This is a genomic window from Rhizobium sp. CAU 1783 (assembly GCF_054551725.1).
This window is the reverse complement of sequence record NZ_JBTOLM010000001.1, coordinates 1-57,671: the sequence shown is the minus strand read 5'-3', so window position 1 is coordinate 57,671 and position 57,671 is coordinate 1. Positions and strand designations below refer to the sequence as shown.

Below are 57,671 nucleotides of genomic sequence, written 5' to 3'. Positions count from 1 at the left end.
GTCAAGGAGACCGACGGCGGGGAGAAAACCGCGGACTTCGCCTTTTCCTCGGCGATGGACCTGCAGGTGAAGCTCTCGAACGACGGCTATGCGCAGCGCAGCGACCTGCCGATGAGTGCCCGCTGGCCCGCCTGGGCCAACTGGCGCAACACGGCCTACGCGCTGACTTTCGAGCCGGCCGTCTTCGTCTACCACAAGCCGAGCTTCGCCCACGAGAAGCCGCCGGCGACGCGGGCGGAATTCGTCGACTACCTGAAGCGCAAGGGCAACGAGGTCTATGGCCGCATCGGCACCTATGACATCGAACGCTCCGGCGTCGGCTTCCTCTTCATGGCCCGCGACCAGGAACAGTTCAGCGACATCTGGTCGGTGATCCAGACCATGGGAGCGGCGGGCGTGAAGCTCTATTCCACGAGCTCGGCGATTCTCGAACGCATCGCTGACGGGCGCTTCGTCCTCGGCTACAACATCGTCGGCTCCTATGCCGCCGACTGGGCCTCGCGCAATCCGGATGTCGGCATCCTCTTGCCGAAGGACTACACCGTCGTCATGTCGCGCATCGGCCTTGTGCCGCAGGCCGCCGCCTCGCCGGATCTCGGCCGCGCCTATCTCGAGTTCTTCATGTCGCGCGAGGGACAGACCATCATGGCCAGGCAGCTGCAGATCGCCGCCGTCAGCCCCGACGTCGCCGGCGACAACACGGCGAACACGATGCAGGAACTGCTTGGCAAGCAGCTGCGCCCCGTTCCCGTCAGTCCGGGCCTCATGGTCTATCTCGACCAGGTGAAGCGCGCCCGGCTGATCAGTCGCTGGAACGAAGTGTTGCGGATGCAGTAGTTCGGCGTATGCTTTCCTCCCCCGGCCTCGAGCCCCGGAAACCCGCCGCTCGATGTCAGGCAAATGTCAGCTTGCTATGTTCTTATCGGATTGCGGTCACGCGTGGAGGCGTTTGACCGGCATGGTCGGGAGGAGACCGCCAAGGATCCGGCATCAGTCCGCCAGGACATGACCTGACGTCTGCCGGCATGCTCACTCCCGTCCGCTCAACAAGAAATGCGCTGCCTGAGAGCGGCGCCTGACGGAGGAGTTCATCTTGAAACAGTTCATCCTGGCAACCATCATGGCCGGCGCAATCGCGCTGCCGTCCCTTGCCGCCGACTACACCATCATGGCTCCCGCCAATCCGGGCGGCGGCTGGGACCAGACGGCCCGTTCGATGCAGACCGTCCTGCAGCAGGAAGGCATTTCGCCGGCCGCACAGGTCCAGAACGTTCCCGGCGCCGGCGGCACCATCGGCCTTGCCCAGTTCGCCAACCAGGCCAAGGGCAACCCCAACGCCCTGATCGTCGGCGGCTACGTCATGGTCGGCGCGATCCTCACCAACAAGTCGCCGGTATCGTTGAAGGATGTCACCCCGATCGCCCGGCTCACCGGCGAAAACGAGGCGATCGTCGTTCCGGCCGCTTCGCCGATCCAGTCGATGGCCGACCTCGTCGCCGCGCTCAAGAAGGACCCGGGCTCGGTCTCCTGGGCCGGCGGCTCTGCTGGCGGCACCGACCACATCGCCGTTGGCCTGATCGCCAAGGCCGCCGGTGTCGATCCGACCAAGATCAACTACATCGCGTTCTCCGGCGGCGGTGAAGCGCTTGCAGCCATCCTCGGCAGCCAGGTGACAGCCGGCATCTCCGGCATCGGTGAATTCGAGGCCCAGGTGAAGTCCGGCACGCTGCGCCTGCTCGCCGTCTCGAGCGCCGAGCGCCTGCCGAACATCGATGCACCGACGCTCAAGGAAAGCGGCCTTGACGTGGTCGTCGAGAACTGGCGCATGGTCGCCGCAGCTCCCGGCCTGACCGCCGAACAGACCGCCGCCGTCTCGGCCGACGTCGAAAAGATGGTCAAGTCCGCGGGCTGGCAGGAAGTCCTCAAGACCAAGGGCTGGCAGGACACCTATCTCGCCGGCGACGCCTTCAAGGCCCAGCTCGACAAGGATGTCGCCGCCACCGAAGCCGTCCTCAAGGACATCGGACTGGTGAAATGAGCGAGACAGGACGCTCCTCGACCGAGACACGCCGCCCCGACGGGGCGGCGCTTGTCATCGCCCTGGTCCTTGCCGGATTGGCCGCGCTGATCTTCTGGGACGTCGCCCGCCTCAGCGAGGTCGCCGGCTATTCGCCGGTCGGACCGGCGACCGTTCCGAAGTGGATCGCCTTCGGCCTCATCGGTCTGTCGATCTGGACCGCCGTCGCCGCCTTCCGGCGTGACTTCCCCGAGCGCGAACATCAGGAAGTCGCTCCGGTACTCTGGGTCATCGGCGGCCTTGCCGGTCAGATGCTGTTTCTGAAGACCCTCGGCTTTTCGATCGCGACCGGCGTGCTCTTCGCCGCGACCGCCTATGCCTTCGGCAAGCGCCAGCTGTGGATCACGCTGCCGGTCGGCATCGTGCTCAGCCTGTTCGTCTGGCTGGTCTTTGCGCTCCTGCTGCAGCTGTCGCTTCCGGCCGGCCCGCTCGAGCATCTGTTTCTCTGAGGAGTAGCCTCGCATGGATACCTTTGACTTTCTGCTGCAGGGCCTCCTCGTCGCAGCCCAGCCGGCGAACCTGCTCTACGCCCTGATCGGGGTGACGCTCGGCACCGCCGTCGGCGTATTGCCCGGCATCGGCCCGGCCCTGACGGTGGCGCTGCTCCTGCCGGTCACCTTCAAGCTTGATCCCGCCGGTTCGCTCATCATGTTCGCCGGCATCTACTATGGCGGCATGTATGGCGGCTCGACCACATCGATCCTGCTCAACACGCCGGGCGAAAGCTCGTCGATCGTCACGGCGCTGGAGGGCAACAAGATGGCCCGCGCCGGACGCGGCGGACCCGCCCTTGCCACGGCTGCCATCGGCTCCTTCGTCGCCGGCCTGATCGCCACCATTGCGCTCGCCTTCATCGCGCCGTTCATCGTCAAGCTCGCCCTCGTCTTCGGACCGCGCGAATACTTCGCCCTGATGGTGCTTGCGTTCGTCACCGTGTCCTCGGCCTTCGGTGACAGCACCCTGCGCGGGTTGACCTCTCTTTTCATCGGGCTGACGCTCGCAACCGTCGGCATCGACCAGCTGACCGGCCAGAACCGCATGAGCTTCGGCGTGCCTGATCTCCTGGACGGCATCGAGGTCACGACGCTTGCGGTGGCCATGTTCGCGATCGGCGAAACCCTCTTCCTAGCCGCACAGGGCGATCGCGGTCCGGACAAGGTCGAAGCGGTGCGCGGTTCGATCTGGATGACGGCCGCCGACTGGGCCCGCTCGTGGAAACCCTGGCTGCGCGGCACCGCGATCGGCTTTCCGATCGGCGCCATGCCGGCCGGCGGCGCAGAAATCGGCACCTTCCTGTCCTATGCGACCGAAAAGCGGCTGACCAACCATCCGGAAGAGTTCGGCAACGGCGCCATCGAAGGGGTCGCAGGCCCGGAAGCGGCCAACAACGCATCCGCGGCCGGAACGCTGGTCCCGCTGCTGACGCTCGGCCTGCCGACGACCGCGACCGCGGCCATCATGCTCGCGGGTTTCCAGCAATACGGCCTGCAGCCGGGCCCGCTGCTGTTCGCGACCAATCCCCAGCTCGTCTGGGGCCTGATCGCCAGCCTGCTGATCGCCAATTTCATGCTGCTGGTGCTGAACCTGCCGTTGATCGGCCTTTGGGTCCGCCTGCTGACCATCCCCAAGCCCTGGCTCTATGCGGGCATTCTCCTGTTCGCGACCCTCGGCACCATTGGCGCCAACCCCTCGGTCTACGAACTCGGCATGCTCCTCGCCTTCGGCGTGATGGGCTACATCATGCGCGTCTTCGGCTATCCGATCGCCCCGGTGGTCGTCGGCCTGATCCTCGGGCCCCTCGCAGAACAGCAGCTGCGACGCGCTCTCGCCATCAGCCAGGGCGACGCGACGGTGCTGGTCACATCTCCGATCGCCGCCGGCCTGCTGCTCCTCGCAGCCATCGCGCTGATCCTCCCGCTGGTGCTTCGCGCCCGTGGCAAGGGCGAGATGCTCTCGCATCTGGCAGCCAGCGAGGACTGAAGCAATCAGGACATGACGGAAGTCAAGGGCGGGCCGGATCGACGAGATCCGGCCCGCTTTTCTTGCATGGCTGAGATGAAGGAAACGCCATTGTAGAATTCGTGCCGGAGGACCATCTTTGTTCTGTCAACAAGAGAGAAGAAGGCAAAGAAAATGTCTGTCCTTACAGGTTCCATCAGCAATGGTTTCCTCGGCAGGGCTTTCGCCGTCATCAGCGCGGCAGGGGCCGCTGCTGCCGCAGTCGAAGCACACCGTGCTCCGCGTGATCGTGATCTGCGCACCTTGGGCATTGATCCCCAGGGCTTCCGTCAGGTCCGCCGCTGAACGCAGCCGAACAAGATCCGCATTAAGAAACAAAGGCCGACGTTATCGCCGGCCTTTTGCTTTTCTAGGTCGCAGTTTCCGCCGCATGGCGCCGTCGCGCGGCAACCGGCGTGATGGCGAACTCCTTGCGAAACTTGCGGATGAAATGGGAGACGTTCTCGAAGCCGGTTTCCAGCGCGATGTCGATCAGCGGCTTGTCGGTAAAGACCACCAGCCGACGGGCATGTTCCAGCCGGAGCCGGATATACATGGCGACCGGGGTCGCCCCGAATTCCGTTCGGAACAGCCGTTCGAGCTGGCGGCGCGATAGGCCGACCGCATCGGCAACGTCATCGATGCTGACCACATCCTCGATATGCTGTTCCATCATGATCAACGCCATGTTGGTGCGTTTGTCGCGCACGGGCGTCGAACCGAGCGGATTGCGGGTCTGCATCTCGCTGGCATCGCGCCGGCGGGTGATCTGCATGATCTCCAGCGCATTGCGCTCGGCTGCCTCGCCGACATGGCGGCGGATGAGATAGGTCGCAAGGTCCGCGACGCTTGATCCCCCGGCGCAGGTGATGCGGCCATGATCCTCGACGAAAAGACGCTTCGACGTCGCATCGATCGACGGAAAGCGGGAGCGGAAGTCGACATAGTGCAGCCAGCTCACGCAGGCCGTGCGCCCGTCGAGCAGGCCGGTTTCGGCGAGAATGAAGCTTCCGGTGCAGACCCCGATGATCGGCACGCCGGCGGCAGCCGCCTCGTTCAGGAAGGCGATCGCCTCGCGGTCGATCGGTTCCGCCACGTTGAGGCGTCCGCCGACGACGGCGATATAGCTGAACTGCTTCGGATTTCCGAGCGGCGCCGTCGGCGCCACCTGAATCCCGCAGCTCGAGGTGATGAAATTTCGCGTGCTGCCGAGCACCGCCCAGTCACAATTGACGCGGCCGGAGCGATCTTCCACGTCGCTGCCGAGCCGCAAGGCGTCAGCAAACAGGGAGAAGGCGCTGAGCGTGAAGCTGCGTGCCAGAATGAAGCCGATGCGCAGCACGGGCTGGTTCTTCTGGTCTTTCGCTCTGCTGGCAAGTGCCTGCGTCATGGACTTCTTCGCGACCCGGTTGCTGTCTCAAGCCCCGCCAATAGCAAAGGCGGGCAGGAATATCCACTGCCCGCCTCGAAGCGTCCGGTGAGCAAGCCTTCGGTGAAGACCTCAGCTTGCCCTTGCGACGGGACGGACCCGCTTGGCCATACGCGCGCGGATCGATTCCACGTCTGCCCGGGGCGTCGCGGCAAACAGCGTCTTGGTATAGTCGTGCTGCGGATCCGTGAACACCGCCTCGCGACTGCCGTATTCCACGGCCTCGCCATAATACATCACCATCACCTCGTCGGCGATATAGCGCACCACCGAAAGGTCGTGACTGATGAAGACGTAAGTGAGCCCGAATTCCTCCTGCAGGTCGGCGAGCAGGTTAAGCACCTGGGCCTGGACCGAAAGGTCGAGCGCCGACACCGGCTCGTCGAGGACCAGCAGTTTCGGCTTCAGCATCAGAGCACGGGCAATCGCGATACGCTGGCGCTGGCCGCCCGAGAACATGTGTGGGTAGCGGTTGTAATGCTCCGGCCCGAGGCCGACCTTCACCAGCATCTCGGTGGCAAGTTCACGACGCTCGACTGCCGACAGCGAAGTGTTGATCGCCAGCGGCTCGCCGAGAACGTCGCCGATCTTCTGGCGCGGGTTCAGCGAGCCATACGGGTTCTGGAAGACGATCTGTACCTTCTGGCGCATTGCAGCCGTGAGATGCCCCGGGCGCGTATCGACGGGCTTGTCCTCGATCAGCAACTCGCCGGAGGTCGGCTCGTCGATGAAGGTCAGGATGCGAGCGAGCGTCGACTTGCCGCAGCCGCTTTCGCCGACGATGGCGAGCGTCTTTCCGGCCTCGAGCTTGAAGGAAACGCCCTTCACCGCATGCACGACCTTTTCCGGCTTCAGGAAGCCCGTCGGCACGTGGTAGTCACGCGTGATGTTGCGGATCTCGAGCATCGGCGTGGTGTTCGCAGCACTGGTCTCGGTCATGCGTTTTCTCCTGCGTCCGCGCCCGCCATGAAGTCGGAAACGGTGGTGAGGCGGTCTCCGGTGGCGTTCTCCGGAAGCGCCGACAGCAGCGCGCGGGTATAGGCGCTCTTCGGCGCTTCGAAGAGCGACAGCACGTCGGCCTCTTCCATCTTGCGACCCTTGTACTGGACGACAACGCGATCGGCCGTCTCGGCGACCACGCCCATGTCGTGGGTGATCATGATGAGACCCATGCCGGTATCGGCCTGCAGCTTCATCAGGAGGTCGAGGATCTGTTTCTGGATCGTCACGTCGAGCGCGGTGGTCGGCTCGTCGGCGATCAGGAGCTTCGGATTGCAGGCGATCGCCATGGCGATCATCACGCGCTGGCACTGGCCACCCGACATCTGGTGCGGGAAATGTCCGAGCCGCTCGGCCGGATCGGGAAGACCGACCAGCTTGAACAGCTCGATGGCGCGCGCGCGGCGTGCCGCCTTGCCGAGCCCCATGTGGATGCGCAGCACTTCCTCTATCTGGAAGCCGACGGTAAAGCACGGATTGAGGCTCGCCACCGGCTCCTGGAAGATCATCGCGATGTCCTTGCCGATCAGCTTGCGCCGCTCGGCGGGCGAGATAGCGTGAATGTCGCGGCCCTGGAACAGCATCTTGTCGGCGGTGATCTTCGCCGTCCAGGGCAGAAGCCCCATGACGGCGAGCATGGCGACGGACTTGCCCGAGCCGGATTCGCCGACGATCGCCAGCACTTCGCCGCCCTCGACCGAGAGCGAGACGCCGTCGACGGCCTTGAACCAGCCGGTGGCCGTCTCGAATTCGACGGTCAGGTTTTCGATTTCGAGAAGCGCCATGTCAGGACCTCTTCAGCTTGGGGTCGAGGGCGTCGCGCAGGCCGTCGCCCATCAGGTTGATGGCAAGAACGGTGATAAGGATCGCAAGCCCCGGGAAGGTGACGACCCACCATGCACGCAGGATGAATTCGCGCGCCTCGGCGAGCATCGTGCCCCATTCGGGCGCCGGCGGCTGTGCGCCCATGCCGAGGAAGCCGAGCGCTGCCGCATCGAGGATCGCGTTGGAGAAGGAGAGCGTCGCCTGGACGATCAGCGGCGCCATGCAGTTCGGCAGGATGGTGCGGAACATCAGACGCAGCGGGCCGGCGCCGGCAAGGCGGGCGGCAGTGACGTAGTCCCGGGTCTTCTCCGCCATAACGGCCGCGCGCGTCAGGCGCACGAAATGCGGCTGGAGCGTGAGTGCGATGGCGATCATGCCGTTGGTCAGGCTCGGGCCGAGGATGGCGACCAGGACGAGTGCGAGAAGCAGAGACGGAAACGCCAGGATGATGTCCATCAGGCGCATGATGACGGTATCGATCCAGCCACGGTAGTAGCCGGCGATGAGACCGACCAGGATGCCACCGGTCAGCGACAGCGTCGTCACGAAGACGCCGATGAACAGCGAATACTGCGCACCGTAGATCAGGCGCGAAAGAATGTCGCGTCCGACCGGGTCAGTGCCGAGCGGATAGCTCCAGGTGCCGCCTTCCAGCCAGGCCGGCGGCAGCAGGACGACATCGCGATACTGCTCGAACGGCGAGTGCGGGGCGAAGAACGGGGCGAAGACCGCAACGATGACGAGCGCGATGAAAACGAACAGCCCGATCACCGCACCACGATTTTCGGAGAAGTAGAACCAGAATTCGGCCAGCATCTGGCGGCGCAGCGCCGCGGTGGAAACGGTTTGGTTGGCGGTATCGGCCATGGGATTTGCTCCTTCTAGTGGCGGATGCGCGGGTTGATCAGGCCGTAAAGCAGATCAACGACGAGATTGACGACCATGATGATGCCGGCGATCAGCAGAAGACCGCCCTGGATCACCGGATAGTCGCGCCGGAAGACGGAATCGACCATCCACTTGCCGATGCCCGGCCAGGAGAAGATGGTCTCGGTGAGGATCGCGCCTGCGAGCATGACGCCGATCTGAAGACCGATCGTGGTGATGACCGGGATCAGCGCATTGCGCAGGGCGTGCAGGCCGACGACGCGCAGCGGCGACAGGCCCTTGGCCCGGGCGGTGCGGATATAGTCCTCGGAGAGCACCTCCAGCATGGCCGAGCGGGTCTGGCGCGCGATGACAGCGAGCGGGATCGTGGCGAGCACGATCGACGGCAGGGCCAGATGGCTGAGCGCCGACATGAAGGCACCCTTCTGGCCGGACATGAGCGAGTCGATCAGCATGAAGCCCGTGACCGGCGGGAAGAAGAACATCAGCGAGATGCGCCCCGACACCGGCGTCCATTGCAGGATGCCCGAAAACAGGATGATCAGCAGCAGGCCCCACCAGAAGATCGGCATCGAATAGCCGACCAGCGCGATGCCCATCATCGACTGGTCGAAAACGGAACCACGCTTGATGGCGGCAATCACGCCGGCCGGAATGCCGAGCACGATGGCGATGATGATGGCGCAGAGCGACAGTTCGACCGTCGCCGGGAAAAGCGCCAGGAACTGGTCGAGGATCGGCGACTTGGACACGATCGAGGTTCCGAAATCTCCGGTCAGCACGCCGCCGAGATAGTCGAAATACTGCACGACCAGCGGCCGGTCGAGGCCGAGATGCGCGCTGATTTGGGCGTGACGTTCGGGTGACATGACGCGCTCGCCGGACAGAAGCGCGACCGGATCGCCGGGAAGAAGCCGGATGAAGGCGAAGGCTATGATCGAAACCCCGACAAAGGTCGGGATCAGCACGGCAAGCCGCCGCAAGAGAAAGCCAAACATGATGGACCTGCTGTTGTTCTTCTTGGAGGTCTTGAGTCGCACGCCAGGCGGCGAACTCCTGTTCCCCGGCGGTCATACGTCCATGCCGGGTATGAGCGGACCAGCCGCCATATCGGCCGTTCCTAATGCAATTGCCGCGGGACAGGCAAGCTGTCCCGCGGCAAAATCCTGAACATCGGCCGTTACTCGGCGATATCCACGTTCTCGAAGGTGAAGTCGCCGAGCGGGCTCTGGACGAAGCCGGAGACTTCCTTGCGCATCGGAACGACCGAGAGCGAGTGGTCAAGCGTTGCCCAAGGCGCTTCGCGCTTGAAGACGACCTGTGCTTCTTCATAGAGCTTGGTGCGCTCGGCCTGGTCGGAGGTGACCTTGGCCTTCTTCACCAGCGCGTTGAACTCTTCATTGCACCACTGAGCGCGGTTGTTACCGCCGACGGCTTCGCAGCCGAGCAGGGTGTCGAGGAAGTTGTCCGGGTCGCCGTTGTCGCCGGTCCAGCCGAGCATGACGGCACCGTCACGATCCTTGGCCTTTGAACGGTCGAGGTACTCGGCCCATTCGTAGGAAACGATCTCGACCTTGACGCCGATCTTGGAGAAGTCGTCCTGGATGATTTCGGCAGCGCGACGTGCGTTCAGCATGTACGGACGCGAAACCGGCATCGCCCAGACCTTCATCGACAGATCCTTGACGCCAGCTGCCTCGAGTTCCTTCTTGGCGGCATCGAGATCGTAAGCGTCGTCCTCGACCTTGTCGTTGTAGGACCACATCGTCGGCGGGATCGGGTTCTTGGCAGGCGTTGCCATGCCCTGGAATACGGCGTCGACGATGGCCTTCTTGTTGATGGCCTTGTTGAGTGCCTTGCGGACTTCGACCTTGTCGAACGGAGCCTGGCTCGTGTTGTAGGCGAGGTAGGCGACGTTCAGGCCTTCCTGTTCCATGACGGTGAGCGCCGGGTCGGTCTTCATGGCGGCGACGTCAGCTGCGTTCGGGAACGGCATCAGGTGGCATTCGCCGGCCTTCAGCTTCTGATAGCGAACGGCGGCGTCGGTGGTGATTGCGAAGACGAGGTCATCGATCTTCGGTGCGCCACCCCAGTAGTCGGCGTTCTTCTTGTAACGGATGACGGCGTCCTGCTGGTAGCCGACGAAGATGAACGGACCGGTGCCGACCGGCATCTGGTTCAGCTGTTCCTTCTTGCCTTCGGCTTCGAGCTTGTCGGCATATTCCTTCGAAACGATCGATGCGAAAGGCATCGCGAGGTTCGCGAGGAACGGTGCTTCCGGACGGTTCAGCACGAACTTGACCGTAAGGTCATCGACCTTCTCGATCGACTTGATCAGTTCCGGGAAGCCCATGCCGGCGGCGTATTCCCAGGAGGTGCCAGCCACATACTGGGCCCACGGATGATCGGCCTTGATCTGGCGTTCAATCGAGAAAATCACGTCGTCGGCGTTCAGGTCGCGGCTCGGCGTGAAGAACTCGGTCGTGTGGAACTTGACGCCCGGACGCAGCTTGAACGTGTATTCGGTGCCCTCGGCGTTGACCTGATAGCTTTCTGCGAGACCGGCTTCCGCTTCGGTCGTACCCGGCTTGAACTCCATCAGTCGGCTGTAAACCGGGTGCGCCGACGCGTCGAAAGTCGTGCCTGCGGTATACATGCCCGGGTCGAAACCTTCCGGCGAACCTTCAGAGCAGTAGACGAAGGTCTTGGCGCTTGCGGCGGTGGAAAGGAAAGTGGCTGCCAGCAGTGCTGCGGCAAAACCGAACTTGATCTTCATGACAATCTCCCAATTGCGTGTCACCGGCCTGGCCGGGCACGTTGGTTTATCAGTTGCACGGCGCACCCCATATCGCGCCATGGTTCTACGCTCGTGGATTGGACCCACGAAAAAGGAGCCGTCGGAACGCCGGCCGGAGAGCAGAAAAAAAGCCCGAAAAAGACCCTTGCCTGCTGGCCGTGGCCATCGGCACACTCCTTTCGTCTTATCCGTTGTTACACGCTTGTAAAGAGACATTCTGCCGCAATTTCGCTGCATCTGGGGCAACTTTTTGTTATTTCGCGGTTTCTTTAAACGTTTCGCATCGCCGGAACGGCATGAAGTCGTGCTGGGTAACTAAAAAAATCGCATTTCAGCGATTCTGAATATGTATTCAACCAGCGCCGTTTACGGTCCCATTTGCGAACAGAACGCGTACCGAATGTGGCGAGGTCACCCACGTCAATCTTTGCCTTTGCGCCGGCGGTGGGAAATCGGCCGCCGGGCGGCATGCAAAATGTGGATTATCGACCGGCTGGTGCCTCTTCGCCGGCCGCGTTCTGCTTGGCCCGGATCTCCCGCCACACCGTGAAGACCCCGGCGGCCACCACGACGAGCGACCCGAACCAGATGTTCCAGGGCAGGGTCTCCCCGAACAGCAGCACCCCGATGACACAGGCGAAGACGAGATGCAGGTAGCTGAACGGCTGGACAAGCACTGCGTCCAGATGATCGAGCGCCTTGATCAGGCAGTAGTGGCTGATCATGCCCGTGCAGCAGAGCAAGGCCATCCAGCCCCAGTCCTTCTGCGCCAGCGGCTCCCAGGTGAACGGGCCGACAAAGGTGATCGCGACGGCGCCGACCACACCGATATAGAGGAAACTGGTCATCGGCGGATCGCTGCGCCCCGCGAGCCGTGTCGCAAGCGCATAGGCCGCCAGCATGAAGGCATTGAGCACGGCAATCATGAGGACGGGATCGAAGATGCCGGCATCCGGCTTCAATATGATGAGAACCCCGACAAAGCCCACTGCGATTGCGAGCCAGCGACGCCAGCCGACATGTTCGCCGAGCACGGGCACGGATAGGGCTGCGACCAGCAGCGGGGTCGCGGAAAAGATAGCTTGAGAATGGGCAAGGCCGACCAGCCAGAAACAGAAGATGGCCGTGACGATCTGGGTGGCCAGCAGGATCCCGCGAAAGATCTGCAGGCCGGGCCTGGCGCTCTTCAGGGTCTGCCTGAGGCCGCCGGGTGCGCGCATCGCCAGAACGATGGCAAAGGCACCGAAGGCCCAGTAGCGGATCATGGTGATCATGATCGGCGAATAGATTTCGCCAAGATGCTTCGAAATGGCATCCTGGGTGGCGAAGATCACATAGGTGGCAAGGGCGAAGAGATAGCCGCTTCTGTCCGATTTGATAGGCACGCGCACACGAATCCCGGTTCTCCCTCCCGCCAGATCAGTAGCGGGGGATTGCGCCGAGACGCAATCCCCCAATCAGCGGATGTCGAAAGGCCCGCAGGCCGTCCGGCGGCTGATAGTCAGCCGTGATCCGGATTTTCGATGATCAGCGCGATGCCCTGACCGCCACCGATGCACATCGTGGCAAGGCCATAGCGTCCGCCGATGCGCCGAAGCTCATGGATCACCTTGATGAGGATGATCGTGCCAGAGGCCCCGACAGGGTGGCCGAGCGCGATCGCCCCGCCATTCGGATTGGTTTTTTCGTCCGGGAAGCCGAGATCACGTGCGACCGCGCAGGCCTGGACAGCGAAGGCCTCGTTGGATTCGATCACGTCCAGGTCGGCGACGGCGAGACCGGCACGCGACAGCGCCTGCTTGACGGCCGGCACCGGCCCCAGCCCCATCACCTCGGGTGCGACCCCACCCAGACCATAGGCGACGATGCGGGCGAGAACCTGCGTTCCCTTTTGCGCCGCAACGCCTTCCTCCATCAGGACGACCGCAGCGGCCGCATCGTTGAGGCCGCTGGCATTGCCGGCCGTCACGGTCCCGTCCTTGCGGAAGGCAGCGCGCAGCTTGCCGAGATCCTCGGCGGTGACATCGGCGCGGACATGCTCGTCGGTGTCGAAGACCACCTCCTTGCGCCCCTGCTTGACGGTGAGCGGCAGGATTTGCTCGGCAAACCGACCCTCGGCGATCGCCCGGGCGGCGCGCTTGTGGGATTCGAGCGCGAAGGCATCCTGTGCGGCCCGGTCGATCCCGGCACGCTCGGCGATGTTTTCCGCGGTGATCCCCATATGCCCGTTGCCGAAGGGATCGGTCAGAGCGCCGATCATCATGTCGACGGCCAACGTGTCGCCCATCTTCTGGCCGTGGCGGGCCTGGGTCAGCAGATGACCGGCACGGCTCATGCTTTCGGCGCCGCCTGCAAGGGCGATGTCGGCATTGCCGAGCATGATCTGTTCCGCCGCCGTGACCACCGCCTGGAGGCCGGAACCGCAAAGGCGATTGAGCGTCAGTGCCGGCGAGGTTTCCGGCACACCGGCGCGGATGGCCGCGACACGCGAGATATACATGTCCTCGGGCGCCGTGTGGATGACATTGCCGAACACCGTCTGGCCGATCTCGGCGGCCGAGATCCCGGCCCGCGCGATCGCTTCGCGGGCAACCGTCGCTGCGAGTTCGCAGGGCGCGATCGCCGACAGCGACCCGCCGAAATCCCCGATCGCCGTCCTGACGCCGGACGCGATGACAACTTTTCTGCTCATGGACTGTTCCTCTCCCTTCCCCGCCGGCCGGAGGACACGTTCCCCCTGGCGCCGGACACCTATGCGAAAATCTCGATCTCCGGCCTATCGCGCGGCCGCAGAGCGGGCAAGCCCCGAAAGATGATAGGAGACGCGAAAGGGCGGCCCAAAGGGGATCCGGGGCGCCCCGGGCAAGCCTCCGGTTCTCATGGCGGATTTGACAGTCGTAAGGAAAGTTGGCAGCACTGACAGGAAAGGACGGGTGGAATCTTCATGGCGAAACGAGGCGAAGCACAAACGCGGCTGGACGATGCGGCAAGGGCCGGCTGGCTCTACTACGTCGCCGGCCGGACGCAGGACGAGATTGCCGTCGCCATGGGCATCTCGCGCCAGAGCGCCCAGCGTCTCGTATCGCTGGCGGTTGCCGAAAAGCTCGTCAAGGTGCGGCTCGATCATCCGATCGCCGCCTGCCTCGAGCTTGCCGAGGCGGTTAAGGAGAAGTACGGCCTCAAGCAGGTCGACATCGTTCCGAGCGATCCGGGATCGGATTCCGCGACCGTCGGCGTTGCCGAGGCGGGAGCGGCAGAACTCGAACGCTGGCTCAAGCAGCCGGATCCGCTGGTCATCGCCATGGGCACCGGGCGGACCCTGCGCGCCATGGTCGATCAACTCTCGCCGATGGAATGCCCGCAACACAAGATCGTGTCGCTCACCGGCAATATCAGCCCCGACGGCTCGGCCGCCTACTTCAACGTCATCTTCTCGATGGCCGATGCGGTCAAGGCACCGCATTTCCCGATGCCCCTGCCCGTCATCGTCTCGTCCCGAGACGAGCGCGACCTGCTGCACCGCCAGCCGCTGGTCGCCCCGACAATCGAACTCGGTCGGCGCTCCGACGTCACCTTCGTCGGCATCGGCGAGATGGGAGCGAAGGCACCGCTCCTGCTCGACGGCTTCCTGCGCCAGGAAGAAATGGACAATCTCATGGCCGCGGGCGCGGCCGGCGAGATCTGCGGCTGGGTTTTCGGCGCCGATGGCAAGCTGCTCGACCATCCGGTCAACGAGCGTGTGGCAAGTATCGCCATCCCTTCCCGCGACACCTCCGTGGTCATCGGCCTCGCCCGCGGCCGCCGCAAGCTCGACGCCATCAGGGCCGCCGTCACCGGCGGCTACATCAATGGCCTCATCACCGATGAGGATGCGGCACGGCACCTCCTCAGGCGCTGACACGGCTCCACAGCTTTAAATTTTTCTTCGCTAAAACAAGGAAGTGGTGTCCGCCTTCGGCGGCGCAGCATGGATTCGGCATTGACATTTTTTCGCCTCGAAGTGAGTAATTGCCCATGAGCAAAGCAAATGCTCAATTTTTTCTTCTGGGAGGAAGATATGAACCTCAAGACATTGCTGCTGGGCGCCTGCTCGGCCCTCGCACTCGCCGGCATGGCTTCGGCCGAAACCCTCACGATCGCGACCGTCAACAACGGCGACATGATCCGGATGCAGAAGCTGACGGATGACTTCAAGGCGAAGAATCCCGGCATCGATCTCGAGTGGGTGACGCTCGAAGAGAACGTCCTGCGCCAGAAGGTGACGACCGATATCGCCACCAAGGGCGGCCAGTTCGACATCCTGACCATCGGCACCTATGAAGTTCCGATCTGGGCCAAGCAGGGCTGGCTTCTGCCGCTCGACAACCTCGGCGCCGACTACGACGTCGACGATCTGCTACCCGCCATCCGTTCCGGCCTGACGGCCGACGGCAAGCTCTATGCAGCGCCGTTCTACGGCGAGAGCTCGATGGTCATGTACCGCAAGGACCTGATGGAGAAGGCCGGGCTCACCATGCCCGACGCGCCGACCTGGGACTTCATTGCGGACGCAGCCCGCAAGATGACCGACAAGGCCAATGAAGTGTACGGCATCTGCCTGCGCGGCAAGGCCGGCTGGGGCGAAAACATGGCCTTCCTGACGGCCACCTCGAACTCGTTCGGCGCCCGCTGGTTCGACGAGAACTGGAAGCCGCAGTTCGATCAGCCGGAGTGGAAGAAGACACTCGACTTCTACGTCAGCCTGATGAACGAAGCCGGCCCTCCCGGCGCCTCCTCGAACGGCTTCAACGAAAACCTGGCGCTCTTCCAGACCGGCAAGTGCGGCATGTGGATCGACGCGACCGTCGCGGCTTCCTTCGTCACCAATCCGAAAGAATCCCAGGTCGCCGACAAGGTCGGCTTCGCGCTGGCTCCGGACAACGGCCTCGGCAAGCGCGGCAACTGGCTGTGGGCCTGGAACCTGGCGATCCCCGCCGGCACCCAGAAGGCTGAAGCCGCCGAAAAGTTCGTATCCTGGGCAACCAGCAAGGACTACCTGAAGCTTGTTGCCAAGAAGGAAGGCTGGGCCAACGTTCCTCCGGGCACCCGCACCTCGCTTTATGAAAACCCGGAATACCAGAAGGCAGCCCCCTTCGCGAAGATGACGCTGGACTCGATCAACGCGGCCGATCCGAAGGCTCCGTCCGTCAAGCCCGTGCCTTATGTCGGCGTGCAGTTCGTGGCGATCCCGGAATTCCAGGGTCTCGGCACCGCGGTCGGCCAGCAGTTCTCCGCAGCGCTCGCAGGTCAGGTCACCGTCGACCAGGCACTCACCAGCGCCCAGCAGCTGACCGAGCGCGAAATGACCAAGGCCGGCTACATCAAGTAAGCTCTCCCGAGCCAATGGATGGAGGGGCTCGACCCTCCATCCCCACTGAAGCGGGGGAGGACGACATGGCGACATGTCCTTCGAACCCGCTTCATTCTTTTTCTCACCATGGCGGCTGCCCGAGTGGCACCGCATGGCAAGGGCCGCGCTCCGCCCCCGCGCGATCGCGGCCCACCAATTCTCCAACCTGACACGTTCGAGAGAGGCGCGAAACCATGGCGACCACGCACACCCATTCCTCGGCGCGCCTGATGATGGCGCCCTCCGTTCTGCTCCTGCTGGCATGGATGATCATTCCGCTCTCCATGACCATCTATTTCTCGTTCCTGCGCTACAACCTGCTGATGCCGGGAATGGAAGAATTCGCCGGGGTGATGAACTACACCTTCTTCCTCAGCGACCCCGCCTTCTTCGCAGCCCTCACCAACACCCTGCTGCTCGTCGGCGGCGTGCTACTGATCACGGTGGTCGGCGGCATTGCCTTCGCGCTGCTGCTCGACCAGCCAATGTTCGGCCAGGGGATCGTGCGCATCCTGGTGATCGCCCCCTTCTTCATCATGCCGACGGTTTCGGCGCTGGTGTGGAAGAACATGCTGATGAACCCGGTCAACGGGCTTTTCGCCTGGATCGCCAAGCTGTTCGGCCTGCAGCCGATCGACTGGCTGGCCAACTACCCACTGCTGTCGATCATCCTGATCGTCGCCTGGCAGTGGCTGCCCTTCGCGACACTGATCCTCCTGACCGCGCTGCAGTCGCTCGATGAAGAGCAGAAGGAAGCCGCCGAGATGGACGGCGCCGGCGCGATCTCGAAGCTGCTCTACATCATCCTGCCGCACATGGCCCGCGCCATCACGGTGGTCATCCTGATCGAGACGATCTTCCTCTTGTCGGTCTTCGCCGAGATCCTCGTCACGACCAATGGCGGCCCCGGCTACCAGAGCACCAATATCACCTACCTGGTCTACGCCCAGGCCTTGTTGCAGTTCGACATCGGCGGCGCATCGGCCGGCGGCATCGTCGCCGTCGTGCTCGCCAACATCGTCGCCTTCTTCCTCATCCGCCTGATCGGCAAGAACCTGGAGAGCTGACCATGGCCCGCAGAGTCACAACCCAGCGCAAACTCGTCATGACGGCCGTCGCCTGGACGCTCGGGATCCTGATCTTCTTCCCGATCCTCTGGACGTTCCTCACGAGCTTCAAGACCGAGGCGGAAGCGATCGCCTCACCGCCCTCCTTCCTGTTTTTCGAATGGACGACGGAGAACTATGCGGAAGTTGAAAGCCGTTCTGACTATTTCAGCCACTTCATGAACTCGGTGGTCATCTCGTTCGGATCGACCCTTCTCGGCCTGCTCATCGCGATCCCGGCCGCCTGGGCCATGGCGTTCTCGCCGACCAAGCGCACCAAGGACGTCCTGATGTGGATGCTCTCCACCAAGATGATGCCACCGGTCGGCGCCCTGATCCCGATCTACCTGGTGTTCCGCGATTTCGGGCTGCTGGATACACGATTTGGACTGGTGGTCGTACTCACCCTTATCAACCTGCCGATCATCGTCTGGATGCTCTACACCTACTTCAAGGAGATCCCCGGCGAGATCCTCGAGGCGGCCCGCATGGACGGCGCCTCGCTGATGAAGGAGATCGTCTACGTCCTGACGCCAATGGCCGTTCCCGGCATTGCCTCGACACTTCTCCTCAACGTCATCCTGTCGTGGAACGAAGCCTTCTGGACCCTCAACCTGACGGCCTCCAAGGCGGCGCCGCTGACCGCCTTCATCGCCTCCTACTCCAGTCCGGAAGGGCTCTTTTACGCCAAGCTCTCGGCTGCCTCGACCATGGCGATCGCACCGATCGTGATCCTCGGCTGGTTCAGCCAGAAACAACTCGTCCGCGGCCTGACCTTCGGCGCTGTCAAATAAGGAATAACAAGATGGGTAGCATCACTCTTCAGAATGTATCCAAGTCCTTTGGCGAGGCAGCCGTCATCCCGTCGATCGACCTTCAGATCAACGACGGCGAGTTCGCTGTCTTCGTCGGCCCGTCCGGCTGCGGTAAGTCGACCCTGCTACGCCTGATCGCCGGCCTCGAGGACGTCTCCGGTGGCCGCATCCTGATCGACGGCGTCGACGCAACCGCCAAGCCGCCATCGCAGCGCGGCCTTGCCATGGTCTTCCAGTCCTATGCGCTCTATCCGCATATGAGTGTACGCTCGAACATCGGCTTCCCCCTCAAGATGGCGGGTGTCGACAAGGCCGAGATCGACCGCAAGGTTGGCGATGCCGCACGCATCCTCAACCTCACCGACTATCTCGAACGCAAGCCGCGCCAGCTTTCGGGTGGCCAGCGCCAGCGCGTCGCCATCGGCCGCGCCATCGTGCGCTCGCCGGAATGCTTCCTGTTCGACGAACCGCTGTCGAACCTCGATGCGGCGCTGCGCGTCAACATGCGGCTCGAGATTTCGCAGCTTCACCAGCAACTCGGCGCCACCTCGATCTACGTCACGCACGACCAGGTCGAGGCCATGACCATGGCCGACAAGATCGTCGTGCTGAACAAGGGGCGCATCGAGCAGGTCGGCTCACCGCTCGAACTCTACCACAAGCCCGCCAACATCTTCGTCGCCGGCTTCATCGGTTCGCCGAAGATGAACCTGATCTCCGGCGCGACGGCGGCCCCCCATAACGCCCACACCATCGGCATTCGTCCCGAGCATGTGCGGCTGTCGACCGATGCCGGCACGTGGAAAGGCAGCGTCGCCGTCGCCGAACATCTGGGCTCCGACACCTTCCTCCATGTCGACGTCGAAGGCATCGGCCATGTGACCGCCCGTGCCGGCGGCGAGTTCCCGGTCCGCCACGGCGACACCGTCTTCATCACGCCGGATGCCGATCGCATCCATCGCTTCAACGACAAGGGGCTAGCGATATGAGCGGCAGGCTGGAAGGCAAGTCGGCGCTGATCACCGGTTCGGCCCGCGGCATAGGCCGGGCCTTTGCCGAGGCCTATGCCCGCGAGGGCGCGACGGTGGCTATCGCGGACATCAACTTCGAGCGTGCGACCGAGACGGCGGCGGAGATCGGCGCAAAGGCCTATCCTGTGCGTCTCGACGTGACAGACCAGGCCTCGATCGACGCCGCGATCCGGACGGTCGAGGAGAAAACCGGCGGGATCGACATCCTGATCAACAATGCCGCGCTCTTCGACCTTGCCCCGATCGTCGAGATCACGCGCGAAAGTTACGACCGGCTCTTCTCGATCAATGTCGCAGGCTCTCTCTTCATGCTGCAGGCGGCGGCGAAATCGATGATCACCCGTGGCAAGGGCGGCAAGATCATCAACATGGCGAGCCAGGCCGGCCGACGCGGCGAGGCCTTGGTCGCAGTCTACTGCGCGACGAAAGCGGCGATCATCTCGCTGACCCAGTCGGCAGGCCTCGACCTCATCAAGCATCGCATCAATGTCAACGCCATCGCGCCGGGCGTCGTCGACGGCGAGCATTGGGACGGCGTCGACGCGCTTTTCGCGCAACACGAGAACCGGCAGCCTGGCGAGAAGAAGAAGCTCGTCGGTGAAGCCGTACCCTTCGGGCGCATGGGGCGCGCCGAAGACCTGACCGGCATGGCGATTTTCCTCGCCAGCCCGGAGGCCGACTACATCGTCGCCCAAACCTACAATGTCGATGGCGGCAACTGGATGAGCTGACCGCTCGTCACTGCCTCCGCCCTGCGTCTCGTTTTCGAGGACTATGAAATGACCTGCAAGCTCTCGTTGGCAAACCTTGCCGAAATCGCCAGGACCGCAGCCGTCCCGGCCTATCGCCGCGACCAGCTGAAGGCCGGCATCCTGCATTTCGGCGTCGGCAACTTCCATCGCGCCCACCAGGCGATCTACCTCCACGAGCTCTTCAACCAGGGCAAGGACCTCGACTGGGCGATCCTCGGCGCCGGCGTCATGCCGGGCGACCGGCTGATGAAGGAGAAGCTCGAGGCCCAGGACTGCCTGACGACCGTGGTCGAACAGGACAACAACCGTAGCGCCGCGACCGTGACCGGGCCGATGACAGACATCCTCGCCGCGCCCGACTTCGACGCCATCGTAGCCGCCCTCGCGGACCCGGCGATCCGTATCGTTTCGATGACGATAACCGAAGGCGGCTATTTCATCGACCCGGCGACCGGCAAGTTCGACCCCACCCATCCGGCCATGGTCGCCGACTCCCGTGACCCGGCCCATCCGAAAAGCGTGTTCGGCCTCATCATCGCCGGTCTCAAGGCCCGCCGTGCGGCCGGGATACCGCCTTTCACGGTCATGTGCTGCGACAATATTCCCGGCAACGGCGAAGTGACCGAGGCGACGGTAACCGGGCTCGCCAAGCTTTCCGATCCCGACTTCGCCCATTGGATTCACGAGAATGTCGCCTTCCCGAACGCGATGGTCGACCGCATTACGCCTGCGACGGGCGATCGAGAAATTGCAATCGCCCGCGACACCTACGGCATCGAGGATTCCTGGCCGGTCTTCTGCGAAGAGTTCAAGCAATGGGTGCTGGAGGACAAGTTCCCGCTCGGCCGCCCGGCACTCGAGGATGTCGGTGTGACCTTCGTCCCGGACGTGGCTCCCTATGAGCTGATGAAGCTGCGCATCCTGAATGGCGGCCACGCGGCAATCGCCTATCCGGCGGCGCTGATGGACATCCACTTCGTCCATGAGGCCATGGAGAACCCGCTGATCCGCGCCTTCCTCGCCAAGCTGACATACGAGGAGATCATCCCCATCGTTCCGCCCGTGCCGAACACCAGTCTCGAGGATTATGCCAGACTGATCGAAAGCCGTTTCTCCAATCCGAAGATCGGCGACACCATTCCGCGTCTGGCCCAGGACGGCTCCAACCGTCAGCCGAAATTCATCCTGCCATCGACGGCCGATCGCCTCGCCAAGGGCCTCGACGTCACCGGCCTCGCACTCGTTTCAGCGCTCTGGTGCCGCTACTTCGAAGGAACGTCCGACAGCGGCAAGGCGATCGTCTTCAACGACGCCAGCGCCGAGCGGCTGCAAAAGGCTGCCCTCGCCTCGCGCGCCGATCCGGCCGCCTTTCTCGCCCTTGGCGACATCTTCGGCGCGACCGGATCGGATCCCCGCTTCGTCTCCCGCTTCACCCGCGCCCTCGAAAGCCTGCGCAGCAACGGTACCGCCGCGACGCTGCAGCGCTATGTCGACGGCGGGCTTGCCGGCTGAGTACCGATGGAGCCCGCGACCACACGGCTGGTGATCTTCGACTGTGACGGGGTCCTCGTCGACAGCGAGCCGATCGCGCTCGCCGTGCTCGCCGAGTTTCTCGACGCCGCCGGCATCAGCATCGACGCCGCCGGCGTCGCCCAGCGTTTTCTCGGGCGCAGCCTCGCCTCCGTGCGCGAGCAGGTTCGCGACGAATTCGATCTCGAGATCGACGAGGCCTTCCTCAGCCGGATGCGGGATGTGCTCTACGCCCGATTCCGCAGCGACCTTCGGGCGATCGCGGGCATTCCCGACCTTCTCGCCGGCTTTGCGGCGGCCGGAATTGCCTGGTGCGTCGCATCGTCGAGCCAGAAGGAGCGCGTCGAACTCTGCCTGCGTGCAACCGGCCTGCTCGACCGTTTCGCGCCGCATATCTTCAGCGCCACCATGGTTTCGCGAGGCAAACCCGCACCGGATCTCTTCCTTCATGCGGCGCGCACGATGGGCTACGTGCCGCAAGACTGCCTTGTCATCGAGGACAGCCCGGCCGGCATCGAGGCCGCGCGCGCTGCCGGCATGCGGGTCATCGCCTTTACCGGAGGATCCCATACCGGCTTTGCGGAATATCGCGCCGCTCTGGACCAACTCGCCCCCGACGCACGGTTTGACGCGATGGCGGATTTGCTCCAATTTGTCGTCCCTGTGAGGAGACCGAAAGACAATCCTGATGCATGACTACCTCGTTGCGGTGGACGTCGGTACCGGCAGTGCGCGGGCAGGCCTGTTCGATCTCAAGGGCGCCCAGTTGGCGCGTCACGTTACCCCCATTTCCCTGCATCAACCGCGGGAGCGGCATTTCGAACAGGACAGCGAGGAAATCTGGACAGCAGTCTGCCGTTCAGTGCGTGCCGTCGTCACAGCGGCCGGCCTCTCGCCCTCTGACGTCGGCGCTCTCGGCTTCGACGCAACCTGTTCGCTGGTGGTCCGCGACCGTGCCGGCAACCCGCTGACGGTTTCCTCGACCGGACGACAGAACCTCGACACCATCCTCTGGATGGATCACCGTGCCGTTGACCAGGCCGAGTTCTGCAGCGCGACCGGCGACCCGTTGCTCGATCGCTATGGCGGACGGCTTTCCGCCGAGATGCAAGTGCCGAAGCTTCTCTGGCTGAAGGAAAACCTTCCGGACACCTGGGCGAAGGCCGGCGCAATCTACGATCTCTGCGACTTTCTCACCTGGCGCGCCACCGGATCGAACGCACGCTCGCATTCTCCGCTGGTTTCGAAATGGGGATACGGTCCAACTGCGCGCGGCGAGAGGCCCGACGCCTTTTATGATCGCGTCGGCCTCGACGATCTTGCCGACCGCGCCGACCTTCCGGAAACAACGCTTTCGCCCGACCGACCCGTCTCCCGCCTCTCGCAGGACGCGGCCTTAGCGCTAGGCCTGACCACGGACTGCCTTGTCGCACCAGGGCTCATCGACGCCTATGCGGGAACGATCGCGCTGTTCGGCGCCTCCGTCGGGCTTGGCGATCACGGGCCGACGGCCCATGCCGCGCTCATCGCCGGGACATCGAGCTGCGTCGTCCAGTTGACGGAAGAACCCGTCCAGGGATCAGGATGCTGGGGCGCCTTTCGCGACGTCGCGGTACCGGGCCTCTGGCTGACAGAGGCCGGACAGTCCGCGTCCGGCGCCCTGCTCGACCATATGCTTCGTATCCATCCGGCGGGTGGAGAGCCCGGCCAGGCCCGACACACCGAAATCCTCGACCACATCCGCAACAACATCGCCGAACACGGTCTGGGTTACGGACTGCCGATCCAGGTCCTGCCGGATTTTCACGGCACCCGCTCGCCAACCACTGATCCCGACCTGACCGGCGGGATCGTCGGGCTTACCCTCGATCGCAGCTTCGAAGGTCTTTGCCGTCTCTACTGGCGCACCTGCGTGGCGCTCGCCTGCAGCATCCGCCACATCATCGGCCACATGCCGACCGGGGCGGACGGTATCCGCGTGCTGTCGCTCGCCGGCGGTTTTTCCCATCATCCGCTGATCCCGCAGCTCTATGCCGACGTCACCGGATGCAGCATCCGCACGCCGACCAACCAGGACCCGGTGCTCTTCGGCACCGCGCTTCACGCCGCCGTCGCGGCCGGTTTCTTCGACGACATGGCCTCGGCCTACAGGGCGATGCCCATCGGCCTTGGCGTGACCCACCCCGACCCGGCATCCGTCAGGCATTACGCCCGGGACTACGAGGCCCTGAAGGCGATGATGCGCCACCGCGCCGAACTCGCCGCGATCGTCGACGCGTCACTCTAGGGTCGGAACACCTGTCCTGATTGAGGTATGACCCTAGACCAGCTCGACCGCGATCGCAGTCGCCTCGCCGCCGCCGATGCAGAGGCTCGCCACCCCGCGTTTCAGCCCGCGCGCTTCGAGTGCCGCAAGCAAGGTCACGACGATCCGCGCGCCGCTCGCCCCGATCGGATGTCCGAGTGCGCAGGCGCCGCCGTTGACGTTGAGCTTTTCGTGCGGGATGCCGAGGTCTCGCATGGCGATCATCACGACCATGGCAAAGGCCTCGTTGACCTCGAAGAGATCGACATCGCCGACCGACCAGCCGAGGCGGTCGAGCAGGCTGCTGATGGCGGGAACTGGCGCCTTGGGAAAATCGGAAGGCTTGCCCGCATGGCCGGCGACCCCGGCGATCCGCGCGATCGGCTTAAGTCCGTGACGTTCCGCATGGGCAAGATCCGCCAGCACCAGCGCCGCCGCGCCGTCGGAGATCGAGCTGGCATTCGCGGCCGTCACCGTACCATTCGGCGAGAACGCGGGGCGAAGCGTGGGGATATTCTCGGCGTTTGACCGGCCCGGTTGTTCGTCGTGGTCAACGACGGTCGGCGAACGGCCCGGAACGGTGACGGACGCGATCTCGCGATCGAAACGACCTTCCGCCTGCGCCGCCTTGGCCCGCCTCAGGCTCTCGACGGCAAAGGCGTCCTGTTCTTCCCGCGAAAACCCGTATTCGGCAGCAATCTCGTCGCCGAAGCTGCCCATCAGGCGGCCCACGTCATAGGCGTCTTCCAGTCCGTCATGGAACATGGAGTCGACGACCGACTTGTGGCCGAGCCTGGCCCCCGCCCGCTGGTCGGGCAGCAGATAGGGCGCCCGGCTCATGCTCTCCATGCCGCCGGCCACCACGACATTGGCAAGGCCGGAGCCGATTGCCGAGTGACCGAGGATCATCGCCTCCATCCCCGAGCCACAGACCTTGCCGATGGTGGTGGAGGGAACGGTATCCAGCAGTCCGCCTGCGAGCGCCGCCTGCCGTGCCGGCGCCTGACCGAGGCCGGCGGTCAGGACGCATCCCATCAGCACGCGATCGACATACTCGCCGGAGACCCCGGCGCGTGCAAGAGCGGCCGTGATCGCGACGGCGCCGAGCTGCGGCGCAGCGACGTCCTTCAACGCGCCCAGCATGGCGCCCATCGGCGTCCGCGCATATCCCAGAATGACGGTTTGAGCCCTCGGATCGTCCAATGCCACCGCAATCTCCTCCCTGCAGATGTCCGGATGGGGACAGACGTTGCAGATCTGCGCGCACACGTCACCCCCGAAATTGACCGGGGTCGACGCAACGACACATCAGGTGGAAGTAAGCGCCCGGGGATGTCCCCGGGCCTGCTGCGAAGAGCCGACGAAGCTAGAGCGAGAAGTCGATGCAGACACGGCCGGCGACCTTGCCGGCCTGCAACTGGTCGAGAGCCACGTTGACACCGGCCAGCGGGATCGTCTCGATGTCGATGTCCAGCTTCGTCCGCGCCGCGAATGCGAGGAAATCGCGCAGGTCCTGCCGCGAACCGACCGACGAACCGAAGACGCGGTGACCGCCGTCGATCAGCCACATCATCGAAAGCGGCACCGGATCGTGGACGAGCGCGATGGCGATGATGTCGCTCATCGGGTTGACCGCCTGTTCGATGGTCTTCCACACGGCTGGCGTCGGCGCGAAATTGACCGCGATATCAGCACCGCCGAGTTCCTTGACCTTCGTCCCGGCATCTGGACCGGCCTCGACCAGATGATCGGCGCCGCGCGCACGCGCTTCGTCGAGCTTGGCCGGATCGCGGTCGACGGCGACCACCGTCGCGCCATGCGCCTTGGCGATCATGATCGCATATTGCCCGAGCCCGCCGCAGCCGATGACCATCACGGTCTTGCCGGGCCGAAGCTGCGTCTTGCGCAGCGCGCTCCACGCGGTCAGGCCGGCGCAGAGCAGCGGCGCGCCCTGTACCGGATCGATTGCATCGGGGATGGTGCAGGCAAAGCGGGATTCGAGGATCGCATATTCCGCGAAAGCGCCATGATAGTGAATGCCGCGGGCATGCTGATGCGTGCAGAAGGTTTCCGCCCCGGTTAGGCACGGGCTGCAATCGAGACAGGTATCATAGAGCCACGGCAGGCCGACGCGGTCGCCGAGCGAAAGCGTCGTCTCCGTACCCTCGCCGACCGCCACGATCCGGCCGATGCCCTCATGGCCGAAAACGAGCGGATACATCTCGTCCGGCAGGCCCTCGTCGCCGTTGCGCAGGTGCAGGTCGGAATGGCACACACCACAGCTTTCGAGCTTCACCAGGAACTGGCCGCGACCCGGCTGGGGAACCGGCAGATCGCGGATGACGAGCGGAGCGCCGGGAGCTTCGGCCACCGCGGCCTTCATGGTCTTGGGGATCATCTTACAACACTCTCAATCTGCACGCGGCCGGTGGACGGTCTTCACTTCGAGGAAATCCTCGAGCCCGAAGATTCCACCCTCGCGGCCAATGCCGGACTGCTTGTAACCGCCGAACGGGCTGCCGTAGCGGTGCGGCGCACCGTTGATATGCACCATGCCGGCCCGCAGACGGCCGGCGACGCGCTCGGCCCGATCAAGGTCGCCGCTCTGGATGTAGGCGGCGAGGCCGTAGTTCGTGTCGTTGGCGATCTCGATCGCCTCCTCCTCGGTGTCGAAGGGGATGATGACGAGCACCGGCCCGAAGACCTCTTCTCGGGCGATCCGCATCTGGTTGTTGACCCCGGCAAAGATCGTCGGCTTGACGTAGTAGCCGGTCTCGAAACCTTCCGGCTTGCCGGGACCGCCGACAAGAAGCTCGGCGCCTTCGGCGATACCGGCCTCGATCAGCGCCTGCACGCGACCATACTGAATGTCGCTGACGAGCGGCCCGATATGCTCGCCCGCTTCTTGCGGGTTGCCGACCTTGGCCTCCCCGCCCACGCGGCGGGCGATCTCCAAGGCCTGCCCGTACACCGAACGCTGTACCAGAAGCCGCGTCGGCGCATCGCAGGACTGGCCGGAATTGTTGAAGCATTCGAGCACGCTTCCGGTGACGCGTTCCTCGAGATCGGCATCCTCGAAGACGATGTTGGGCGACTTGCCGCCGAGTTCGAGCGTGACGCGCTTGACGGTGTCGGCCGCATCCTTGCTGACGGCGGTGCCGGCCCGGGTCGAGCCGGTGAACGACATCATGTCGACGTCCTTGTGCTTCGACAGGGCGGCACCGACATTCGGGCCGTCGCCATTGACCAGATTGAAGGTGCCGGCCGGGAAACCGGCCTCATGCACCATCTCGGCATAAAGAAGGGCGTTGAGCGGGGTGAACTCCGAGGGCTTGAGCACGCAGGTCGAGCCCGTCGCGAGCGCCGGAATGACCTTGAGGGCGATCTGGTTGATCGGCCAATTCCACGGAGTGATGAGGCCGCAGACGCCGATCGGCTCGCGGAGCACGATGTCACCGTTCGGCAACTCCTCACGCATCTTGATGCGCTTCAGGGCCTCGATGAACCCCTTGAGATGCCCGACGCCGACATGCGCCTGCTGTTCGGTGCTCATGGTGATCGGTGCGCCAAGTTCGAGCGTGATGGTGCGCGCCATCTCGTCATAGCGGCGCTTGTAGATGGCGAGCAGCTTTTCGAGCAGCGCGATGCGCTCGTCGAGACTGGTGCGGCTGTAGGTCCTGAACGCGTTCTTGGCGGCAGCGACGGCGCGGTCGATATCGGCGGCAGTCCCCATCGAAATGACGGCAATCACCTGTTCGGTCGCCGGGTTGATGACCTCGAGGTCGCTTGGCGCGATCGGATCGACCCATTCGCCGTTGATGTAGAACTTGCGCTTGTCGAGCATGCTTCACTCCCCTCAGATTGTCTTGTGTTTGGCGTCGAGCCAGCCGGAAATCAGCTCCCGGTAACGCTCGCCGCTGAAGCTTGGAAAATGGCCGCCATGCACCAGCCGCACCGGAAGCGTCAGCAGGCGCTCCATCGAGGCGAGATAGTCGGCGGCGTTGGAATGATAGGTGTCCTCGATCAGCGGCCCGTCATAGAGGATGTCGCCGGAGAAGAGGATTTCGGTCGCTTTTTCATAGAGCGCGATGCCGCCCGGAGAATGCCCCGGCGTATGGATCACCTCGAAGTGCCGATCGCCGAGATCGATGACGTCGCCGTCTTCGAGAATGCGGGTCGCCGGCGCCCGCTTCACCGCATAACATTTCGAGCAATAGGGCTCGGGAGGCAGCGCGTCGAAGATCTCGTCGGTCACGTAAGGATCGGCCAGCGTATTCTCGCGGGTAGGGTTGGCGAGGAGGTCCGCCTCGGCCGAATGCACGGCACGGCATTCGAACTCGTGATGGCAGCCGATATGGTCGAAATGGGTGTGGCTCGCCACCGCGATCAACTCGCGCTCGGTAACGAGCGGCACCCATTCGCGAAGCGACACCACGCCCATGCCGCTGTCGACCAGCATGTCGCGGTCGCGGCCGCGCACATGCCAGATGTTGCAGCGGTAGAATTCCTGGATATGCGGTTCGCAGATATAGGTCACGTCGTCGTCGAGACGGCGAACGCTGTACCAGTCTTCGGGGCGCATGCGCGGTTTCATGATCTTGTCTCCTGGCCTTCGACCAGGGCTACGATGGTATCCGCCTTGACCGCAAGTTCCAGTTCGTCGCCCGGCCGCGGATGGGCGGTCTGCGGCAGATGGGCAGTGATGACCACGTCGGCGCCACCCTCGGGCTGAAGGTGGCATCGGTGGTGCGCGCCGAAGAAGGCGCTGTCGGTGATCCGCGCGCGGCCGAGCGCGACCGTCGCACCGTCCTCCCCCGCAGACCGGAAATGCTCGGGGCGAATGCACAGCGTCACCTTGTTGTCCGCCGAGGGCATGCCGCCGGTAAAGGCTGCGACGGGAATAACCGCGCGGCCTAGCGCCGTCTCAATCCGCGCTTCGCCGGCGGTAATTCCGGTCACGCGGCCGGGCAGGAAGTTCGCCTCGCCCATGAAGCCCGCGGCAAACAGCGAGCGCGGCCGCATGTAGATATCGGACGGTGCGCCGACATCCTCGATGCGCCCGTGATTCATCACCACGATCCGGTCGGCGATCGCCATCGCCTCTTCCTGGTCGTGGGTGACGTGGATGAAGGTGGTGCCGACGCGCTTCTGGATCGCCTTCAGCTCGTCCTGCATCTGTCGGCGCAGCTTGAGGTCCAGCGCGCCGAGGGGCTCGTCGAGCAGCAGCACATCGGGATCGACGGCCAGCGCGCGCGCCAGGGCTACACGCTGGCGCTGGCCGCCGGAAAGCTCATGCGGCTTCTTCGAGGCGGAGGCCTTGAGCCCGACGAGATCGAGGAAGGAGAGCGCCTTCTCGTCCCGCTCGGCCTTCGCCACGCCTCGCATGCGCAGGCCGAAACCGACATTGTCAGAGAGCTTCATGTGCGGGAAGAGCGCATAGTCCTGGAACATGGTGGTGGTCGGCCGCTTGGCTGGCGCGACATGCGTCATGTCCTTGCCACCGATCGCGATCGTTCCCGAGGTCGGCTCGAGAAAGCCGCCGAGGATCGACAGCAGCGTCGTCTTGCCGCAGCCGGAAGGCCCAAGCAGCACGATGAACTCGCCGGCGGCGATGTCGAGCGAGACATTGTCCAGCGCGCGGAATGCGCCGAAGACTTTCGTGGCGTTTCTGATCGAGACGTCGGCGGTCATGAGGATTTCCCGGATTTTCTGAAGACGGCGAGTTCCATGACGATGAGGAACGCGACCGAGATGAGGAAAACGACGCTGCCGATCGCATTGGTCTTCGGATCGAGGCCGGAGCGCAGCATGCTCCAGATCTCGACCGGCAGCGTTACGTCGAAGCGCGACAAGAGGAAGGCGACGATGAACTCGTCCCAGCTGAAGGTCACCGACAGGAAGAAGGCCGCGAGGATCGACGGCATCAGCATCGGCGCCGTGACGAGCACCATGACCTGCCAGTCCTTCGCACCGAGGTCGCGCGCCGCCCGCTCGATATTCACCTGATGCCCACCCATCGAGGCGTAGATGATGGCAAAGCAGAGCGGAAGATTGATGACCACATGGCCGATCCCTACCGTCCACAGCGACAGCGTGATGTTGAGGCGGCTGAACACGGACAGCAGGCCGAGCCCGATGATCAGGGTACTGACCGTCATCGGCGCGACGATCAGCGCGCGCTGAAGGCCGGAACCCGGAAGCGTGTAGCGGGCAAACGCATAGGCCGCGAGGAAGCCGATGACGCAGGCAACCGCCGACGAGACAATGGCGACGATCAGCGAGTTTCCAAGCGCCGACATCAGCTTGGCGTCGGCGAAGATCTCGCCGTACCAGCGCAGCGTCAGCCCATGCAGCGGCGGCACCGGCAGTGTGCCGTCCTGGAAGGAGAAGAGCACGAGGACCGCGACCGGCAGGAAGATGAAGAGGTAGAGCGCGCTCGCATAAAGGGCAGAAAGCGCGGTGTTGATGTGCCGCATGGTCAAGTCCTCTCCATCTTCAGCCAGCGCGCTGAGGCCAGATAGGCGATCGTCACCACCACCATCAGCACCAGCGAGAGGGCGGCGGCCATCGGGAAATCTGCGCGGCGGCCAAGCTGCAGCATAATGACCTGCGGCAGGACGAGCTCGTTGTTGCCGCCGAGAATCTGCGGCGTGATGTAGTCGCCGATGCACAGGACGAAGGTCAGGAAGGCGCCGACCATGATGCCGGGCAGCGTCAGCGGCAGGATGACGTGCCAGAAGGTCTGGAAGCCGTTTGCCCCGAGATCGGCCGCCGCGCGACGGTAGTTGGGCGAGAGCTGCACGAGATTGGCATAGATTGTCAGCGTCAGCAGCATGACGAAGAAATGCACGAAGCCGATCACCGTGCCGACGCGGTTTGCCGAAAGCTCGAGCGGTTCGGCAATGAGACCGGTCCACATCAGCGCCTGATTGACAACGCCGCCGCCGGAAAGAACGAGCAGCCAGGAGTAGGAACGCACCACATAGGAGGTCCAGAACGGCAGGATCGCCATGATCAGCGCGAAACGCTGCCAGCGCCGCGGCACGCGCTCAGCAATGATCCAGGCGAGCGGATAGGCGAGCAGGATCGAGATGACGGTGACGATGGCCGTCACCTCCAGCGAGTTGAACAGGGCTTTCAGGAGATGCGGCTTGCCGAAGAATGCGACGTAGTTGTCGAGCGTCCAGCTCGCCACGATCTCGCGCCCCTCGCGCTTCCAGAAGCTGATCGCGGCCATGTAGAGAAAGGGAACGAGGAAGAAGGCGATGGTAAAGGCCAGCGCCGGCAGCGCAAATCCCCAGGCCTTGCGGCGTTCCGCCCGTTCAAGCGGGGTGGTCGTCATGGGCATGACACTCCGTTCACGCTGAAAGCTGGTGTTTCAAGACAACGGCCGCCGTAAGTGTGGCCGGGTACAGCAGACGATCGCATAGGCTGGTCGACCCCTCCCCCGACCTCGCAGGCCCGGACCTTCGTGGCATCCGCTACAGGGTAGGAGCACCAAGGGGCTTGCCTGCCAGTCCGTGGATCCTCGGGCTCGACCCGAGGATCCACGCCCACGGCCGCTTACTGCTGCAGCATTTCCGTCCAGACATCCTGCATTGCGGCATCGAGATCCGCATCGACGACCGGATAGAGCTGGGTGTTCTTCAGGTATTCCGGCTGCTTGTCCCAGCGAAGTGCCGTCTTCTGCTGGTCGGTGAGCTTCTCGCCTGCCTTGGCATTGGCCGGCATGCCCCAATAACAGGAGGACGTCGCGAGCTTCGACTGGCCTTCGGGGCTCAGGATATACTGCACGAACTTGACCGCGAGGTCCTGCTTGGTCGAATCCTTGAACACGCCGATCGACTGCGCCCAGCGCAGCGCGCCCTGCTTCGGCACGGTCCAGTCGAGGTTCGGCTTCTCCGTGGTGAGGCCCGCCGTCACCCATTCGCCGCCGCCGAGGATGATGTCGACTTCGCCGCTGACCAGCGCGGTCTGCGAGGCGACCACGTCGCTCACCTGACGGGCGACCTTCTTCATCTCGAACAGCTTCTCCTTGATCGCCGGCAGGTCTTCGGCGGTAAGATCGGCGGTCTTCTTGCCGATGCCGAGGCCCGTGAGGCCGATCATCGGCAGGTAATAATCGTAGAGCGCGATGCGGCCTTTGTACTTGTCGGACCAGAAGATCGACAGGTCTTCCAGATCCTTCGGATCGACCTTGGTCTTGTCATAGGAAATCGTATTGTAGCCGAACTTCTCGGTAACGGCGTAGATCTTGCCGTCCTTGGTGTTGTTCGCTTCCATACGGACTTCGGGGAAGATGTCGGCGGTCGGCAGCTTGTCGGCCGGGATCTCGGCGAGCAGGTCCATCTCGACCGCGCGCGGAACATCGACACCGTCGATCACGAAGACATCCCAGTCGCCGGGACGCGACTGTTCGACTATCGAGAGGCCGGCGCCTGTGCCCTCGTATTCCTTGAGGTTGACCTTAACATTGTTGGCCTTCTCGAAGGGTTCGATCAGTGCCGGATCGGTATGGTCGCACCAGACGAGTGCGTTGAGTTCTTCCTGCGCGGAAGCATTGGTGGAGAAGGCGCAAACGGCAACGGTTGCGAGAAGCATGCGGCGGCCGTATCCGCCCAGAACGGTCTTTTCCATATTTGTTTCCCTCTTGCCGAAGACCCCCGTCGAGCCCTCGCGTTGATCAAAATGGCGCTCGTATCGGCGCCTTGAGAAAAAGATTGAATGAATTCATTTTTTAAGTCAATCTCAATTTTGAGGAGATTCAACGGAGCTTGCCATGACCGGATTGCGCGCCCGACAGAAGGCCGACAGGAACCGCCGGATCCTGGAAGCCGCGACCACCCTATTCCGCGAACAGGGCTATGACGCCGCCCGCATCGAAGACATCGCCGAGATGGCTGAAGTCTCGGTCGGGACGCTCTACAACTACTATCAGAACAAGGGCGACGTGCTCGTCGCCACCGTTTCCATGGAAGTGACCGAAGTGCTGGAAGCGGGCGAGAGCATCGTCGCCAATCCGCCTCTTAACGTCGAGGAAGCATTACGCGCACTGATCGAGCAGTACTATGATCACTCGCTGGTCTATCTCAGCAAGGAGATGTGGCGCACCGCGATGGCGTCGTCGATCCAGCAGCCGGAAACGCCACTGTCGAAGCGCTATACGGAACTCGACCAGCGCCTTTGCGCCCAGGTCGTCCAGCTCGTCGAAACCTTGCAGCGCCGCGGCGTGGTGATCGCCGGCGTCGATGCACGCGCCATCGGCGAGGTCTTCTTCAACAACCTCAACATGATGTTCATCGAGTTCTGCAAGGTCGACGCCATGCCGCTCGAGGAGCTGAAGGCCCGCGTAGCAGAGCAGCATCGCCCGTTGGCGGCGCTGATCAGCAGCGTGAAAGCCGTCTGAACACACCTGGAAACGAGATACAAATGACCGATGCCAGAACCGCCGTCCTCGCGGCCGCCGATGCCCTCGTCGCCGCCTTCGGACGCCACGACACCAAAGCCTATTTCGACGCCTTCTCGCCGGAAGCGACCTTCATCTTCTACAACCTCGATCGCACGCTCGCGAACCGTGGGGAATACGAGGCGGAATGGGCACTCTGGGAAACGCGTGACGGCTTTGCAGTCCGCGCCTGCCGCTCGACCGGCCGCAATGTCCAGATCTTCGGCAATGTCGCGATCTTCACCCATGCGGTCGAAACCGATCTGTCGATTGGCGGCGAGGCAATGACCAACCGCGAGCGCGAGACGATCGTCTTCGCGCGCCAGGCCAACGATCGCTGGCTCGCCGTGCACGAGCACCTGTCAGCAGCAGCCTGAACCCCGGGGACGGAAACCCGGCCCGGGACAGGACGCGCCTTCAATCCGGCTCAAAAAGCCTTGGCGGCATCCGCCAGCGGATTGAGCTTGCCATTGCCGATGCTGTAGGGCGTCAGCTTGCGCTCGACATTGCCGGCCGGGGTCAACCGGAAGAGGCCCGTCACGCCGGTAAACCCGGCCTTCCGGGTCAGGAGTTCCGGCGTGAGCCCCGTCGCACCCTTGCTGCGCACGATGCCGGCCGCCAGCGCGACGATGTCGTAGCCATAGGCGGCGGAAAGCGACAGCGGACGACCGAAGCGGCGATTGTAACGCTCCGCGATCAGCGCACGATTCCCCCGGTCTACTGAAACGATCAGCACGCCGGCGGCAGCCGGGCTCGTATAGGTCGCCTCGGGCCAGCCGCTCGCACCGACGAAGGCCATCGGCCTGCCCCCGGCGGACGCCTTGATGGCGGACAGCAGCGGAAGGACCGCAACCGTGTTGCCGAGGATCAGCGACGTGTCGGAAGATTGCACCAGCCCTTGCGCCTTGGCGACGGTGTCGCTGACACCGCTGCCGGAGCCGTTGTAGCGCACCACACCCGTCACCGTTCCACCGACGCTACGCACGGCGGACGACACCGCCGTATCGAAGCTGGTCGGATAGTCCTGCTGGACGAAAACCGCAAACTTCTTCTGACCGCTGACGGCGGCGATCTTGATACCCTCGACGACGCTGTCGAGTTCCTCGGTGACGAAGTTGTAGGCCTTGCCACCGGATACCGGCGCCTTGCGGCCCACGTTGACAAGCATCGGACGCTGGTCCGCCGGGATGGCGCCCATCGCGGTCGTCACATCCTGCGGCGCATAACTGACCAGCAGGATCGAGCCGCGGGCCTTGGCCGCCTGGATCTCCTTCGTCGCAGCCGCGGATCCACCGGAAATGTCCGACACCTTCACCCGAACCAGATCGCCGCCGAGCTCCGCTACACCGAGGGCAGCACCGTCGCGCACGTCGCGCGCCTCGCCCTCGTAATAACCTTGTCCGCCCTTCGGCAGCAGCAGGGTGATTTCGGCACCCTTTTCGCCAAAGCTTTCCTCGATGGCGGTCGACGGCGGCGCCTTCACGTCGTTCTTGCTGACGCCTTCGCTAAGCCCATCGACACCCGACTGGCATGCAGCGAGCAGCACGGCGATACCCACCAGCGAAAGACCACGGGTGACCTGCGCGGCAGCATTGTCCGCCCGCTTCGAAATTCCGTTTATCAACTGCATGCGATCGCCCCCAATTCTCTGCAACGCATTGGCCATGGCAAAGCCACGCCTCCCTCCGCTAGTAGCCCGACCCACCGCCGACCACCTGCACAATTCCTTCCGCACGGCGCCGCGACCAAACAGGAAGACCGCCGCCCGACCGTAATGTGACCGCCACGCGCCACGGCATCCTCGATTGTTAGAGGATTAAAAATTTCTTTCAACATCTTTTCCAAATTTAGGAATTACATTTATTCATGATTATCTACGTATAAATACGCTATATTTATGGCAATCGCGTACCGTTCATCCAATCAATGGAGAACGTGAGCGCCATGAGAAAAACAATAAAAAAGGCAGTTCTTGGATTAGCCTCTGCGACAGCGGTATTTTTCGGAACAACCGCTGCAAATGCATCAAGCTTCGAAAGTTACATTGGATTTGAACTAAATAATACTAATAACGCGCCCTACATCATCCTGTCCAATATCGTGACACCGTCGTTCCGCTCGGTGGCCGCGGTCCTCACCGCACTGTTGCCGGCGGGGCCGGTTCCTGTGGCGACGGGGCCTGATGCCAGCATCCAGACCGGCTCGATCTCGGACAGGCCGATCATGGCCGTTCCAGCGACGCGGCCTGTGGAGACCGCAGCCATCGCACCGGCACGGAAGCCTTCCGTGAAAGCATCCACGACCTCCGGCGCCGTCTTCGACACCGTTGCCTTCCCGATGAAGCGCCTTGGCGCCCTGAAGAAGTTCGCCCCCTCGCTCGACGAGATGGCCGGTGGCGAAGCCTTCGATTGCAAGGCCAGCGCCTGCAATGCCGCCGCGAATGCGATCAAGGCGTCCTTCTCCCGAACGGCCCAGTCGTCCATCCGTGATCGGCTGAACGCGATCAACGCCACCGTGAACCGGTCGATCCAGTACCGCCGCGACAAGGATCTCTACAGGACCGCCGATCGCTGGGCCAAGCCGAGCGAGACGATCGCCCGCCAGGCTGGCGACTGCGAAGACTTCGCCATCCTGAAGATGGCAGCACTTCACGCCGCAGGCACCAGCCTGGACGATATGGCACTCGTCATCCTCTACGACCAGCGCCGCGAGTTCTACCACGCAGTCCTCTCGGTCTCCGTCGGCGACACCTACTACATCCTCGACAACATGCGGGACGAAGTCCTGGCCGACGCCAAGCTTCCCGACTATCTGCCCCTCTACTCGATCGTCGATGGTCGTGGCTTCTTCCACGGCCAGCGTGTCGCAAGCCGCAAGCTGGTTGCAGGGGCAGCCACACCGATCGACAAGATCGCGCCGGGCGAAGGTCCCCTTCTCTGAGGCATGCGTGAACTGGCCGGAATTGTCCCTCCGGCCAGTCACCACAGTGTCCGGGCGGATAGCGGTTCGCATGTCATGCGGGCCGTTTTTCGTTACCTGAGTCATTCACGTGAACTGATTGCGGCGCAGATCAGAAGCCTGAGACGTAGCCGATCAGCATAGACTTCTCGTGGCTCGGCGCCGGCGCGATGTTGATCTTGCCGCGCATGGACTGCAGGTTCAGGCTGACCGTGAAGCTGGTCTTGATGATGGTGCCCTGGTTTCGCTCGAAAGTGTCCAGCGCCTCGTCGACATGGGTATCGATCAGGAATTTCAGGCCGCGCGCCAGCTGCTGCACTTCACCGAGCGAGAAGCGGTTGCGCAGCATCGACAGGAACGGATCGTTGAACAGCAGGATCTTGCGCTCGCGCGTCATCACGATGGTCGGAGCTGGCGATGCCTGGACGATCGCATTGAGGTTGTTGAGCGAGGTCTTCTCCTCCAGCTGCGTCAGCCGACGCAGCGCCCACTTGAAGCTGATGACGCGCAGAAGCGAGGCGAGGTTCGCCGATTCCGGAACCTGCGTCGCCGCGCGCTGCACGATGTCCGCGGTCGTCATCCCGGACTCGGTCGAGATGCGGCGAAGCCCTTCCCAATAGATGCGTTCAAGGCGGATGCCACGCCGTTCACCCGCCCGCGCGGCAACAGCACGGAAATGCGGTTCGATGTCAGAAGCATCGATTGTCGGCAGACGATCATTGAGCTCAATGGCCTGCGAGACCGGCGGCATCTCAAGTGTCGGGACAACTTCGTCCGTGGCCATCTCAGCGCTCCGTCAGCGCTTCGGCGCGCGCCCTGTTGATCGGCTTGAGGAGATAGCTGAGGATGGTCTTGCGGCCCGTCATGATCTCGACGGAGGCGACCATGCCTGGCATGATCGGATAGGACTTGCCGTTGCGCACCAGGTCGGAACGGTCGGTCTTCACCTGGACGAGATAATAGGTTTCACCCTTTTCCTTCTCGACCAGACTGTCGGCGGAAATATTGGCGACCTCCCCCTCGAGGCCACCGAAGATCGAGAAGTCATAGGCCGTGACCTTGACCACCGCCTTCTGGCCACGCCGGACGAAAGCAACGTCGCGCGGCGAGATCCGGGCCTCGATGAGCAGCGTATCCGCCGTCGGAACGACGCCAGCAATCACGCTGCCCGGATCGACATAGGCGCCGATGGTGTTGATGTCGAGCGTGTTGACGATGCCGTCGACGGGCGAGCGGATGTCGGTGCGCTTGACCCGGTCGGTCGCGCCGCGGATGGTCTCCTCGACGACCGAAAGCTCGGCGAGCGTCTGTGCCTTTTCGGCAAGCGCCTGCTGCTGGAGTTCGATCGAAGCGTCCTTGGTCAAAAGCTTCGCCTCTTCAACGGCGGCCTTGAGCCGTTCGACGCTCTCCTCATAGACCTTCAACTGGCCCTGCTGGTCGGCGAGTTCGCGCTGGATGCTGAGCAGCTCGGTTTCGGCGACGAGCTTCTTCTTGGCCAGCGGCTCCACGAGGTCGCGTTGCCTTTCGGCGCCTGCAATGTTTTCCTGGAGACGGGCAATATTGGCATGCGCCTCACTGAGCTCGTTGAGCTTCTGCTTGGTGCGCTCCTCCAGCACGCTGCTCTTCGTGTAATAGCTCGCCCGGTTGGCATCCAGCAGCTTCTGTTCGTTGTCGCAGACGGCCTTTGCAACAGAAAGGACATCAGCCGGACAGACGAAAGGCGACGTGTAATCGCCGGCCTCTTCCAGAGTGAGCCGCGCCACCTTGGCGCCAAGGGCCCGCGCCTTCGCGACCGACTCGCCCAGCGTCGATTCCGTGGTGATGTTCTGCAGCTGTACCAGCAGCTGCCCCTTGTGAACCACCTGCCCCAGGCTGACGGCTATGTCTTGAACGATACCCGCTTCCGAGGTCTGGACGATCTGCGTCTTGGAGACGGGGATGACCTTGCCTTCGCCGCGCGCAATCTCATCGATCTCGGCGATTGCCGCCCAGAGGATGAAACAGAAGATGCAGGCTGCGGAAAGCCCGAGGATCGCGCGCGCGAAGAGCGGCGGATGGTCGATGTTGGGGGTGGCGACGAAGGCGCTCATGCCGGCTCCGTCCTTCCACGCTGCATGGCCTCGATAACTGCCTTCTTCGGGCCGTCGGCCACGATACGACCCTTGTCGATCACGATTAACCGATCGACCAGCTCAAGCATGCTGTGACGGTGCGTGGCGATCAGCAGGGTCGTCTCGGGACCGAACGCATTGTTGAGCCGATTGATCAGATGGCGCTCGCTGGCCATGTCCATGGCGCCCGAAGGCTCATCGAGGAAGACGATCTTCGGACGGACGAGCAGAAGGCGGGCGATCGTGAGTGCCTGCTTCTGTCCGTTGGACAGATTGCTGCCGCGTTCACCGACCGGCATGTCGAAGCCGCGCGGATGGTTGGCGACGAAGAGATCGACGCCCGTCATCTTGGCAACTTCGAGCAACTCGTCGTCGGTCGCGTCGGCCCGCCCAATCAGGAGGTTCTCCTTGACCGTGCCCGAGAACAGTTCGGACGACTGGCCGGCAATCGCCACCGCCGCCCGGACTTCCGCCATGTGGTACTGCCGGATATCGACGCCATCGATCAGCACGCGACCGGAGGTCGGGAGGTAGAGCCCGTCCAGCAACCGGCCGATCGTGGTCTTGCCCGAGCCGATGCGGCCGATGATGCCGACCTTCTCACCGGGCTTTACCGAAAAGGACAGACCGTTGATCACCGGGAAATCGGAGCCCGGATACTGGAAGCTGACATTCTCGAAGCTGAAGGCGCCGGTGTGGATCTGGCGATTGACGAAACCGGCCGTCGAGGGCCGGTCGTCCGGCTGTTCCATGATCTTATCGAGGATGCGCAGCGACATGGTCGCCTGACGGAAGCGGGCAAGCGTCATGGCGACCTGACCAAGAGGGGCACCGGCCCGCCCGGACAGCATGACCGCCGCGATGATCGCACCCATGGCGATATTGCCGGCAGCAAATTCGTAGGCACCGGCCACGACGATCAGCGTTCCGGCCGCCTGCTGGATGAAGGTCGTCCAGTTTACCGCGTTCGACGAGATGTGCTTGATGTGCTCGCTGGTGCGGCTCGAATTCTTGGTCAGCTCCTGCCAGCGACGCAGCATGCCGGCTTCGGCACCGAGGCTCTTCACCGTTTCGATGGTGGAGATCGTCTCGACCAGCAGCGACTGTCGGCGTGACGCCTCGTTCGCCGCCGTCGCCATGCTCTTGCCGATCTGCGCCTGGGCAATCAGGCCGACGCCGACCGTCAGGAGGAAGGAAACAGCCGGAATGACCACAAGCCAGCCGGCGATCAGATAGATGACGAACAGGAAGACGAACACGAAGGCGCTATCGATCGCCACGCCGATGGTGTTCGAGGTGAAGAACTCGCGGACGAACTCGTATTGGGTGATGCGGTTCGCGTACTCGCCGGTCGACATCGGCCGGGAGGCGAGTGTCGAGTTCAGGACCTTGTCAAAGATCAGCTGCGACAGGCGCAGGTCCGCCTTGCGACCCGCATAATCGATCAGCGTCGCGCGCGCCGTCTTGAGAAGGAAGTCGAAGGTGTAGGCGAGCAGCACGCCGAAAGCGAGCACCCAGAGTGTCGGGATGGCCTTGTTCGGCAGCACCCGGTCATAGACGTTCATGGTGAAGAGCGGCGTCGCCAGCGCAATCACGTTGATGAACAGCGCCGCCACGATGACTCGCACATAGGTCCGCCAATAGGGGACGAGAGTCGTCGCCAGCCAGTGCCGCTTCTCGATCTCGACCGCGGTTCCGACGAGTGCCTCTTCCGAGGCATTCATGTAGAAGAGCGTGAAGCTGAAGGCGGCCTTTGGCTGGAGCTTGAGAAACTGCTCCGGCGACAGCCGGATCGGCGTTCCGTCCTTTGCGACGACATCGAGAAGACAGGTGCCACTCTCGTCCCGTTCCAGGACAGCAAGGATACGCCCCTCGGGAAACACGACGATTGCCGGGCACTCGAAATTGCCCGTCCGGCAATCACGCTCGGAAATCTTCTGGGTCTGCAGACCTATGCGTTCAGCCAATCGCTCGACATCATCAATGTCGAGCGATTCAGTCAGTTCATCGGGCAAACCCGAGAAGAGCACAGTGTCCGATGTTGGGCGGCCATAGTATGCTGCCACTGATTTGAAGGCAGCCCTGAAGGTCCGCAGCGGTACCGCGGTAGGGCTTTCCGAAACTATGTCCAACATCGCTATGCGACCGGTAGGTTACTGAGACCTGATTGGCGCGAGTAGATCGAAGGGAACGCCAGCGCTCTGGCGGGAATCGACCTCGACATACTGCGGCTGCGCCGCGGTCGCCGGGACGGAGAATTCCTGCCGTGCGTAGCCTTCACCCTGTTCGATCGGCTTCAGGTTCATCGTCTTCACGAGATTGCCGGAAGCGGCCAGGATTTTGTACTCGGCGAAGAGAGCCGCAAAGCGGGCGGTCTGGGCCAGGACACTGGTATTGAAGCGCGTGTTCTGCGCATCGAGAACATCGAGGAGCGACCGCTGGCCAACCTTGAACTGCTCGCGATAGGACGAAACGAGCTGGGCGTTGGTCGACGACTGCTGGCCGAGCGTACCGGCGAGTTCCGAACGGTTCTTGCGTTCGTTCCAGGCCGACCGCACAGCCTCTTCGACTTCGCGGTGGGTCTGGGCAAGGTTGTAGCGCTGCTCGCTGGCGCGGCGGATCTGTTCCTGCTCGCGCGCAGTGTCGATGCCGCCGCGGAAGAGGTTCCAGCGAGCGACCACACGGGCCTGAACGTCGTTGGTGTTGCCGTAGTCACCGTTGATGTCGTTGCCGGTAGAGGCGCTGACTTCGAAGTTCACCTTCGGCAGATAGTTCGCGCGGGAGCCCTTGACGTCGGCATCAGCCGCATCGATGTCGGCATTGGCCGAGAAGATGCGCGGGCTGTTCTTGGCGGCGATGACGATCGCATCGTCCAGCGTGCGCGGCAACGCCTTGGCAACGGAGCCCGGAACCTGCGGATTGGCGATCGGCTCGCCGACCACGGCGAGATAGCGGATCTTGGTCTGCTCCAGCTCCTGGTTCGCCTCGACCAGGCGCGCCTTCGCAGCTTCCAGACGTTCGCGGCCCTGCAGGCTGTCCGCGTCGGTCAGCGCACCGCCCTTGATGCCTTCGTTGATGTCGGACAGCATCTGCTGGTGGAAATTGCGGTTCTGCGCGGCAGCCGCGACGATTTCCGTCTGCAGGATGTATTCGAGATAGCTCTGCACCACTTCGAGGGCGAGCGATTCCGAACGTTCTACGACACGGAACGAAGCACCGTCGACGCGGGACGCCTGCTTTTCCACTTCGGAGCGGCGCGCCCCACCATCGAACAGCGTCTGCGTGATCGTCAGGCTGACGTCGGACGGCTTCAGATCGTCGTGATCGGAGGTCAGTCCGCCCGAGGAGGGACTGGCAAGCCTCCGGCGGCCGACGCCGGCCTCAAGATCGACGGACGGGAGATAGAGACCGCGCGCCTGGCGCAGCTCGAACTCGACCGCCTCGCGATTTTTCGCAGCCTGAAGAATTTGCGGATTGGTCTTCAGCGTCTTGTCGATCGCCTGCTTGAGCGTCGTGGCACTGGAGTAACTTCCACCCAACAAGCTCAGGGCGACGGCTGCAGACAATGCAACGTATACTCGGCTCTTCTTGTTCACCAGATTATCCCCATTTTTCCAGCACGCAGCACGAGCATAGAATTATTTCGGCCAGTCGCTAAATTCGCAAAAGCTCAACCGAAAGCTTCACACCCCTGTGCGCCTTCGCCAAGCTCCACTTTCGATCTAAGGACCCACCCCAATTGCTTATGCAACACGACCAGATTAAGCCGTTATCATTTCATTAAGCAAGCAGGATGTCCTTGTCCAGTTCTTTGTCCCCCGTTTGAAGGCCAATTCCTGAACAAGGTTAAATTCCAGAGTGGTTATAGATCAGCACCCGGAATAATCATTCGACCATTTTTGGGTCCGTACAACTTTGACCAGTCCAATTTTCGGGGAGTTGTATTCAAGTGACACTCACCCGGTCTTGGCCGGGAAAGGTGAAGCAATGACCAACAACCACAAGCTGAAAAGCATTGACGCACCGTCCGTAGCGGCGACCTGGCGCCCGTCCGCACTCCCACCGTGAGCGCGACCCCAACCATCTGTTTCCAAACGAAAGACCCGGCGACATCGTCGCCGGGTCTTTGTGCTTTCAGTCCAGTGAAACCGAGATCACTCAGGACGTGTGCGTGACGTTCGTCTGGTGGTGCTCGTCGTCGAACAGCACCTTGACCACCGAGGTGTAGTTCTGGAGGACTGCGACGTCGTGCCATTCGTTGTTGGCACCGACGCTGACCACGGTGTCGGAACCGACGACGGTCGTCTTAACGGCTGCCAGCGCATCCGCCTCGCTCGCCTGCTCGCCCAGCAGGCTGTCGAGCAGAGACGTGATGTCGAGCGTGTCGCCCTCGTCGGCACTGTAGTCCGTGATCACGTCGGCGACCGCGATGCCGTGGAGCGCGTCGGTGTCGAGCACGAAGGTGTCGGCCCCTGCCCCGCCGGTCATGATCGTCTGACCGAGCGCACTGGCGAGGATGTCGTCGCCGTCGGTGCCGATGAGCGTGGTGACATCAGTCGCACCGTCGTTCGAGATCGTGTCGAAACCGACCTCGACATAGGTGCCGGTCGTGCCGTCCTCGAAGGTGAAGGTGCCTTCAGAGAACACGGTCTGGCCGTCCTCGCTGCCGCTGACGGTGGTCGCGCCGAGCGAGATGCTCGAAACGCCGTGGTCGGTGAGGCTCGACAGCTCGCCGGCATCGCTGATGCCGTCATTGTCGCTGTCGATCCAGATCGACAGGCTGGAGAAGGCCGTGTCGTCCGCATCGATCTTGCCGTCGCCATTGCTGTCGAGCGTGGCGAGTGCCGCGATCCCGCTTGCATGGCTCCCGCCGTCGAAGCTCGGCGTAAAGATCTCCGAACCGTTGTCGATCACGCCGTCGCCATCCACGTCATAGGCGAGAATGCCGTCGTCGCTGGTCCAGGCGATCTGATCCTTGTCCCCGTCGGCATCGATGTCGAAGGCAACACCGTCACCGATCGACGAGAAGGTGAAGCCGTTGTGGTCGAGATCGAGGACGATGGGGTCGGTGGTCAAAGTGAAGGTGCTGTTACCGATGGAGGGAACCGTCACGACGTAGTCGTTTCCACCAACGGAGATCCGCACATAGTCGTTTCCGAAGCCGTTTTTGCCCGAAAGCGTATAGACGGTCGTCCAACCCGCCCCACCCGAAGCCGAGCCGTTCATGTCGACCTGAACAAGCAGATTGCTGCCCGAGTTGGTGACCCTGACGTAGTTACTGACACTGCCAGCGAAGGAGGAGATGAGATTGTTCAGGTCAATCTTGTCGCTCGACGAGCCCGTGCTGCTGTAATTGTAGTCATAGATTGTGTCGGCATTGTCCGAACTTGCTGTCTCCGTCCCCCAGACAAAAGTGTCCGCACCGCCGCTTCCATAAAGGTAATCGTTTCCTGCGCCACCCCTAATCGTATCAGCACCATCGCCACCGACGATGGTATTATCACCGGAAGAGCCGATGATCGTGTCCGCCACGTTGGTGCCTGTGATGTAGAACCCATCCGTCTGGTTGGAAAGATCAACTGTTGCACCCGAAGTTAACGTCACAAACTCGATATCGACAATCTGCCCATCGCTGGAACTGGTGAAGTTGGCGCCGAGACGCAGTTCGTCTGTATTACCATTGCCGCCGTCCAGGATAAGGTCGTCCTGGTCGCCGTAGAGAACATCTCCACCACTGCCGCCATACAGCTGGTCCCGACCGCCGTTGCCTCTCAGGGTGTCCTGGTTGGCACTACCAATCAGGATTTCATTCGCAGATGTTCCCAACAGATTCGCAGTGTTCTGGTAATCGACCGTCACGGCACCGCTATCGGAAGACGTTCCGTCCGTGACGGTGTAGTTGAACGAACCGTCCCACAAGCCGTTGTCATGGAAGGTTGTGTTGGTGCCCAGATGATCGGCAGCGTCTGAGGGCGACGTCGCGGTAACGCTGGTGATAGAAAGCGGATTGCCTTCCGTATCCGTGTCATTCATCAAGAGAGCAGCATCACGGACCGTGAAATTGCTCATGTTGGTGATGATCTTGTCGTCAACAGCCACCGGAGCCGCATTGGCTGTTATCACCGCCGCAGTCGCCGCGCTGGTCACGCTTTCATTGAAGCTCTGGCCGTCGGTATAGGTTGCCTGGACCGACATGACATGACCGGCATCCCCTGCACCAAGCGTATAGGTGGTACCAGTCGCGCCGGTATCCACGCCGTCACGCAACCAATGGTAAACGACGTTGGTCTTTGCACCGTCAGGATCTGCACCGAGCGTCACCTGGAGGATATCTCCAACCTTCGGAGCCGTCGCCGTCTGCGTGATGTCAGCAACCGTGATCGGGGCCGCACCGTCGTTGACGGGGCTGACGGCAACATTGACCGTCGCGGTCGCCGGAGCCGAGCCATCCTCGTTGCCGTCTTCCAGGCTGACACCGAACGAACCCGAGTTCGTTTCGGAACCATTGTGCTGGAAGCTCACGAGACCGGACTGGAGCTGGGCGCCAGTAAAGCTCGCTGCGGCAATACCGTCGACCAGGACCGTGCCGTTGACCGGGTTCGTGACCGTGAATGTCACGCCAGCCGGAACGTCATCGACATCGGTGAAGCCGAGGTCTGTCGCCGTGACAAGAACCGTGCCGCCTTCGTTGACGGCCAGGCCCAGATCGCCGGTAATCGTCGGCGCATCGTTCACCGCGGCGACCGGGATCGGAATACTGTAGCTGACCGTCTCGAAATCGCCGTTCGACGATTCCGTCGCTGTGATCGTGGTCGTCAGGTTGATCGTGCCACTCATATTCAGCGGCGGGGTGATGGTGAGCGAGTCGCGATTCCAGCCAGCGAGATCGATGCTAGTCGAGCCCGCTGTTGCGGTGAAGCTATTCGTTCCATCCGAAACCACGGCGCCGTCCGGGATCCCGGAGAGCGACACGGCCAGTGTCTCGGATCCATCGCCGTCGAGAAGCGTAGCATAGACCCTGAACGGGATCGCCGTATCTTCCTGCCCGGCAAGAGAGATCAGGTATCCAGTAGAGGGTACGTCCGCGACTGCGGTGACCGAGACCGGCAGGCTGACGACGGTTGTCGCGGTATCGCCACCGACACCTTCGGTCGACGTCGCGGTAACCGTCAGCGAGAAGTCTGCATCCGAATTCGCCGGCGGCCTGATCTTCAACGTGGCAAGGTTCCAGCCGACAAGGCTGACGCTGGTCGAACCCGTCATCGAGGGGAAGAAGTTGGTGCCGTCGAACAGGAGGGCCCCGACCGGAATGTCGGAGATCGAATAGCTCAGCGCTTCCGAACCGTCGATGTCCGTCAGAGCGCCTGTGAACTGCAGGCTGATGGCGGTGTCTTCGTCGCCGCTTGCCGGCGTGACCGTCACAGTCGGGGCATCGGCAACGCCCTGAACGTTGACACTGAGGTAGAGATCCCCCGACATGCTGTCACCATTCGCCGTTTCCGTTACGGTTCCCGTGACCTTCAGGGAGAAGTCCGTGTCGGAGTTCACCGGCGGCGTGATTGCCAGTGTGGACAGTGTCCAGCCGGCGATGTTGACGCTGGTGTTGCCGAGCATTGCCGTAAAGCTGTTGGTACCGTCTGAAAGCACGGCCCCAACCGGAATGTCGGAAATCGTAAACGTCAGGGTTTCGGAACCATCGGTGTCATAGAGGCTGCCCCAGATACGGAGCGGGATCGACGTATCCTCGTCGCCGTTCGAGTGCTGGATCCCGAACGAATAGCCATCGACCACCGGCGTTACGGTGATCGAGGCCGTGGCCGGCGTTGCGTCTTCCGCGCCGCCGTTGTCCACCGCGGCATACTGGAAGGTCGCGTCGCCGCTGTAGTCCAGGGTCGGGCGGAAGTAGACGGTCGATGCGTTGACAAGCTGGCCGAGGGTGATCGCGGTGGTCAGGGCCTGATCGGCATAGAGGATGCCGTTTGCCGGAAGGGTCTTGATCACGTAACCGGCGACGGTTCCGTCGATGTCGGCGCCCGAGAGCGTGACGGCAATGGTGCTGTCTTCGTTGCCCGAACCCGTGGCCGGGTTTGTGTCCGGCTTGTCGTTCACCGGCGTGACCGTGAACGAGACGGAACCGACATCGGTCTTGAAGTCGTCCGTGCCGTTGGTCTGGCCGTTGTCCCGGACCGTGTAGTTGAACGAGGCCGTGCCGTTGAAGTTCTCAGCCGGGGTGAACAGGATGTTCGTGCCGCTGATCACCGCGGTACCACCGACCACGTCGGAGATCGCCGTGATCGTCAGCAACTGGCCCGATTCATTGGCAGCACCCTTGCCGTCGCCGGCGAGCAGCGAGGCAAAGCTGATGGTCCGCACGCCGCTGTCTTCGGCAACCGGCGACAGGACGTCGTCGACAGCCGTCGGAGCGTCGTTCACCGGCGTGACGGTGATCGTCGCGGTCGCCGGCGTCGGGTCGGCGAGGTTGCCGTCGTCCTTCGCTGCATAGGTGAACGATACGGTACCGTTGTAGTCGGCGCTGGGCTTGAAGTAGACCGTTCCGGAGACGGTTGCGTTCTGGGCAATCGCCTGGGTTCCGGCGGCATCGCTGTAAAGCGTGCCGTTCGACGGCAGGGTCTTCACCACGAAGCCGGTGACCGTGCCGTCCACGTCGCTGCCGCTCAGCGTGACACTGATCAGCGTATCTTCGGCGCCCGAAGCCGTGACGGTGTTCGTCGACGGCGCATCGTTCACCGGAGTGACGTTGATCGTGATCGTCGAGGTATCCGTGAGCGCACCGCCGGTGCCGTCATTGCCACCGTCGTTGAACACGACGGTAGCAGTGCGAGCAGCGTTCGTCGGGTTGTCCGAAGTGGAGTTGAAGGCGATGGCTTCGAGCAGGGTCTCGACACGTGAAGACGTCGCGTTGCCGTTCAGGCTGACAGTGATAGTGCCACTTCCATTGCCGGAAATCTGGCCGATCGTCGTCCAGGCCCAGCTCTGGGGGCCAGTCTTGATCTGCACATTGTTGCCGTCCAGACGGATCCCGCTGTCGGCCACCAACACCAGGCTATCGCCCGGGACTGCCGTTGCGCCGAGCGAGACGCTGACGCTGCCGCCGGAGAAGTCGCTCGGGTTGTCCGGATCGGTCAGGTTGGCATTGCTCATCAGCTTGACCGCCGATGCCTGCTGCTCGGTATAGGCAACCGAAGCCGTCGCGGGCGTCAGAACCGGCGCTTCGTTGACGTTGTTGACCGTGACCTCGATGGTCTGGATATCCTCGCCGCCCTTGCCATCGCTGACCTTGACGTCGATCACATAGATGTTGTTGCCGTTTGAACCGCCGATATCCGACGGGTTTTCGTAGTTAGGCGCAGCCTTGAAGGTCAGGGCGCCGGTCACCGGATCGATGTTGAACTTGTTGAAGTCCGTTCCACCGGTATTGACGATCGAATAGGTGAGCGCCCCGCCATCGACGTCCGTGGCCGACACGCTGCCGACCGCGGTCGTATTCTCGTTGATAGAGAACGAGCGATAGTCGCTGCCGGCGAAGACCGGCGCGTCATTGACCGGTATGACGTTGACCGTGATCGTCGATGTGTCGGTGAGCGCACCGCCGCTGCCGTCATTGCCACCGTCGTTGAACACGACGGTCGCGGTGCGGGTGGCAGCCGTCGGATCTTCCGAGATCGACTTGAAGGCCACGGCTTCAAGCAGGGTCTCGACGCGCGCCGCCGTAGCATTGGCGTTGAACGTGACGACAAGGGCGCTGGTGCCGAAAGCACCGCTCGTCACCTGGCCGATCGTGGTCCAGCCGAAGCCGTTCCAGACCTGGACATTGCTGCCGGAAACCTGGACGCCGAAAGCATCGAGAACCAACTGGTCGCCGGCGACTGCCGTTGCGCCGAGCGAGATGCTGACGCTGCCGCCGACGAAGTCTGTCGGATTGTCCGGATCGGTGATCGTAACGTTCGAGAACAACCGGGCTTCATTGCCGTTTTCGGTGAAGGTGACCGAACGGGTATCCGGGCTCATGACCGGGGCATCGTTGACCGCCGACACGGTGATGTTGACCGTATCCACGTCGGTCTTGACGCCGCCGAGGCCGGTGTTGCCGTTGTCGCTCGTCGTGATCTTGAGCTGGTCCGCGCCGTTGTAGTTGGCCAGACCCTGGTACTTGAGACCATTGATGGCCGCATTGATGGCGGCAACCGTGCCGGTCACCGTGATCGTGTCGGTACCGTTGCCCGAAACCGTGAGACCGGCCGCTGTGACGAGGTTGAGCTTGCCGTGATCGACTTCCAGCGTAACCGTGAGGTTGCCGCCATTGGCATCGACGTCACCGACGGTGAGGCCGTTGAGGGTCAGGATCTGATCCTCGGCAACCGTCTGTGCGGTCGGAACCGTATTGACCGGAGCATCGTTGACCGCGTCGATCGCGATCTGCAGGCTGGAGGCGGCCGTGTCGCCGTCGCCGTCTACCAGAGTATAGGCGAAGTTCTCTGCCGTGTTGGTCGTCACGTCGGCCGGGGCAGCATAGGTCCAGGCACCGGTTGCGAAGTTGAAGGTCAGGTGTCCGCCAAGCGTCGTCACGAGATCGAGTGCTGCTCCGACGATCGTACCCGTCGCGGCACCCGACTTGGTGATGGTGGTCGCACCATCCCAGGCATAGGTCACGCCGTCGACGGTGATCGAGGCGATATGGCCGCCATCGGCACCGAAGCCGTCGTTGCTCAGCACATTGCCACTGGCGCTGGTCGCCGCCGGCGGGGTCGCGGCCGTTGCGAGAAGCGTGGCATTGTTGCCGGTGGTGATGACGATCGGATCGCCGGTCTGGTGGGCGACGTCCTTCAGATCGTTGTCGTTGACGGCAACACCCGTGCCCACGCCGACGGCATAGGACTTGATGTGGTTGGCATCAAGGAAGTTCTCCCATGCCTGACGCTCGGCGGTGGTCAGATCATCGCTGTCGCTGACATCGCCGTCCGAGAAGAAGTAGACGGAGGTGGTGCCGGCCGGCGGCGGATTGGAAGCCGCCTGGATGGCCGCAATCGGGTTGCCGTATTCCGTACCGCCGTTCGGGCCGGGGAAGGAACCGCCGTTGATGAAGTCCAGCGCCTGTTGCTTGGTCATCCAGACCGACGTGTTGGCATTGTCGGCAAAGGTGACGATCAGAACCTGAGCTGCGTCGGAGGCATTGATCAGGTTGATCGCAGCCTGTTTCGCCACAGCGAGGCGCGAGGCGTTGCCAGGGGCGCCGCCGTTGGCATCGTCACCCATGCTGCCCGACACGTCGAAGGCAAAAATCAGATTGTTCGAAACGGTCGGCGAGGCCTCCGTCACCTTCGCGGTTTCAGCACGTGCAACCGGCGTGTCATCGTCCATGTTGACGGTCAGCGTACCGGTCGCGACGTCGTTGTCGCCGTCCGTGACGCGGTACTGGAACGAAACCTCGAGGTTGTCTTCCGTGCCCGAAGTATTGTGCTTCACCGTAGCAAGCTGGGTGATCTCATAAGCACCCGTGGCGGTATCGGTAATGACGGCCTTGAAGACCGCAACCGCAACACCACCCTGCAACTGGGTGATGGTCATCGTCTTGCCGTCGGCCGACAGATCGTACCAGAAACCGAAGGGCAGGCTCAGACCGTTCGGAGCCCAAAGGACCGAGGCTGTGCCGTCGGCACCGCCGCTGTGCGCGAGCGTGCCGGAGAGCACGGCGGATTCAACGTCGTCGCCCGTGCCGCCTGCGATGCCGTTCAGCAACGCATCGTCATCGAGCTGGATGACCGGATTGGCGCCGACCGTCGGGGTGTCGTCATCGACATTGATGCTCAACGTCCCGGTGGCAAGGTCGTTGTCTCCGTCCTTGACGAGGTAGGAAACGGTGAACTGGACATTGTCTTCGGTACCGGGGATCGTGCCCTGCGGATGGTCGATCGGGGCAACCTGGGAGACCGAATAGGCACCGGTTGCCGTGTTCGTGATCGTTACGGTAACGACGGGGACATAACTGCCGCCCTGGAGCTGGGTGATCGTCATGACCTTTGCGTCAGCCGACACCGAGTACCAGAAGCCGCTGGGGAGCGTCAGGCCGGCGGAAGACCACAGCACGGACGCAGTGCCGTCGGCGCCGCCGTTGTGCGCCAAAGTGCCGGTAAGTGCCGCGCCGTCGATGTCATCGCCGTTGCCGCCGGCATTACCGCCGAAACGAACGTCCTCGTCCAGTTGAACAAGCGTGTTGGCGCTGACGCTCGGACCGTCGTCTTCGAAGATCACCTTGTCACCGATCGAGACCGACTTCTCGACGACGTCGCCGTCATAGTCGGTCGCCGTGTAGACAGCCGAGATCTTGTTGGCGAGGTTGACCGCTTCGTCGTAGGAGCCGGTATTGCCCTGCTTCAGCGACAGATACTGCGCGACGCTGACCTGGCCGTTCGGCTCGATTGCAATCGCGAAAGCGGCAACCCCACCCGGAATGCGACCGACCACGATACCGTTCTCGAGAGAAAGCGTGATCGCCTGGCCATCGGTGGTGAAGAGGCCGGAAGCGGCGCTGTCGATCCGCAGAGTCAGGCTGGTGGTGACGCTATCGTCCGTTCCACCGCTGAGGGTGGTGTCGACGACGTCACGCGTTGCATAGACCGGGCCGCCGAGGTCGGCGTCAGTACCCTTGGTGGTCACGCCCGAGAACAGGTTGGCCACGGCCGGAGCCGTCGTGTCATTGTTCTGGATGTCGGCCGTCTCGTCGATCGTGACGCTCCCGACGGCGCTGATCGTCGTGACCGGCATGTCGTCGCGGATGGTGACAGTGAACTTGCCGGCAAGGTTGACCGCATCGCCGTCGCCGTCCGTGGCGTTGATGACAGAACCGAAGTCGATGCCGGCAATCGAGCCGGTTGCCGTCTTCAGCGCGGTATTTTCACCGTTGCCCGAGACGTGATCGACCTGATCGTACTGACGGAATGTGTACTCGCCGGTCTGCGGGTTGAGCGTGAGCGACATGACCGGACGATAGCCCGGGCCGGGAAGATCGACATAGCCGAGGATCGCGCCATTGACGATCTCGAAGACCACCGCGCCACCCTGAGACGTCAGGCCGAGATTGGTAAGGATCGCCGTTGCGTTGGCAGCAAACGAGAAGCCGCCACCGCTTGCCGCACCATCGGCACCGAATGCTACGACAGGCGCCAGCGAACCGCTGACGGTCGCGGCCAGACCTTCGCCGACGAAGGAATGCTGGGAAAGCGAGCCGTCGGCGCTGCCATCGCTCGGTGAGGTGCCCACAGAGAGCGTGTTCAGGATGTCGTCCTCGTCGGACGTCACGGAAACGGTGCTGCCGGTAAAGCGTGGACCGTCGTCTTCAAAGACGACATGGCCACCGATCGAAATGGACTTCACGACGGTATCGCCGTCGTAGTCGGTCGAGGTCAGAACCGCCGAGATCTTGCCCGAAAGGTCGATGCCTTCGTCGTTGGAAGCGGTGTCGCCATGCTTCAGCGACAGGTACTGCGCGACGCTGACCTGTCCGTTCGGCTCGATCGTCACGGCAAATGCCGCGACGCCGCTCGGAATGCGGCCAACCACGATGCCATTTTCAAGCGACAGGGTGATCGGCTGGCCATCCGTCGTGAAGAGGCCGGAAGCGGCGTTGTCGATGCGCAGCGTCAAGCTGGTCGTGACGTTGTCGTCCGCGCCGCCGTTTACGGTGGTATCGATTACGTCGTCGCTCGCATAGATCGGACCCTGCAGATCGCCGTCCGACCCCTTGTTCGAAACGCTGTTGAACAGCCTGCGGACGTCGGAGTCGATGGTATCGTCATTCTGCCGCTGGATCGTTTCGTCGATCGTGACCGTGCGATCAAGCGTGATCGTCGTCTCCGGCATGTCGTCGCGGACGGTGACCGTCAGCTTGCCGGCAAGGTTGAGCACATCGCCGTCGCCATCGGCAGCCTCGATGACGGCACCGAAATCGATACCCGCGATGGAACCAGAACCGCTCTTAAGCGCCGTGTTCTCGCCGTTGCCGGCGACATGGTCGAGCTGGTCATACTGATTGAAAATGAATTCGCCGGTCTCGGGGTCGAGCGTCAGGGACAGCACGGTACGGTCGAGCACCGGCTGGTATCCGCCAAAAGCGTTGTTCACATAGCCGACGATCGCGTCGCCGACGATCGTGAAGACGACTGCGCCACCCTTCGACGTCAGGTTCAGGGCGTTGAGCGTCGCAACGGCATTGGCAGTGAAGGAGAAGCCGCCACCGGCAGCCTGGCCGTCGGAGCCGAAGGAAACGCTCGATTCAAGTGAACCGGAAACCGTGGCTGCGCCGTACCAGGTGGTCTGCGAGCCATCGGCGCTGCCGTCGAACGGATGATTGCCCGAAGACAGCAGGGTGTTGATGTCATCTTCGTCAACCGTCACCGAAACGGCTTCGCCCGGTGCCGGGATATCGTCGACGACGTCGACAACGAAGCTTCCGGTCGCGGTGTCGCCATCACTGTCAGTCGCGGTGTAGTTCAACGTCAGCGACAGCGTGTTCTCGCCGCTGCCCGATGCATGATCGAGCGGCTGCACCAGAGTGAAGGAATATGAACCGCGATTGCTGGCATCGGAGAGCGTGGCGTAGAAGACAACGTTGGCGGAGCCCTCGCCGGTCGCGGCAGTCGGAGCCGTGCCGCCGACATAGCCAACCAGCGTGCCGTCTTCCAGGGTAGCGGTGTGGACTGCGCGGCCGAGCGAGCTCAGCGCATCGTCAGCAGCACCTGCAACGGTAACCGTCGCATTGGTGAAGGCGACCGAACGATCGCCGAGGCCGCCAGATCCGTTGTTGGCATCATCCGCGCCCCAGCGGATCGCAAGGCTGCCCGTGGCGACCGCGGACAGTTCATCGGCTGCCTCGTCATTGCCGCCATTGACGGCTTCGTCTTCAACGGTACCGCGCGTGCTTTCACCGACATACGGACTGTCGTCGTCGATGCCGACGCTGAAAGACGAGGTGAAGCTGTCACCGTCGCTGTCGGTCGCCGTATAGCTGAACGGCAGGATGACGTTGTTCTCGCCACCGCCGACCGGATGGTCGATCACGTCGTTGAGATCGAAGCGGAACGAACCGCTGCCCTGGTCAGAAAGCGATACGGTGAACACCACGCGCTCGCCGGCAGTCGCGGTGATAACGGCACCGTTCGCCGACAAGGTGTAGGTAACCGCATCACCCTGCGAAGTCAGGCCAAGCGCGACGAGCGAGGCGATGGCAGTCGCACCGAAGGTGACCGAGCGGTCGCCGTCGCCGACCGAGGTGCCACCGTCGACGACGGTGTTCGAGTCATCGGAGCCCCAGGAAATCCCGAGGCGACCATGGACGGTCGTCGCATCGCCATCTGCATCGAGGCTGCCATCGGTCGCGGTGGCATTATCCCCTGCGCCGGCGCTACCATTGCCATTGGCGAGGTCACCACCCAGGACGGAGAGATCGCTTTCGTCGACGATCGCGTTGACGAGCGGGCCCGCAGCACCGGCCTCGATCTGCAGGCTCCAGTCACGGAGCGTACCGATGTCACCGGCAGCGTCATCATTGATGCGCAGCGTCCAGGTTCCGGCCATGTCCTTACCATCGAGCAGCGAAAGCTGATCGATAACGGGACGCCAGGTTCCCGAGAACGGTGCCGAAGCCGAGCTGAAGGACTGTGCGGCCTCGTCATCGAAGGTGATTACGCCATTGGGGTCGCCGCTGCTGCCTGCATCGTTGACCAGCCGCACCTCGGTGCCATCCGGCCCGACCAGAAAGATCTCGAGATCGGCCATAAAGGTGTGAGTGAGATTGATCGAAATGTTTACATCGACAATCGTGCCGCCCGTCGGCACTTCGATGGTGGACGTGATCAGTCCCGCATCGCCTACAGCCGGGATGCGCATATTGATCGGACCGGAAGAGAACGTCTCCGTCGTCGTCGGATCACCTGAAACGAAACCGTCATTGAAGCTATGGAGTGCCGTCTCACCTTCGACCGGGCTGTCGTCGTTTACATTGACCGTGAAGCTCGAAGAACCGGAATCCCCATCCGAGTCAGTCGCCGTGAACTTGAACTCGAGTGAGAGGTCGTCTTCACCGCTGGAATCCGGATGATCGAGATTGCCGTCGAGTTCGAAGACATAGGAACCGTTGCCGGTATCCGACAGCGTAACCTTGAAAACCCAGCCCTCGACCGGGGACTCCTCGAGAACCCGCGCGCCTTCGCCGCCGATCGGCGGCAGCTCGATCTTGCCCTCCTTGAAGGCGTAAAGGGTCGTGCCGTCGTCAGACAGCTTGTAGGTCAGCGCGACACCGTCCGAGGTCAAACCTTGCGCTTCGAGCTGTGCGATGGTGTCGGCGGTAAAGACCACACTGCGGTCATTGGCAACATCGGTCTGGCCGCCGTCAACGACGGCGTTTCCGTTGTCGGCGCCCCAGTCGATGTTCAGGCTGCCGCTGGTGGTCGTGCCATCGCTGGGTTCGTCAGCGAACAGACGCAACTCCTCGGCGGGTTCGTCACCGCCGGTATCGCCACCGGTCTCATCGCCGTTGCCGTTCCAGAGATAGTCCTCGTCGACGGCACCGGTGTCAGCTTCGCCGAAGACCGGCGCATCATCGCCGATGTCGACGAAGGCGTCGCCGATGGCGGTGTCGCCGTCGTTGTCGGTCACGGTGAAGGTGAAGTGCAGTCGCAGCAGGTCCTCGACGCCGGTTTCACCGACATCCGGATGGTCGAGCGAGGCGGACTGGATAAAGGTGAAGGCGCCCGTGACGACGTCGGTGACGGTCAGGGTGAACACCACGACGTCGCCGGCCATACCGGTCAGCGTCAGGCCGTCGGCGGAGGCGGTCACGAGGACCGGAACACCGCCATGCGTGAGAGAAGTCGCCGCGCCGGCGCCGGCGACCGCTTCGTCGCGGTTCAGCGTCTCGACATAGGCGATCGAGGTAATGACGCCGTCATCACCGCCGCCGTCGAAACCGAATTGCCCCTTTACGACCTGGCTTTCGAAGTCGCCTTTGATGTCCGCGTTTTCGAGGAGCGAAATCTCGGTAACGCCATCGATTTCCGGCACCGGATCCCGCGACTCTTCAATGTTCGAAAACGCATCGAAGGTCAGTTCGGTATTGCCCAGCAGCGAAGCGAGCGGGCCGGGACCGAGATCCGGAGTGGGCAGACCGTCATCGAATTCGGCACCCGAGCTGCCGGGACCGGCGCCGGCAACCGAGTAGCTGCCGTCCGGGCCGGCCGCAACGTCGATACCGTCCTGTTCCAGGACAGCCAGGACTACCTGCTGGGGAACTTCGACGTCATCGATCAGGAAGGTCGGGATGCGCAGGGCACCGTTGACGATGGTGATTTCCGTCCCGTCGGCCTGAACGAGGATCAGGTTGTTGCCGTCAACGCGGATTTCGTCGACCGTGACATTCGCCGGCAGACGGGCGACGTTGTTCTGGTCCGGCACAACTTCCTTGGGCAGTTCGGCCACCGGAGCGTTCTCGGCGGGGAGCCGGTCGGACTTCGGCGGGGCTGCTTCGTTGGTCGCTTGGGCAACCTCGACTCCGGCCACGGCCTGATCGCGCGCTTGACTTTCGTCCTGAATCTCCGAGCTCACGTCGAGCAGTGCATTTTCCGCATCGACCGAAGAAACGTTCAAATCATCAATAGACATATCGGCTCACCTTTTCACAGGAACATGGCCGAACTCAAATACCCGCGCCGGAATGAATGCAACACTTCCTTAACCAACAGGCATATCGGGTTATGCCTACACCCAGAAAAGGCTAAAACGGGGTTAATTTCGGGCCGGTATTGTCGAAACAACGCATACTTAGTGACCGCAAGCATCGCGAGGTGACGCGAGAACAATACTGTCGGCAACTGTGATCGAGGGAGGCAGGGCGATCACAAGTCGCCCCGTCACCAGAAGGCACGGTGACAATTCTCGCGTTCCCTGCGATATCGAGGCAGCGCAACGGGAGCGAGACGAATGACCAAACGAATGCTGTCGATCGGTGAATGCATGGTGGAACTCATGCAGGCCGAAGGCGACCTCCTGCGCAAGGGCTTCGCCGGCGACACGTTCAACACGGCCTATTACGCGCGCCTCTTCCTGCCCGCCGACTGGTCTGTCGACTATCTGACCGCCGTCGGCACCGACAAGATCTCGGACGAGATGCTGCATTTCATGGAAGGCACCGGCGTCGGCACGAGCTTGATCCGCCGGATCGAAGGACGTTCGCCCGGCCTCTATATGATTCACCTCGACAACGGCGAGCGCAGCTTCTCCTACTGGCGCTCGGCCTCGGCCGCCAAGGCGCTCGCCGACGACGCCGATCACCTGCGCAAAACCCTTGACCAATCGGACGTCATCGCCTTTTCCGGCATCACACTGGCGATCCTCGCCGAGGACGCGGCGGAGAGGCTCCTCGGCGAACTGCACAGGGCAAGGAAGGACGGCAAGCTGATCGTCTTCGACCCCAACATCCGCCCGCGCCTCTGGTCGGACAAGAAACGAATGCTGGAGACGATCACCGCGGGCGCGAAAGCAGCAAGCCTCGTCATGCCGAGCTTCGATGACGAGGCGACGCATTTCGGCGATGCGGATCCTGCTGCCACGATCGCCCGCTACCAGAAAGCCGGCGCCGACGGCGTGATCGTCAAGGACGGGGAGCATGGCATCACGATCGGCCTGACCGGCGAACAACCACTGTTCGTCGCGGCGGCCAAGGTCGGCAGAATCGTCGATACGACGAGTGCCGGCGACAGCTTCAACGGCTCCTTCCTCGCCCGCTATGTCCAGGACCGGAATGCGCGGGCCGCCGCGGAATTCGCCGCGCGTGTCGCAGCGGCGGTCATCGGCCACCACGGCGCTCTTGTGACGAAGGACAAGCTCGACATCGCCTGACCCCATTCGACAAGAGCCTCGTTCACGGGCCGGAAAAGGCCCGAGACGCTTTCCACGAAAACCGTACCGAAAATCCGCGGAGAGAGGTTGCGCTCGCAATCAATCGGCGTCAGATTGACGGCGCTTCAAAAGAAGTCTGACAACATGACAACGCAGGAGGAGCCTTCCGTCATGCCGTCTCTGCAAAACAAACGAGTCGTCGTGACGGCCGCCGGCCAGGGGATCGGTCGTGCGAGCGCGCTTGCCTTTGCGGCGGCCGGTGCGCGGGTGCTGGCGACCGACATCAACGAGGCGGCGCTCGGAGAGC

General features: G+C 62.9%; 42 protein-coding genes (1 of these 42 running past the window's edge). 19 read left to right on the top strand and 23 right to left on the bottom strand.

Annotation, left to right across the window (positions count from 1 at the left end; genetic code table 11):
- The 5 genes from ACX93L_RS00210 to ACX93L_RS00190 all read left to right on the top strand — a co-directional run.
- Positions 1-837, top strand: partial view of an ABC transporter substrate-binding protein gene (locus ACX93L_RS00210; RefSeq protein ID WP_459402980.1) — the 3' portion only. The gene continues 231 nt to the left of window position 1, outside the view; only the last 837 of its 1,068 coding nucleotides appear in the window; the start codon falls outside the window, past its left edge; its stop codon occupies positions 835-837.
- A 256-nt stretch (positions 838-1,093) separates the two neighbouring features.
- Positions 1,094-2,038, top strand: a complete 945-nt coding sequence (locus ACX93L_RS00205; RefSeq protein WP_459402979.1) for a Bug family tripartite tricarboxylate transporter substrate binding protein — start codon at positions 1,094-1,096, stop codon at positions 2,036-2,038.
- Entirely contained in the window at positions 2,035-2,526 is a 492-nt protein-coding gene (locus ACX93L_RS00200) for a tripartite tricarboxylate transporter TctB family protein (RefSeq protein WP_459402978.1), read from the top strand. The genes ACX93L_RS00205 and ACX93L_RS00200 overlap by 4 nt, the downstream gene beginning before the upstream one ends.
- Positions 2,527-2,539: 13 nt before the next feature.
- The gene (locus tag ACX93L_RS00195; protein ID WP_459402977.1) at positions 2,540-4,057 is read left to right on the top strand and encodes a tripartite tricarboxylate transporter permease; all 1,518 of its coding nucleotides are present in this window, start codon (positions 2,540-2,542) and stop codon (positions 4,055-4,057) included.
- 153 nt (positions 4,058-4,210) lie between these two features.
- Entirely contained in the window at positions 4,211-4,381 is a 171-nt protein-coding gene (locus tag ACX93L_RS00190; protein WP_169594971.1) for a hypothetical protein, read from the top strand.
- A 64-nt stretch (positions 4,382-4,445) separates the two neighbouring features.
- On the opposite strand, the gene ACX93L_RS00185 is transcribed toward ACX93L_RS00190, so the two are convergent.
- The 8 genes from ACX93L_RS00185 to bktB form a co-directional block, all read right to left on the bottom strand.
- A complete protein-coding gene (locus ACX93L_RS00185) occupies positions 4,446-5,465 on the bottom strand; it encodes a GlxA family transcriptional regulator (RefSeq protein ID WP_459402976.1) in 1,020 nt (339 codons plus the stop codon).
- 111 nt (positions 5,466-5,576) lie between these two features.
- A complete protein-coding gene (locus ACX93L_RS00180; RefSeq protein ID WP_459402975.1) occupies positions 5,577-6,443 on the bottom strand; it encodes a dipeptide ABC transporter ATP-binding protein in 867 nt (288 codons plus the stop codon).
- Entirely contained in the window at positions 6,440-7,288 is an 849-nt protein-coding gene (locus ACX93L_RS00175) for an ABC transporter ATP-binding protein (RefSeq protein ID WP_459402974.1), read from the bottom strand. Before ACX93L_RS00175 ends, ACX93L_RS00180 begins: the two co-directional genes overlap by 4 nt.
- Before the next feature lies 1 nt (position 7,289).
- Positions 7,290-8,195, bottom strand: a complete 906-nt coding sequence (locus ACX93L_RS00170; protein ID WP_459402973.1) for an ABC transporter permease subunit — start codon at positions 8,193-8,195, stop codon at positions 7,290-7,292.
- Between the two features lie 14 nt (positions 8,196-8,209).
- Positions 8,210-9,214, bottom strand: coding sequence for an ABC transporter permease subunit (locus ACX93L_RS00165; RefSeq protein WP_459402972.1), 1,005 nt, complete (start codon positions 9,212-9,214; stop codon positions 8,210-8,212).
- Positions 9,215-9,396: 182 nt separating this feature from the next.
- Positions 9,397-10,992, bottom strand: coding sequence for an ABC transporter substrate-binding protein (locus ACX93L_RS00160; protein ID WP_459402971.1), 1,596 nt, complete (start codon positions 10,990-10,992; stop codon positions 9,397-9,399).
- 503 nt (positions 10,993-11,495) lie between these two features.
- Positions 11,496-12,398 carry a DMT family transporter gene (locus ACX93L_RS00155; RefSeq protein ID WP_459402970.1) on the bottom strand — a complete coding sequence of 301 codons (903 nt, stop codon included), beginning with the start codon at positions 12,396-12,398 and terminating at the stop codon, positions 11,496-11,498.
- Between the two features lie 116 nt (positions 12,399-12,514).
- Entirely contained in the window at positions 12,515-13,705 is a 1,191-nt protein-coding gene (gene bktB / locus ACX93L_RS00150) for a beta-ketothiolase BktB (RefSeq protein WP_459402969.1), read from the bottom strand.
- A 252-nt stretch (positions 13,706-13,957) separates the two neighbouring features.
- Between bktB and ACX93L_RS00145 the strand changes: the two genes are divergently transcribed.
- The 9 genes from ACX93L_RS00145 (at position 13,958) to ACX93L_RS00105 (ending at position 23,923) form a co-directional block, all read left to right on the top strand.
- Positions 13,958-14,911 (top strand): sugar-binding transcriptional regulator, encoded by a 954-nt coding sequence (locus tag ACX93L_RS00145; protein WP_459402968.1) that lies wholly within the window; start codon positions 13,958-13,960, stop codon positions 14,909-14,911.
- Positions 14,912-15,070: 159 nt separating this feature from the next.
- Entirely contained in the window at positions 15,071-16,381 is a 1,311-nt protein-coding gene (locus ACX93L_RS00140) for an ABC transporter substrate-binding protein (RefSeq protein WP_459402967.1), read from the top strand.
- A 215-nt stretch (positions 16,382-16,596) separates the two neighbouring features.
- On the top strand, positions 16,597-17,469 hold the full coding sequence (locus ACX93L_RS00135; RefSeq protein WP_169594951.1) for a carbohydrate ABC transporter permease: 873 nt from the start codon (positions 16,597-16,599) through the stop codon (positions 17,467-17,469).
- Positions 17,470-17,471: 2 nt separating this feature from the next.
- Positions 17,472-18,302, top strand: coding sequence for a carbohydrate ABC transporter permease (locus ACX93L_RS00130; protein ID WP_459402966.1), 831 nt, complete (start codon positions 17,472-17,474; stop codon positions 18,300-18,302).
- Positions 18,303-18,313: 11 nt separating this feature from the next.
- Positions 18,314-19,312 carry an ABC transporter ATP-binding protein gene (locus tag ACX93L_RS00125; protein WP_459402965.1) on the top strand — a complete coding sequence of 333 codons (999 nt, stop codon included), beginning with the start codon at positions 18,314-18,316 and terminating at the stop codon, positions 19,310-19,312.
- Positions 19,309-20,085, top strand: coding sequence for an L-iditol 2-dehydrogenase (locus ACX93L_RS00120; RefSeq protein WP_459402964.1), 777 nt, complete (start codon positions 19,309-19,311; stop codon positions 20,083-20,085). Before ACX93L_RS00125 ends, ACX93L_RS00120 begins: the two co-directional genes overlap by 4 nt.
- A gap of 48 nt (positions 20,086-20,133) precedes the next feature.
- Entirely contained in the window at positions 20,134-21,618 is a 1,485-nt protein-coding gene (locus ACX93L_RS00115) for a mannitol dehydrogenase family protein (protein ID WP_459402963.1), read from the top strand.
- 6 nt (positions 21,619-21,624) lie between these two features.
- Complete coding sequence (locus tag ACX93L_RS00110) at positions 21,625-22,332, top strand: HAD family hydrolase (protein ID WP_459402962.1); 708 nt, start codon at positions 21,625-21,627, stop codon at positions 22,330-22,332.
- Positions 22,325-23,923: an FGGY-family carbohydrate kinase gene (locus ACX93L_RS00105; RefSeq protein ID WP_459402961.1), complete on the top strand. Its 1,599-nt coding sequence runs from the start codon at positions 22,325-22,327 to the stop codon at positions 23,921-23,923. Before ACX93L_RS00110 ends, ACX93L_RS00105 begins: the two co-directional genes overlap by 8 nt.
- 33 nt (positions 23,924-23,956) lie before the next feature.
- Here ACX93L_RS00105 and ACX93L_RS00100 read toward each other — a convergent pair whose 3' ends face one another.
- The 8 genes from ACX93L_RS00100 to ACX93L_RS00065 form a co-directional block, all read right to left on the bottom strand.
- Positions 23,957-25,150, bottom strand: a complete 1,194-nt coding sequence (locus tag ACX93L_RS00100; RefSeq protein ID WP_459402960.1) for a thiolase family protein — start codon at positions 25,148-25,150, stop codon at positions 23,957-23,959.
- A gap of 157 nt (positions 25,151-25,307) precedes the next feature.
- Positions 25,308-26,339, bottom strand: coding sequence for an alcohol dehydrogenase catalytic domain-containing protein (locus tag ACX93L_RS00095; protein ID WP_459402959.1), 1,032 nt, complete (start codon positions 26,337-26,339; stop codon positions 25,308-25,310).
- A gap of 12 nt (positions 26,340-26,351) precedes the next feature.
- Positions 26,352-27,785: an aldehyde dehydrogenase family protein gene (locus ACX93L_RS00090; protein WP_459402958.1), complete on the bottom strand. Its 1,434-nt coding sequence runs from the start codon at positions 27,783-27,785 to the stop codon at positions 26,352-26,354.
- 12 nt (positions 27,786-27,797) lie between these two features.
- The gene (locus ACX93L_RS00085; protein WP_459402957.1) at positions 27,798-28,535 is read right to left on the bottom strand and encodes an MBL fold metallo-hydrolase; all 738 of its coding nucleotides are present in this window, start codon (positions 28,533-28,535) and stop codon (positions 27,798-27,800) included.
- The gene (locus ACX93L_RS00080; RefSeq protein WP_459402956.1) at positions 28,532-29,632 is read right to left on the bottom strand and encodes an ABC transporter ATP-binding protein; all 1,101 of its coding nucleotides are present in this window, start codon (positions 29,630-29,632) and stop codon (positions 28,532-28,534) included. Before ACX93L_RS00080 ends, ACX93L_RS00085 begins: the two co-directional genes overlap by 4 nt.
- Positions 29,629-30,417, bottom strand: coding sequence for an ABC transporter permease (locus tag ACX93L_RS00075; RefSeq protein ID WP_459402955.1), 789 nt, complete (start codon positions 30,415-30,417; stop codon positions 29,629-29,631). Before ACX93L_RS00075 ends, ACX93L_RS00080 begins: the two co-directional genes overlap by 4 nt.
- Before the next feature lie 2 nt (positions 30,418-30,419).
- Complete coding sequence (locus ACX93L_RS00070) at positions 30,420-31,283, bottom strand: ABC transporter permease (RefSeq protein ID WP_459402954.1); 864 nt, start codon at positions 31,281-31,283, stop codon at positions 30,420-30,422.
- A gap of 221 nt (positions 31,284-31,504) precedes the next feature.
- Positions 31,505-32,578: an ABC transporter substrate-binding protein gene (locus ACX93L_RS00065; RefSeq protein WP_459402953.1), complete on the bottom strand. Its 1,074-nt coding sequence runs from the start codon at positions 32,576-32,578 to the stop codon at positions 31,505-31,507.
- Positions 32,579-32,720: 142 nt separating this feature from the next.
- On the opposite strand from ACX93L_RS00065, the gene ACX93L_RS00060 reads away from it, so the two are divergent.
- Positions 32,721-33,347: a TetR/AcrR family transcriptional regulator gene (locus tag ACX93L_RS00060; protein WP_459402952.1), complete on the top strand. Its 627-nt coding sequence runs from the start codon at positions 32,721-32,723 to the stop codon at positions 33,345-33,347.
- Between the two features lie 23 nt (positions 33,348-33,370).
- Positions 33,371-33,763, top strand: a complete 393-nt coding sequence (locus tag ACX93L_RS00055) for a nuclear transport factor 2 family protein (RefSeq protein ID WP_459402951.1) — start codon at positions 33,371-33,373, stop codon at positions 33,761-33,763.
- Between the two features lie 50 nt (positions 33,764-33,813).
- Here ACX93L_RS00055 and ACX93L_RS00050 read toward each other — a convergent pair whose 3' ends face one another.
- Positions 33,814-35,016 (bottom strand): ABC transporter substrate-binding protein, encoded by a 1,203-nt coding sequence (locus ACX93L_RS00050; protein ID WP_459402950.1) that lies wholly within the window; start codon positions 35,014-35,016, stop codon positions 33,814-33,816.
- Positions 35,017-35,464: 448 nt separating this feature from the next.
- Positions 35,465-35,686 (bottom strand): hypothetical protein, encoded by a 222-nt coding sequence (locus ACX93L_RS00045; RefSeq protein WP_459402949.1) that lies wholly within the window; start codon positions 35,684-35,686, stop codon positions 35,465-35,467.
- Here ACX93L_RS00045 and ACX93L_RS00040 point away from each other — a divergent pair.
- Entirely contained in the window at positions 35,673-36,326 is a 654-nt protein-coding gene (locus tag ACX93L_RS00040; RefSeq protein ID WP_459402948.1) for a transglutaminase-like cysteine peptidase, read from the top strand. The two genes, ACX93L_RS00045 and ACX93L_RS00040, sit on opposite strands and share 14 nt — an antisense overlap.
- Before the next feature lie 130 nt (positions 36,327-36,456).
- Here ACX93L_RS00040 and ACX93L_RS00035 read toward each other — a convergent pair whose 3' ends face one another.
- The 5 genes from ACX93L_RS00035 to ACX93L_RS00015 all read right to left on the bottom strand — a co-directional run bounded on the left by ACX93L_RS00035 (position 36,457) and on the right by ACX93L_RS00015 (position 56,128).
- Positions 36,457-37,128, bottom strand: coding sequence for a ribbon-helix-helix domain-containing protein (locus ACX93L_RS00035; RefSeq protein ID WP_459402947.1), 672 nt, complete (start codon positions 37,126-37,128; stop codon positions 36,457-36,459).
- A gap of 1 nt (position 37,129) precedes the next feature.
- Positions 37,130-38,434: an HlyD family type I secretion periplasmic adaptor subunit gene (locus tag ACX93L_RS00030; RefSeq protein ID WP_459402946.1), complete on the bottom strand. Its 1,305-nt coding sequence runs from the start codon at positions 38,432-38,434 to the stop codon at positions 37,130-37,132.
- On the bottom strand, positions 38,431-40,590 hold the full coding sequence (locus ACX93L_RS00025) for a type I secretion system permease/ATPase (RefSeq protein ID WP_459402945.1): 2,160 nt from the start codon (positions 40,588-40,590) through the stop codon (positions 38,431-38,433). The genes ACX93L_RS00030 and ACX93L_RS00025 overlap by 4 nt, the downstream gene beginning before the upstream one ends.
- Positions 40,591-40,608: 18 nt before the next feature.
- A complete protein-coding gene (locus tag ACX93L_RS00020; RefSeq protein ID WP_459402944.1) occupies positions 40,609-42,051 on the bottom strand; it encodes a TolC family outer membrane protein in 1,443 nt (480 codons plus the stop codon).
- A 562-nt stretch (positions 42,052-42,613) separates the two neighbouring features.
- Positions 42,614-56,128: a beta strand repeat-containing protein gene (locus tag ACX93L_RS00015; RefSeq protein WP_459402943.1), complete on the bottom strand. Its 13,515-nt coding sequence runs from the start codon at positions 56,126-56,128 to the stop codon at positions 42,614-42,616.
- Positions 56,129-56,446: 318 nt separating this feature from the next.
- Here ACX93L_RS00015 and ACX93L_RS00010 point away from each other — a divergent pair, with 318 nt between their 5' ends.
- Together ACX93L_RS00010 and ACX93L_RS00005 are read left to right on the top strand one after the other, a co-directional pair.
- Positions 56,447-57,364: a sugar kinase gene (locus ACX93L_RS00010; protein WP_459402942.1), complete on the top strand. Its 918-nt coding sequence runs from the start codon at positions 56,447-56,449 to the stop codon at positions 57,362-57,364.
- Between the two features lie 171 nt (positions 57,365-57,535).
- On the top strand, positions 57,536-57,671 hold a 136-nt coding region (locus tag ACX93L_RS00005; protein ID WP_459404111.1), incomplete at its 3' end, for an SDR family NAD(P)-dependent oxidoreductase.

What these genes read in the sequence shown, in the direction of transcription:
- ACX93L_RS00180 (WP_459402975.1), bottom strand. Translation starts at nt 6,443, where the DNA reads ATGACCGAGACCAGTGCTGCGAACACCACGCCGATGCTCGAGATCCGC.
- ACX93L_RS00200 (WP_459402978.1), top strand. Translation starts at nt 2,035, where the DNA reads ATGAGCGAGACAGGACGCTCCTCGACCGAGACACGCCGCCCCGACGGG.
- ACX93L_RS00055 (WP_459402951.1), top strand. Translation starts at nt 33,371, where the DNA reads ATGACCGATGCCAGAACCGCCGTCCTCGCGGCCGCCGATGCCCTCGTC.
- ACX93L_RS00125 (WP_459402965.1), top strand. Translation starts at nt 18,314, where the DNA reads ATGGGTAGCATCACTCTTCAGAATGTATCCAAGTCCTTTGGCGAGGCA.
- ACX93L_RS00060 (WP_459402952.1), top strand. Translation starts at nt 32,721, where the DNA reads ATGACCGGATTGCGCGCCCGACAGAAGGCCGACAGGAACCGCCGGATC.
- ACX93L_RS00165 (WP_459402972.1), bottom strand. Translation starts at nt 9,214, where the DNA reads ATGTTTGGCTTTCTCTTGCGGCGGCTTGCCGTGCTGATCCCGACCTTT.
- ACX93L_RS00175 (WP_459402974.1), bottom strand. Translation starts at nt 7,288, where the DNA reads ATGGCGCTTCTCGAAATCGAAAACCTGACCGTCGAATTCGAGACGGCC.
- ACX93L_RS00085 (WP_459402957.1), bottom strand. Translation starts at nt 28,535, where the DNA reads ATGAAACCGCGCATGCGCCCCGAAGACTGGTACAGCGTTCGCCGTCTC.
- ACX93L_RS00135 (WP_169594951.1), top strand. Translation starts at nt 16,597, where the DNA reads ATGGCGACCACGCACACCCATTCCTCGGCGCGCCTGATGATGGCGCCC.
- ACX93L_RS00025 (WP_459402945.1), bottom strand. Translation starts at nt 40,590, where the DNA reads ATGTTGGACATAGTTTCGGAAAGCCCTACCGCGGTACCGCTGCGGACC.
- ACX93L_RS00170 (WP_459402973.1), bottom strand. Translation starts at nt 8,195, where the DNA reads ATGGCCGATACCGCCAACCAAACCGTTTCCACCGCGGCGCTGCGCCGC.
- ACX93L_RS00030 (WP_459402946.1), bottom strand. Translation starts at nt 38,434, where the DNA reads ATGAGCGCCTTCGTCGCCACCCCCAACATCGACCATCCGCCGCTCTTC.
- ACX93L_RS00160 (WP_459402971.1), bottom strand. Translation starts at nt 10,992, where the DNA reads ATGAAGATCAAGTTCGGTTTTGCCGCAGCACTGCTGGCAGCCACTTTC.
- ACX93L_RS00050 (WP_459402950.1), bottom strand. Translation starts at nt 35,016, where the DNA reads ATGCAGTTGATAAACGGAATTTCGAAGCGGGCGGACAATGCTGCCGCG.
- ACX93L_RS00090 (WP_459402958.1), bottom strand. Translation starts at nt 27,785, where the DNA reads ATGCTCGACAAGCGCAAGTTCTACATCAACGGCGAATGGGTCGATCCG.
- bktB (WP_459402969.1), bottom strand. Translation starts at nt 13,705, where the DNA reads ATGAGCAGAAAAGTTGTCATCGCGTCCGGCGTCAGGACGGCGATCGGG.
- ACX93L_RS00145 (WP_459402968.1), top strand. Translation starts at nt 13,958, where the DNA reads ATGGCGAAACGAGGCGAAGCACAAACGCGGCTGGACGATGCGGCAAGG.
- ACX93L_RS00190 (WP_169594971.1), top strand. Translation starts at nt 4,211, where the DNA reads ATGTCTGTCCTTACAGGTTCCATCAGCAATGGTTTCCTCGGCAGGGCT.
- ACX93L_RS00065 (WP_459402953.1), bottom strand. Translation starts at nt 32,578, where the DNA reads ATGGAAAAGACCGTTCTGGGCGGATACGGCCGCCGCATGCTTCTCGCA.
- ACX93L_RS00015 (WP_459402943.1), bottom strand. Translation starts at nt 56,128, where the DNA reads ATGTCTATTGATGATTTGAACGTTTCTTCGGTCGATGCGGAAAATGCA.
- ACX93L_RS00075 (WP_459402955.1), bottom strand. Translation starts at nt 30,417, where the DNA reads ATGCGGCACATCAACACCGCGCTTTCTGCCCTTTATGCGAGCGCGCTC.
- ACX93L_RS00195 (WP_459402977.1), top strand. Translation starts at nt 2,540, where the DNA reads ATGGATACCTTTGACTTTCTGCTGCAGGGCCTCCTCGTCGCAGCCCAG.
- ACX93L_RS00010 (WP_459402942.1), top strand. Translation starts at nt 56,447, where the DNA reads ATGACCAAACGAATGCTGTCGATCGGTGAATGCATGGTGGAACTCATG.
- ACX93L_RS00080 (WP_459402956.1), bottom strand. Translation starts at nt 29,632, where the DNA reads ATGACCGCCGACGTCTCGATCAGAAACGCCACGAAAGTCTTCGGCGCA.
- ACX93L_RS00140 (WP_459402967.1), top strand. Translation starts at nt 15,071, where the DNA reads ATGAACCTCAAGACATTGCTGCTGGGCGCCTGCTCGGCCCTCGCACTC.
- ACX93L_RS00130 (WP_459402966.1), top strand. Translation starts at nt 17,472, where the DNA reads ATGGCCCGCAGAGTCACAACCCAGCGCAAACTCGTCATGACGGCCGTC.
- ACX93L_RS00110 (WP_459402962.1), top strand. Translation starts at nt 21,625, where the DNA reads ATGGAGCCCGCGACCACACGGCTGGTGATCTTCGACTGTGACGGGGTC.
- ACX93L_RS00185 (WP_459402976.1), bottom strand. Translation starts at nt 5,465, where the DNA reads ATGACGCAGGCACTTGCCAGCAGAGCGAAAGACCAGAAGAACCAGCCC.
- ACX93L_RS00035 (WP_459402947.1), bottom strand. Translation starts at nt 37,128, where the DNA reads ATGGCCACGGACGAAGTTGTCCCGACACTTGAGATGCCGCCGGTCTCG.
- ACX93L_RS00095 (WP_459402959.1), bottom strand. Translation starts at nt 26,339, where the DNA reads ATGATCCCCAAGACCATGAAGGCCGCGGTGGCCGAAGCTCCCGGCGCT.
- ACX93L_RS00070 (WP_459402954.1), bottom strand. Translation starts at nt 31,283, where the DNA reads ATGACGACCACCCCGCTTGAACGGGCGGAACGCCGCAAGGCCTGGGGA.
- ACX93L_RS00115 (WP_459402963.1), top strand. Translation starts at nt 20,134, where the DNA reads ATGACCTGCAAGCTCTCGTTGGCAAACCTTGCCGAAATCGCCAGGACC.
- ACX93L_RS00105 (WP_459402961.1), top strand. Translation starts at nt 22,325, where the DNA reads ATGCATGACTACCTCGTTGCGGTGGACGTCGGTACCGGCAGTGCGCGG.
- ACX93L_RS00120 (WP_459402964.1), top strand. Translation starts at nt 19,309, where the DNA reads ATGAGCGGCAGGCTGGAAGGCAAGTCGGCGCTGATCACCGGTTCGGCC.